This is a genomic window from Brucella daejeonensis (assembly GCF_014199265.1).
GTDB lineage: Bacteria > Pseudomonadota > Alphaproteobacteria > Rhizobiales > Rhizobiaceae > Brucella > Brucella daejeonensis.
Window position 1 is genome coordinate 1 of the sequence record NZ_JACIJG010000016.1, and the last position, 57671, is coordinate 57671.

The window sequence follows — 57671 nt, forward strand, 5'->3', positions numbered from 1 at the left end:
TCAGATGCTGGCCTCCTATCCAGCCAGCATCTTGAATCACAAAACAGGCCTCAACGGAATCCCTTTCGATTCAGTCAAAGGCGGAAACGCTCTAGAGTCGTGATCCCAAAAGCGGGGGCCGCCTACGCGGGGAAGTCAGTTCACTGGACTGATTTCCGGTCCCGCTTCGATTGGAAAAAGATCATGCTCTAACTTTTTGTTTTTATGCATGTCTCCCCAAACCGGCCCCCACTTTCGGAAGACATGCTTTAGTTCCTCTTCTTTTCAAACCCTTCTGCGATCCTGTCGATGATCAGCCCCTTTTGGGATTCAAAGAGATCGCGATGCCCGGCCTTCTCAACCCACTTGATCGCGATGTCCGTTCCGACCTGAGCCGCTCTTGCGACATAGGTCCTGCTATCATCGGGCACCACGATGGTATCGACGGTTCCTTGAATGACGAGGACCGGAGCTTGTGATTTTATGAAGCCGGCGTCGTTACTGCGTAGGGCATCTTTCCAACCCCTGTCATCCGTCGGGCTGCTTTTCATGATGGGAGTCTTTGCGGTTGCAGCTGCGGCGAACAGTCCGACCACGCAGGTTTTCCGAGCCTCGCCCAGAAGCCTTTTTCCTTCATCCGTATAGACGTCCGGGTTGAGTTTGTAGCTGTCGATATAGCTTTGCCCGATCAACAGGCGGAATGGAGAGTCTATCTTGAAAAAATCACTCTCCACCGGTCTCAATCCTCTGGACCCAGGAGCCAATGCGACAATGGTTTTGATCTTGTTGTCTGGCGCATAGGTCGCCCCGATTTCACCCGCGAACAATACCGCTCCACCGCCCTGAGACCAACCCAACAGAGCGGTGTCTTCGCAAATTCCGGCTTCACTGATGGAACGAGCGGCGCGCAGCAGGTTATGCGTGTCACGTCCCTCGCCAACACCATCGGCATAGCGATGAACGGCGTCCGATCCCAGTCCTGCATAATCCGGTGCGACGACCGCATATCCCTTTGCCAGCCAGTCTTTCAGATAAGGAATGCCGATGTCGATGACAAATTCACCGCGCTGCGCCAATTCCACGACCGGATTTGGCGCTAGTGACGGCGCGCAGCCTCGTGCCGCACCTGTAGTGCCATGAACCCACGCCACAGCCGGGTGGAGCACCTTGCCGTCCATCTGCTTTGGCGCAACCACCAGACCGCTTGCAGGAACATGCGTTCCATCCCACCGTTCCGAGACATAGAGCACACGCCATGCTAACGCACCATCCGGCGCCTTAACGGCTTCCTTACGAATTAGGCTTCCGACCGGCAACGAGGAAAAATTCTCCGGCGTGTCATAAAATGCCGTCACAGGAAATGGCGGTGTCTTCGCCAATGAGAGGTCGAAGCCTTCCAGCTTCGGCGTATCGGCGAAGCCGGGAGAAGAAAACATGGCCGCAGCCGCAAGCAACAATAAATATATTTCTTTCATTCTTATATTTTCCTCTTCGATAATATTGATACAATCATATTCTCCATTATAAATACTTATAATGGAGAATATTTTCTGGCAATTTTCGTGATAGAATTATATAGTTAACGAAGGAAATAAAGAATTTTTCTTCTAGATATTAGCAAAAGACAAATGTCCAATAATGTATGGCCTTGCCGTGCGAAACGTCGATTTCAAGAACGAAACCGCCAGAGCAGCCTGTTCTGCTCCTGGACCTCCTCATACAGCCTGGCTGCAATTCGCAGGTGGAGCTGTCCACACCATCAAGGCCGTTCCACGTATGCGACAGAACCTTCGTCTTCAGAAGAAGTAAGTCGGCTGTTATGATGCAAATTCTATCCCGGTCAGTATTCCAAGTTTCGCTATTCGTTTCAGAGGTGAACGAGGTGGTGTCAGGAGGTCGCATAGCCATATGTTTCCCCCGAGATCGGAAATAAAGGCTCGGTGATTGGTAATATCCAGCGTTAAGCCGATGCCCTCCTCCAGACCATCAGCGACGATTTCATGGTGGGAAAGCCCGTTTTTGGACACCTTTGCACGGTTCAACGTATTTCCGCCGTCCACATTTCCCCGATCAGTCCAATAGAGAACGCTTTGCTCATGATCGAGCGCGAGATCAATCGGTTCGGGAAGTCCTTCCATGAGAAGTTCAATATCCTGTCTCTCAGCAGGAGCTTGGCCTTCCGGTGAATCGATCCCCACGCGGAAGATGCGTCCTTTGCCAGCATTATCCGGCCCCTTCTGGGTCCAGTAAATATGCCCGTTGGCTGCGTCCACGGCGATCCCCACGCACCACCGCATTTGGTCACTGGTGTCCTTCGGGAAGGTGCCAGTTTGCACCAGAACTGTCACATCGCTACCGTCGACCCGTGAGCGCATGACGCGCATTCCTTCACGATCACACCAATAGAGCAGGCCATTTTCGCGATCATGCTCAATCTGCTTTGGCGTTCCTGCCAGACCGGATGGAACGAGAATACGATGATTGGAACCATCGAGATCAGCTCGATTGATCGTTCCATCGTTGTTGGCAAATATGAGATTTTCGTCGGACCCCATATTGGTCCAGTAAAGCGCTTTATTTGCAACATCTACCTGAATGCCATCCGGTGTGCCTGCCAGATCAATGATAGTTCTCTGGTTGGCGCCATCCGGTGAAAGCGCAATGATTGCAGGAGGGCGTGCTTGCAGAACGTAGATCGTTCCATCTGCTCTCGACATGGAATTTCCTTCGTAAGTACTCGGAATCGTCAGGGGAACTTCGAACGAAGCAGGGCTGCCTGATTCAAGGTGCAACGATCCCGCCAACTTTCTTGCGGGCCTCTATGAGACTGATCAGGACAGCGTCGCGTTCGGCTTCCAGTTCGTGCATCGGCCTGTCGCCAACGTATCTGGCTATGCCTTCACCGATCTTCGTTCGCAGGTCCGCATTGAGTTCAGGTGTTTCAAGCAGGCTCCAGATATATTGCATCGGACCCGCAAACTGGTCGAAATAGTGCGTGATACCGCCCGTTCCGCCGCCGAGATGATAGAGCAGAATTTGACCCATCACGCCCCAACGAAGACCAGGCCCCCAGGTCAGCGCCTTATCCACGTCTTCAACAGACAGGACATCCTGGTCCACGAGCGAAACAACCTCGCGGAAGAGAGCCGCTGCGATGCGGTTTGCAGCATGTCCGGGGACTTCCTTGTTCAGGCGCACACAAACTTTGCCAAGTTTAGTGAAGAGGCTATCGGCAGCATCGATCGCGTCCGGGCTGGTTTGTGGGCTGCCAACCAATTCCACAAGCGGAATGATGTGAGGCGGATTGAACGGATGGGCAATAAGGCACCGCTCCGGTGAGTGCGTACAATCGGCGGCGATGATCGACATGGGGATACTGGAAGAACTTGACACTACCAGAACGTCAGTTGCGAGAATGTCGTCGATCTGCCTGAAAAGCTTGCGCTTGAAATCTTCGCGTTCCGGTCCCTGTTCCAGAACCAGGTCAGCTGATTGTAAGGCTTGGCCAAGATCGTTCACGAAGGACAGCTTTTCCTTGCGCGCTTCTGTCGACAGCCCCAGCTTCTCAAGATCGGGCCAGAACTCCTCAATGCCTGCACGCACCTTGCCTTCAACGTCGGGACCCGGATCCGACACTATGACGTTGAAGCCCTTTGCGAGAAAAAAAGCTGCCCAGCTGGTGCCGATGAGGCCCGCGCCGACAATGAGGACATTATCGATCTTGGTACGGTAAATCATAATCCATCCATGAATAGGAATATACGTTGTTGAATAAATACTGGAGTCAGGACCTGTTAAAACGGAGTCACAGAGATCACTACAGCTATTTGTTTTTATTGCATTATCTGACGAAAAGCCGCTTCGAGCTTTTGCTGGAAATGTTCTAGCTGGTCCAAGCCAGCGGTCCGGCCCCAATTGGATTGAGCGGGTAGCGGTAGTCTCCCGGGGTGCGGCTCATTTCGACCATTTCCTTCACACCGGTATATTCCCCCATCGGGGTCATGACCGTGAATTGGTCCGGATCGGGAAACCGATGTTTCTCGTTTGAACCCGCTGTCTCCTGAACGTAAGCCCGGTCAAAAATTCCAAGCTCCATTAGCCACAAGGTCGTACGGGCAAGACTGACTGTTACGCGATAGCTACCGCCCTCGCGAGCCCGGCGGCGCAATGCGGCCAGCGCTCCGGCTGCCGCCAGCCATCCGGCGGCGTAATCCGCCACGACGAAAATCGGGGTCAGGGCAGGCTTGTCGTCGTTGCCTTCGAGATGATAGAGGCCAAGAGCACCGCCGACCGTTATGTCAAAGCCGACACGCGAAGACCACAGACCATCGCCGCCCATATAGGCAACCGATGTGTGAATAAGCCCGGGTCGTTGCGTGCAGAGCGCTTCGGCCGTCATGTCGTGCTTTTCGAGATAACCTTTACGTCGGTTTGCAATGAAAATATCAGCGTCCGCCAACAGCCTGTTAAACTGCTTGCGACCTTCTGGCGTGGTGAAATCAAGTCGTGCTGAACGGGTTCCCACATGCGACGTGCAATGGAAGGTTTCCAGCTCGACTTCGGCGGGACGGAAAAGGTTGAGAACGTCGGCGCCGTGCAATGCCAACGCACGACCAGTGGCCGGTCCAGCGATGACATGGAAGTGACCAAGGACGCGAACACCCTCCAGGGGCGTAGCCGGGTTTTCCGCGAATGGCATTGGGGCGGTGTCGCCGATTTTTTCGATCGATATAAGCGGCTGACAGCCCAGATTGTGCTTGAATGCATCATGCGCAAGGACTTCGCGCAAACTGCGAAGCACCGCTATGGGAACGCCTGCCTTCTCGCCGGCGCCGTCAAGTTTGTAACGATCCCATTTACCGATGGCATCGACGATGGAGTTCGGGTCGTCCTGCGCCTTGAGAAATTGGAGTGTACGCTGACGCAAGCCTGGATACCAGGCACCGGGCAAGGCCCATCCGCCATCTGCAGTCGGATGAATAATCGGCAGACTATTGAACGGATTGAACATGTCGCCTTGCGGCGGATACCCGTTGAGCAGCTCCCATTTGCCCTCGCTGAAAGGGGCGAAGCGCCGAATGGCTTTGCGTATGTCGACATGGATATTCTGTTCTTGCCCGGTCCGGTCACGCCAGATACTGGCAACCAGTGCAGACTTGGCGGCAAGCGCCAATGCGGACATGGCACCGAAGGCAACACGGCTTGGTACGATAGGGTCCTCTCCGTAGAAAGTGATTTCTCCGCCAGTGTTTTGAGTGGACTCGCCTATCTGCGTAAGAAGCCCTTCCAGTTCGCTGCCGAGATTGAGCGGATTTGAAGTCAGAGGGGCATCCAGCATATCATTGAGTTTGCGGGCAAGATTTTCTGCGGAAATTGCAGGGCCTGCCTTTGTCGATTTGGTCACGATAATGACTCCTTAAATGTCCTATAAATTAGTATTAAGCTACTTTTTAAGTAAATCGCAAAAGGCGATTCAAAATACGCTATAATATAATGACCAAACTTGCGATTTATTTACAAAAAATGCAATAAGTATTTGTTTATATGATGTACTCTTTATATATCCAGAATGTTCTCCGTCGAAAGAACCTCTTAAGTACACCGCGTCTGTATATGCCGCGTTCGTCTATTTCCGCCCGATGTCCGATGAACCGTCTGGATGCTCTGGCGAAAACACGCAGAGCGATGGCTTGACCAGTCGCTCCGCCGTCCCAAAAGTGGCTTGTCACGCTCTCCCTACCACGACCACAGGTGAAATTTGCAACGCAACCCGCAGTTTTCAGCCAAAGGTTTCATAAAAACGCGGTCGGCGGGACACCTAAACAATTTGACACCTTGGTATCAGTTTAACCGCACATCAATGAGCATCGGGCCGTCCTTGGCTAAAGCCTTGGCCAAAGCCACAGTCAGGTCCCGATTGGTGGTCACCATGGTTGCCCCAACACCAAAGCCCTGCGCGATCGAAACCCAGTCTATTTCCGGTCGAACCAGGCTCATCATGTCGAGCGCCATCGGGCCAGGCTCAGCGCCAACCTTCGCATATTCTCCGAGCAATATGGCGTAGGAGCGATTATCGAGCAGCAAGGTGGTGACTGGCAGGTTTTCGCGTGCCTGCGTCCACAAAGCCTGCACGGTGTAGGCAGCAGAACCATCAGCCTGCAAGGCGATAACGCGCCGCCCCTTGTCTCCGGCAGCCTCCGCACCGATTGCAGCGCCTGTTGCCAGCGGCATGCCGCCACCAATCGCACCACCGATGACTGACAGCCACTCACAGGGAGCCGCCTGCGGCATGACCGCAGCAAACCCGCTGCCGGAAGTGATTGCTTCATTGACGATGATACTGTTTTCCGGAATTTGACGAGCCACAATTCTGGCCAGCGTATCTGGAGTAATCGGACCATCTGGCGGGGTCTCGATCTCACCATTCGGAATGAGGATATCGCTCTCACAGGCATCAAGCGCTGCGGCCAAGGCCGTCAACGCGCCTTTGGCGTCCTGTTGAACCGTCGTTAGTGTCAGCACCTCCGCATCCGCACGATACAGCAAACTCGGCAAACCAGGGTAACGGAAGAAGCTAACCGGCGGTGGGCAATTCACCAGCACGACCAGATCGTAAGGATCGAGCCGTTGCAATGCTTCGGTTACTCCGTAAGGCACAATCGGCAATGCCAGCCGCCCCTTGCCCATCGGTATATTGGAAACGGTTAAACTCCCCATCAGATCAGCGCCGCACCGTTCGGAAATACCCTTGAGAAGCGGATGCAATTCTTCAACCACCGCTGGACTGCCAAGAAGAATGACAGCTTTACGACCGGAATTCAGGGCATCGGCAACCTTATCAACCACTCCCGGATCGACTGGAAGCGGCCCTCTCGCACCATCGAACTCAGCCGTTTTGCCCCCTTCGCTCCATGACACATCGGCCGGCAAAACCAACGAAGCGATTTGGCCGTAACCAAAGGTTGCCTCTTTCAGAGCGGCCATGGCATCTGTACCGATCGACGCTGGTGCCGTTCCAAAGCGGTGCCATTGCGATGTACCACCCACAAGCGCTTCGACATCAGCGGTCAGCGGGCTGTCATGTGCGACATGATCAATTGCATGATCGCCGACAATATTGAGCATACCACTGCCGGCACGACGGGCATTGTGTATATTGGCAATGCCATTGGCATAGCCGGGGCCGCAATGCAGCAGGGTTACCGCCGGGCGTCGCGTGACACGGAAATAGCCGTCCGCCATACCGGTCACCACATTTTCCTGTAACCCCAGTACGCACCGAATGCCGGGGATGCGATCGAGTGCGGCGACGAAATGCATTTCACTCGTGCCCGGATTGGCAAAGCATGTGTCTACCTTCGCAGCGACAAGACTATGGACGAGGGCTTCCGCTCCGGTGAGATGCGATCTGTTCATCAATATTTCCAATCAATCTTGGGTTAACCGATTTTAATGGAATGAATCCCCCCGTGGTCTTACTGCTGTCGAATTGGGAACCCACGTTTGGAGTCCCTCTTATCTCCGTCTCTCAGTTGATGGCTGTTTTCGCCTTCACCGCGCCGCGCAACTGCTCGATCTGGGCGATGATCTTGTTGAGATCGTCATTGAGGAAATCCTGTTCGCGCTGGCGCATCCATCGGTCGAGTTCGGGTTTGGTGGCCTGTGCTGGAGCGGTAGCGGCATTCTTCAGAAGCATCGGAAAGGTTTCCTTGACGAACTTGTCCTTTGCCCCGCCCTTTTTATCATCCGCAGCGCAGGCAAGAGAGATCGCCGCATTGGCGATGGCCTCGGTTGACTGCAGCCGGGCGGCGAGATTGAGGATCAACTGATGGAGATGATTGATGTCGTTGCCGATGGGATTGCTCATAGCGTTCATCCTCGTGAGTTATGGTCTTATCCTGTGTTGCGTTCAGACAAAGGTCCCGGATATGAACCCGGAGGTCAGTATTTGGGAGGTTATTCCTTGCATCCTACCACTTGACCTTGAAGCCAGCAGTGCCCTTGAGGGCATAGCTGTCGGAGAAGTGGTTGAACGCGGTGTTGATCGAGCCTTCACCGTAGACGGCATATTTGTTATCGGCCCAGGCATAGGTGCCGCCGGCACCGATGCCGCCCCAGGTGCGGTCGTTATCCGTGTCGAAATCGACACCTGCCACATTCACCGACGAACCACCCAGCATCTCCTGATAGAGATTGGCAATGCCATAGACAGTGGTATTGACCATCAGGCCATCATTGCCCTTCCAGGCATTGGCATAGTTGGCCGCGATCCCGATCCGCCCGATCAGGCTGTCGCCGTCATGCAGGCTGACACGGCTGTCCCATGTATCACGGAAGCTGTCAGCATCAATCGATGAATAAGACAATTGCGCCTGTGGTGTCAGCGACCAGTTCTGACCGATGGCAAAGCGCTGACCTGCTTCGATGCTCAACGCATAACCCGTTGCCTTGCGGCCATCGGCCAGCCCTGTATTGGCCGTCCAGGAGTTGAGATCGCTATCGAACCACGTCACCTGCGCCTGACCATCAAGATAGAAGCCATTATTGCCATACCAGGTTGTGGCTGCGCCAAGGCTCCACGCATCGGTGCTGATAGCGCCATCGCCGTCGAAGGAGGAGATATCACCCTTGGCATGGCCATATTGCCCGGTGATCCCGGCGATCAGCCTGCCATTCTCGCCTTCATAGAACTGGCCGTCGACACCGGCCTGCATGATGAAGGTGTTGATGTCCTGCGTCATGCGGGTCAGCGACGTATCGGGCTCCAGGCGATTATGTGCCCCTTCGACACGCGCCCAGACACCCTTGTCATCAACGACGGCACCTGTATTCTGGCCATCGCCATTCTGACCGGTCCAGTAACGCTCGCCGACGCGTTCCTGCAAGGTCGGCAGCTTGTTGAGCGCCTGCATGTTTTGCAGATAGCCTTCATAGACCGGAACAGACGGGCTGTAGCGCGGATCGGGACCGGGACCATCAAGCTGACTGGTCAGATACCAGTTGCCGTCATCATTGCCGGAACCGGAGCCCTGTTGCAGCGTATAGGCATAGGCACCGCCAGAAACTGCCTGTTTGCCGTCCTTGGTCACGAAATCGCCCATCAGCGAGAAGGCGCCGTCCGACCGGCCGCCGACATCAACGACTTCGATACCGTTGACCGTCTGTGCACCAAGCCCGCCACGGTTGATGACTTTCAGATTGGTCGTGCCCGACGTATCACCGCCGATTTTCAGCATATCGGTTTTGGAGCCATCGCCATCAAGCACGCTGTTGATGACAAGCGTGCCGCCATTGCCGCCATAATCGCCTGCAACATTCAGCGTGGCACCACCCGTACCGCCGAAACTGACCGTGCCCGAATTAGAGAGTGCAGCCATATTGGTGTCGTAACCGCCAAGATCAATCAGGGCATAGTTTGCAACCGAATAGGTGGACGCACCGGAGAAGGCACCCGCTACACCCTGCACCAGAGCACCGCCATTGACGTTGGTCTCACCCGCATAGCTGCCGGTGCCCGACAGGGTGAGCTTGCCACTGCCGTTCTTGGTCAGGCCGCCCGCACCGTCCATTATACCGGAGAAGGTCGTGTCGTCATCCTGATCGAGCGTCAGTGTGCCGGAGCCGAGAGCCACATGGCCGCTCCCCGCAAGTCCGCCAACAGTTTCATTGAAATTGGCGAGATCAGCAGTGCCGTCCTTTTCAACTGTCAGCAAACCAGAACCGAACGCGTAATCGGCGATACCAGCCTTCGCAATGCCCTTCTCGACCGTCAGGCCGCCAGTGAATGTATTGTCGCCTGAAAACACCGTCGTGCCCGCGCCGCGTTGCACCACATTGCCGTCACCACTGATATTGTTGGCGAGATTGAATTCACCGCCTGCATCGGTCTTGTCGATAGCCAGGGTGCCGTGGCCATAACGGTCGCTCGTCAGCTTGATTTCGCTACCGCTGTCAATGCTGCCGTTTTCACCAAGCGTCAGTGTTCCCCGCATCACCGTTGTATCGCCGGTATAAGTGTTGGCTCCACCGAGAACCAGATTGCCAAGGCCGGATTTGACAAGGCCATCCTGCCCTTGAATGACAGAATTGATCGTCGCGGTCTTGTCAGCGTCATTGACCTCGCCATCGCCCACAATGATCAGCGGATCATCCTTGCCACCCAGCGTCAATGTCCCGCCCTGCAGCACATAACCATCTTCCATGAACTGCATGCCGTTGACGCTTGGCGTAAAACCGGGATCAATCGTCACCGTGCCTTTGTCACCGCCAAAAACAGCAAAGCCGTTGCCTGACCATTTGCTGTTCATCTGGCCATCAGCACCCGTCCAGTTCGTGCTCGTTCCATCCCACGTACCATCGCCACCATGGATGGCGCCGTCGCCCGTCTGGGTGCCTCCGTCCCAGAAGAAGAATGTGCGGCCATACTGGCTGACCAGATTGATCTGATGATCAATATTGTCCTGAATTGTATAATCAGACGCATCACCTTCAGACACATCGCCAATGGTCAGCGTTCCGGTCTTGGAGCCTGTATAATCAAAAAGACGATAGACGCCGACATCCATGGCGCTGCCCTGCTCGATGTTGAGCTGGCTGTTGCCGAGATTGAGATCGCCCTGCACATCGAAAAGCGCATTATTGGACGAGCCGCCGGAAAGCACGACATTGACCTGATTGCCACCCGGCAGGGTCAGGCCCTGATCGAAAACAAGCTGTTGCCCGCTTTGTCCGGAAAGCGAGCTGCCATTGGCAAAGGATGAAGTGCCCGTAACCTCACCGTCACCGCCGAAAGTGCCGCCAGTCGCCACATTGAGCGTGCCGCCGAGCGTAGACCCGTTGCCAAGCAGCAAGGTGCCGCCGGTGACATTCGTTGTACCGGAAAAGCCGGAATCATCTCCAGTAAAGATCGTTGTGCCGGCAATCTGGTTGATCGTGGCAGTACCCTGACCCGAACTGCTGATATCCCCGCGGACTGTCAGTCCGTCAAGTGTATTGAAGTTCAGTGTGCCATTGCTACCGCCGCCGTTCTTGTTGAAGACGATCTTGTCGACGTTCAGATCACCTGCGTTCCTGGCTGGCTGCCCAGCTTCGCCACCGACATTAACAACACCAGTCGTGTTCCGGTCATACGCAATCTGCAATGAATTATCATTGATGCTGCCGCCGTCAAAAATATCCAGCTGACCGCGCGTGAACTGTCCAACCCAAACGCCATGCTGACCATTCCAGGAAGAGTCCTGACCCGATATCGTGGCGTTTCCACTCCCCTGCCAATTTCCCAGATAAAGCTGGTATCCTGTCACCTGCCCGCCATCGGCAATCGTCAGGTCACCGTCACCGCCAAAACCAAGAATGAGTACATTGTCGTGTACATTGAACGCCGAACCTTCACCGGTGACAATGACATGGCCCGTACTTCCCGTTCCGCCCCCAACGATAACATCGTTGCCGGAACCCGACGCGACATCCACGTAGCCGCCATTGCTGACGGTGAGAGTTGCGTCGTCGCCTGCATCCTCCCCAATGTCCATATTATGAGTGAGCAAAAGAGCTGAGCCGTTGCCATCAACCGTAATAGAAGCAGGCTGGATACCATTGCTGTAACCGAGTATCACGCCGCCCCCGGTAACAGTGGCGCCGTCGCGAATATCCAATGTCCCTGCGCCATTATACCCAACGATCAGCACGGATCCGAAGTCCCAATCGGTCGCGCCTGCTGTCGGTGGTGGGGTTACACTTCCCGTATAGGTGATCGAAGGCTGGGCGAAGGAAGGTGCCGAGCAAAGCAACGCGCTGGCTGCTACACCGGATAGCAAGACCATGCGGATGGACTGGCGGCGGGGTGATGACATCGACATGCAATCTTCTCCTGACCCGATGAACCCGGGAAAATGATCATTCAGCGCACAAAAACCAACAGCCCTTGTGAGAGGCAATCAGCCATCAGGACGAGGCGCGAGAGGTTCGGGGAAAGCTCGACAGATTCCCAAAACCTGATCACGCAACTCGTTGTCTCTTTAGACAGCATTTCTTATTACATTCAAGACAAGTAAACATAACGTATTATTGATAGGATCATCATATCACCCATAGTGAATGTCAATAAAATAGAATTTATTGCCAGCATATTGAAACGATCTAATTTAACATATCAAAAACATAATTATATTAGATATCTATAACATAAGTAAATTTACTATAACACGTTGTTTATTTGTTGTGATTTCATCTGCGTAAATTCCATGAACAATATCCGAATCCCATTGTTCAACCGGCATATTGCCTGGTTGCAACCGTCGGGATTTGTAGCGTTGGCGTAACAGTTTCGCTTCCACCGTCTGACTGTTCAGGGAGAGACGTCCGGGCAAGTCGGACTTGATCGTCGAGCGAAGCGGCATCTGTTGCAGGACCGGCTTGATTCCCTTTCGCCGAATCGCCATGATCCATCTACGCGGCAAGCTGCCGAGTGTCGGTTTCCTCTATATTGCTGTTTTCTGTTGTGATCCTGATGGAGATATTTTCCATCGGACGTTCAAGTTCAGGCGGTTGCAAGCCCTCGTGCTCTGCCTTTTCGAGAAACGGTTCAGCACCCTGGGAAACAGATTTTTTGCGGAGTCGCCAGTTCTTGAAACCAGTAATAAGGCGCGCGCCCGGAAATCTCATGGTTGCTCGGCCTCCCAATATCATCAATCGAAAAGCAATTATCGCTCCTGAATAGATAAAGATGCAACCAGCAGGCCTTATGCGGCCCCGATAATTTCGGTGCGGGCAGCCCAATAGGCCTACCGTAATGTTGTTAGCGTTCCGAACGCCAGCCCTGGATGATACTTCGTGCACGCCGTCCCACATCAGAAGCTTATGGCGAATCTCGCATTGACCCCATGTTGCTGTCCGCTGTAGGAGAGGCCAAGGGCGGCGCTGTCGGTGATGCCGAGATCGAGTCCGGCCTCGATGATCGCAGTATCCTCAGCGATCGGCGCACCTTCAAGTGCGATGCGGAATGGGGCGGGCTTCAGCGTGAACAAGACCTGTCCGGCATTGACGCTCTCATTTTCCTGTACATCGATTGATGCGACCAAGCCCGACACATCGGTTGAGACGCCCAATATGTCAGCCTGAACATAGGCATTGTCAGTGGACATATAACGTCCGCCAGTCACATAAAAATAACCGCCTGCCACCAGTGCCAATGGCAATAGCGAAAACAACAAGCGGCGGCGTTTCAACCTGCGGCGCGCGTGGTCGGCTATAACCAGGGAACCGGATTGTTTTGCCGGTTTCCAGACCACAGGCGCGGCCTTTCCGTGTCGGCTTCCTGCTGTCGTTCGGAACGGACCGGTTCAGTGGAAGGATGTTTCACGGTATTCAAAGTATCAGTCATCGATTGTATCTTCTTGGGTGATGAGTGTTCGGCACGCGCGGGCGACATTTTCTTTCATGCAAAGGAACGTCTGGATGAGTTGCTCCTGTTCTTCCCCGGGGATGTGTTCCAACGCCTCCTGGCACGTGAGGTCCCCCAGTTGGCGCATGTCGTCCAGAAGTGGCAGGGCGGCATCACAGATGTGAATATGAAAACAAGCGACTTTTCGCTATGGTTCTCTGGGCATATTCAAATCTGCGTGATTTTCCTTCAGGGAAAATGGGCTGATGTTTCGCGGAATGGATCTGTCGCATCAAATGTGAGTAGACCAGCAGCGAACTGATCTACGGACGCACTTACACTGCGCGTCCAGCAAAGATATGGTCTGAATGGAACCTGCCCCAGCGCTCCGAGCGCTATCCGCCCTTCAACTGCTGAAGAAGGTATATTTCGCTATCCGCCGTGACGGGCGCGAAGCGGCTGACGCTCACCTCGCCATCCACCACGACAGAGAGCCCGGCCTTGACCGCCGGAGCCAGCCTCGGGTGTAGGTTGACCAGAGCATCGAGCATTTCACCGACATTGCCAGCATCAACTTCGACAACTTCATTGCCGTCGGCAAGCTGGCGTAGTCCGGTCCACAGGTTGACCTTAGGCATGGCGGGCAGCCTTGAGCGCCGCCAATACCTTCGGAGGGTTCATCGGCAGGCTGCAAAGCCGCACCCCGGTCGCAGCTGCAATCGCATTGGCAATGGCGGGCAGCGGCGGTGTAATGCCGGTTTCACCGACGCCGCGAACACCGAAAGGGTGCCCCGGGTTAGGAACCTCAACAATAACCGTGTCGATCATCGGAAGATCAGAGGCAATAGGCATACGATAATCCAGCAGCCCGGTATTCTGAAGGCGGCCGTCGGAGCCGTAGACATATTCTTCATTGAGAGCCCAGCCGATGCCTTGCGCTGCGCCGCCCTGATACTGTCCTTCCACATAAGACGGGTGGATCGCGCGGCCCGCGTCCTGAACGACGAGATAGCGAAGGATTTTCGTCTTGCCGGTTTCAGGATCCACTTCGACATCGACCACATGCGTGCCGAAGCTTGCTCCGACGCCTGCCGGGAGCGACTCGTGATGCCCCGAAATCGGGCCGCCGGTCGAACCCATCTTCTTGGCGATTTCCCTGATCGTCATCGGCGGAAATTTGCCCGCGTTCGCCCCGGCAGGGCACGCCGCGCCATCGCGCCATTCCACGGCTTCTGCGTCGATGCCCCATTCGGCTGCGGCGCGTCGGCACATTTCACCGATTGCGGCAAGGCTTGCTTCCACTGCCGCCTTGCCACTTGCAAATGTAGCCCGGCTGCCATGGGTCGGCTCGTTTTCACCAAGCGCGCCCGTCTCCACGACGTTCACGCGAACCTCGTCATAGCCAATGCCCAAGGTCTCGGCCACCATCATGCCGATGGAAGCCCGGCTACCGCCGATATCGGGGGTTCCCACAGATACCTGTGCTGTCCCATCCTCGGAGATCGCCATAGACACGGATGTTTCGCCATTGTGGTTGAACCAGAATCCCGTGGCTACGCCACGTCCCTGATTGGCGCCAAGCGGAACGGAGAGGTTCGGATGAGCCTTTGTCGCTTCCAGTGTTTCGACAAGGCCGATACTGCTGAACTGCGGGCCGTAGCTCGACTTGTCGCCTTCACGCACGGCATTCTTCAATCGCACCTCAAGCGGATCGAGACCGAGATTCCGGCACAGCTCGTCAATCAGGCTTTCGACGGCAAAGGCCCCCATCGGAGATCCCGGCGCGCGATAGGCCGCTGCTTTCGGTCGATTGGCGAGCACATCATAGCCCAGATGCTGAACGGCAGGCATCTTGTAGGCCGCAAAACAGCAATAAAGTGCCGGGCCTACGGGTGCTCCCGGAAATGCCCCGCCCTGCATGCGGAATTCAGCCCGGCCCGCCGTGATCGTGCCGTCGCGCTTCATGCCGATCCTCACATCCATTGAAGATGAGGCCGTTGGTCCGGTAGCGCGCAGGACTTCGGCGCGGGTCATGACGATTTTCACCGGTCGCCCGCCCGCTTTTTTAGACAGGGCAAGCGCAAGCGGTTCCATGAAGATCGTGGTCTTGCCGCCGAACCCGCCGCCAATTTCCGACGGCGTCACGCGCAGTTTCGAGGCCTCGATACCCAAAACTGCCGAGCACATGCGCCGGATGAACCATTGGCCCTGCGTGCAGACCCACATTTCGCCGCGCCCGTCCGCGCCCATCTGTCCGACACAGGCATGCGGTTCGATATAGCCCTGATGGGTTGCCTCGGTCCGATAAGTCCGCTCCAACACGAGATCAGCCGCCGCGAAGCCCGCCTCGATATCGCCGTGACCGAATTCCATATAGCCAACGACGTTCGGCGGCATTCCTTCGGGAACCGTATGGTCGGCCGAACCCGCGCGGATCGCAGGGGCATCCGGCTTGATCGCGTCATCGACATCGATGACATGGGGGAGGGGCTCATAATCCACCCGGATCAACCGGGCGGCATCCTGCGCCAGCAAGGGCGAGGTGGCGGCGACGGCTGCAATCGCATGGCCGTCATAAAGGGCAACATCGCCAGCCAGCGTGTTTTCCTGAAGGTTCCAGTCTTCGCCAGTCAGCCCGGTCGGCAGGTCCGCACGGGTTATGACCGCCTTCACGCCCTCCAGCGCCAAAGCCGCAGAGGCATCGATGCTCTTGATACGGGCATGCGCGTGGGGTGAACGCACGACTGCGCCCCACAGCATGCCGGGCAGGGAGAAATCCGCGCCATAGCGGGCGCGACCAGTCACCTTGTCCAGCCCATCAGGACGATCGGGCCGCGTTCCGACAATGCGATATTGGCTTTTCAGATCCTCGTTCAGCATCACGCCGCCCTCCTCATTTCGGCTGCGGCATCCAGCACAGCCTGCACGATCTTGTCATAGCCAGTGCACCGGCAGAGATTCCCTGCCAGCCAGAAACGCAGTTCCTCTTCGGAAGGGTCCGGGTTGCGTTCGAGAAGCGCCCTGGACGCGACAAGGAAGCCGGGCGTGCAAAAACCGCACTGAAGCGCTGCGTGCTCGATGAATTTACGCTGCAACGGATGGAGATCGTTGCCGTTCGCCATGCCTTCGATCGTCTCGACACGACGCCCCTCGGCCTCCACGCCGAGCACGAGGCAGGACGATACGAGCGTTCCGTCAAGGGTAACGGAGCAGGCACCGCAATCGCCCGTCCCACACCCTTCTTTCGAGCCGGTCAGCCCGAGATGATTTCGCAGACAGTCCAGCAACGTCTCACGCGGGTCCGCCAGAAATTCGGCCGGTTCGCCGTTGATGGAAGTTTTGACGTGGATTCTGGTCATTGCTGTCTACCTTTCGCACGTTCATAAGCAATTGCCGCGACGCGGTGGGCAAGAACACCCGCAACATCGGTACGGAATTCTGCCGTGCCTCGCTTGTCGGAAATCGGCTTGCAAGCCGCCGATGCCGCCGTTGCCAGCCGTTCAAGCGCATCGTGATCGAGCCGCGTACCGACGATTGCGGCGGCTGCTTCTTCCGCAAGGATCACGGTCGGCGCGACCGCACCAAGCGCGACACGACAGGCGACAATCTTGTCCCCGTCGAGGCGAAGGCTGACGGCACAACCAACAACCGCGATATCCATTTCGGTTCGCGGAATGAAACGCAGATAAGCGTCAGCAGCCGAAGCGCCTCGCGGCGGAAGGTGAATGGCGGAAATCAGCTCGCCTTTCGCCAGCGTCGTTCGGCCCGGCCCGGCGGGAATGCTCTCGACCGGAACGTCCCGATTTCCCTGCGGCCCGGTGATCGTTACGGTCGCTCCGGCGGCGACGAGCCCCGGTACGCTATCGGCCGCAGGCGAACCGTTGCAAAGGTTTCCGGTGATCGTGGCGCGACCCTGAACCTGCGTGGAGCCGACGAGTTCCATGCCCTCGACCACGCCTGGCCAGTCGCGCCGCAACGCGTCATGCGCGCCAAGCGTCGCACCCGAGACAGCAACGCCGATGCGCCACCCGCCGTCATCCGTGTGAACGATGTCATTCACGCCGGGAATATGCTTGATGTCGATCAGATCGTCCGGCGTCACCATGCCGGTGCGCATCTGAACAACGATGTCCGTTCCCCCGGCCAGAAACCGCGAGATACCTTGCGCGGCAGCAGAAATTCTTGCCGCGTCTTCAAACGACTGCACTACATGATATCGCACCGGTAGCCTCCCTCGGCGGATATGGACATTCTCGGCCCTCGCAGAGAATAGTCCTTCTCAAATCGCGAGGAGGATAGGAAATCGCGTTGTCACGAGCAAGGGAAAACCCCTCCGTGGAAGCCGTTGTTCCTTTTTATGGACAAGCAATATGATGGGATCTTGAGGGGCAGGGTACAGGATAACTCCCATGACGTATCTGACGTAGCACGTCACACTTAAAATCCTCGCTGAAATTCGGTTCGCCCATCGCGCTCTGCTCGCTTCAAAATTGGGAATGAAAGCGTCTACGATTCAATATCCAGACATGGCAATCCTGATTTATTCGGATTTCTCATGATTTCATTAGATTTATACAGATTGTTATATGAGCGGATGAGTTGCATCCATGAGGCAGGCAAAGACCAACCCATTTTCTTGACTTTTGCGTTCGGAGAAGCGCCTCATGACCACGGATACTGACGTTCAACTCTATATTGGCGGTAGCTGGAGGAAAACGGCGGATCGCCTGCCCATCATCAATCCCGCCAATGAAAAAACAATCGGCACGGTTGCGGTGGCCACCGCGCGTGACCTTGATGACGCCGTTGCCGCAGCAGAACAGGGCTTTCGCATCTGGAGCCGGACAGCGCCGGCGAAACGCGCCGAAGTCATTTTGAGGGCTGCTGCCCTCATGCGGGCGCGTCAGGAAGAGATTGCCCGGTCGATCACGCTGGAAAACGGCAAATCGCTGACGGAAGCGCGCCTTGAGGTGATCCGCGGTTGCGAGTTCTTCGAATGGGACGCGGGCGAATGCATTCGTCTGTATGGCCGCGTCATTCCGAGCGCGCCGGGCATCCGCTATATTGTCCTGCATGAGCCGATCGGGCCGGTTGCTGCCTTTTCGCCGTGGAATTTTCCGATGAGCCAGCCAGCCCGCAAAATCGGCGGTGCCATTGCATCGGGCTGTTCGGTCATCATCAAGGCATCGGAGGAAACCCCCACGGGCGTCGTGCACATTGCGCGCGCCTTTGAGGAAGCCGGTCTGCCAGCCGGTGTGCTCAACCTCGTTTTCGGTGTTCCGTCACAGATTTCGGAACATCTCATTCCACAGCCGCAGATCCGCATGGTTGCCTTCACCGGCTCGACGGCGGTTGGCAAGCACCTGACCGAACTGGCTTCCCGTCACATGAAGCCCGCTTTGATGGAACTGGGCGGTCATGCGCCGGTTATCGTTTGCGACGACGTCGATCCCGTCGAGACAGGCATCCTGTCGGCCACGCGCAAATATCGCAATTCCGGCCAGGTCTGCACCTCGCCGACGCGGTTTTTCGTGCACGAGAAGCTCTACAAGCGATTTACCGAGGCTTTTGTCGAAAAGGCGCAATCCATCGTCGTTGGCGACGGTCTTGATGCGGCAACGCAAATGGGGCCGGTTGCGAATGACCGTCGTATCGAAGCTTTGCAAATTCTGGTCGATGATGCCCGCGCCAGGGGAGCAAAAGTGCTTTGTGGTGGTAGCCGGTTGCAAAATCAGGGCTATTTTTTCGCGCCGACGGCGATTGCCGAACTGCCGGACGATGCGCGGGCGCTCAAGGAAGAACCTTTCGGGCCGCTGGCGCTCATAAATCCGGTTTCTTCGCTGGACGAGGCCATCGAAAAGGCAAATGCCTTGCCGTTCGGGCTGGCAGCCTACGGGTTCACGCATTCGGCCAGAAACGTCGATCAGCTCATGCAGGGCGTGCAGGCGGGCAATCTGTCGATCAATACGCTTGAAGCCTCGGTGGCGGAAACGCCGTTCGGCGGTGTGAAGGAAAGCGGCCTTGGCCGTGAAGGCGGAGCCGAAGGCCTGCATCATTACACGGTTATCAAGAACGTCTCGCACCGTATTGCCTGAAGCTACTTGATATTAAGCTCCCTAATGAGAAAAGCCCGCCCCGATCATGATCGGGGCGGGCTTTTCTGTTTCAATTCTGTTGGCTCGCGTCAGCTTTCGCTCTTCACAAGCGACACAAGCGCTTGCGAAAGTGGGGTTTCGGGGTCGCGCAGTTCCATCAGGACATCGAAATGATTGCGACCGGCAGCTTCAAACGTCTGCGAAGCGAACCCTGCCCTGGTCCACGCCTGATGGAAAGCGTTCGACTGGCGTTTGAAGCCGGGTGCTTCCTTTTCCGCCCATGCCACGACAATCGGGCAGCCGGTGCGCGGTAGATGACGCAGCGGACTGAGTTCCACCACGGCAGCGTCATCGAGCGCCAGCCATTCCTGCGGGAAGGCTGCGGCTATGGGGGCCAGCTCATAAATACCGCTGACAGGCAGTGCCGACTTGACGATATTTTCGGGAACGCCGAAATCGGCATGCCAGCCACCGGCAATGAGCGTGCCGACCAGATGCGCGCCTGCCGAACTGCCGCCGACATGGATGCGTTCGGGATCGATCCCGAGAGACTTTCCATCGCGCCACAGAAAGGCCAGCGCTGCGCGCACTTCCCGCACGATTTCCGTCAGCGTGACCTCCGGCGAGAGTCGATAATCGATGACGGCGGTGGCGATCCCCTGTTCTGCGAGCATTTCGGCCATCATGGTGGAGTCATATTTTGAAAGCGCGCGCCAGTATCCGCCGTGGACGAAAAGAAACACCGGCCGCAAAGTGCCATTCGGGTCGATGCCGAAGAGGTCCATCGTTTGACCGCTTTCAGTATCATAAACGAGATCGGCCCGGCTCAAATGGTCACGTACGGCGTCTGAACTTTCCCTATAGGCCCGCATTTCGTCGGCAAACCGGTCGCCAACGGTTGCCCTGGCGTTATAGTCGCCATCGAGGCGTGAGGCGGGCCATGTGCCCTCGGCGATCAGGTTCGCGGCAAGATCGGTCATGCATGCTCTCCAGACATATTTTATACTTACAGAACGAGGCCGCTTGCCCGGTTTTCGATCAGCCGCACCAGATTGAGCGCCGTCATTCCCGACGACTTCGGGTTGCCTGCCAGAGGGCGGTTTTGCAGCCGCATCTCCAGAATGCCGAACTCGCCTTCTGCGAAGATTTCGTGGCGGTTGAGCGTGGCTGTCGGGTCGGCGACAAGGCTGACGACGGTGCGATCCAGCCCGATGCCGGCCAGCGATGTGATGACCGCGACATTGGCATTCTGCGGAAAGCGATCGGCAGCGGCGCGCGCCGAACCATGAAAGAATGTATGAGGGCCTGTCAATGCGTCCAGATCGCAAAGCGTTTCGGCACCTGTCCCTCGCCAGGCAAGGGCAGGCTTGACGATACGGTGTTCGACACGATCAAGCCCGAGACGCGCGGCGGCGGCGAGGGCGTCGATGCCGCCAAGCGCGCCGGGGGGAACAAGAAGCTGGCGGCCAAGGGCTTGCGCCATGCTCACAAGATCGGTGAAGGCCGCGTCGCCCACAAAAGCGGATGTTGACGATACGGCGAAATCCATGCCGTTGACAAAGGCGCTGCGCGCAAAAGGCAGAACGCTGTCGCGACCTGCCGCTTCGACAACGAGGCTGGTCTCCAGACCGGCCAGCTCATCGGGATGACGGATGAGCCGCGCATCCTTCGGCAGGTCAGGACGGGAGCGTTCCGGGTCGCGAACGGCCACGGCGGCAATGCGAAAAGGGGAACCTCTCTCTGCAAGAAGTGCAGCCACACGCTGGCCGATGGCGCCCCAGCCGACGAGGCAGATGGTTTCAGATACCGACATAGCCCTGCACCTGTTCGTAGTCGCGTTCCAGATCCGTGCCGCTGCCTGACCAGACGGTGCGGCCTTTTTCGATGATGTAGTGACGGTCGGCGAGATGCTTCAGCACCGAAAGATTCTTGTCGATCAGCAGGATCGACTGTCCCGAAGCGCGCAGCTTGCGGATGACGCTCCATATTTCCGCGCGAATGACAGGAGCCAGACCTTCGGTGGCTTCGTCGAGTATGAGCAGCCATGGATTGGTCATCAGGGCGCGGCCAATCGCCAGCATCTGCTGTTCGCCGCCGGAAAGCGTGCCCGCCGCCTGACCGGCGCGCTCGCGCATTCTCGGGAAAAGATCGTAAATGCGCTCCAGTGTCCAGCAGTCGCGGCGCTTCTGGCGGTTGGCGGCCGTGGCGACCAGATTTTCCCGGACTGTCAGTGTCGGAAAGATCTGGCGCCCTTCCGGCACGAGCCCAACGCCGAGCCGCGCGACTTTTTCGGGCTGTTGCCCCGTTACCGTGCGTCCGCCAAGCGTTACTTCCCCGCCGCGCGCGCCGACAAGTCCCATGATGGTACGGATTGTTGTCGTCTTGCCCATGCCGTTGCGGCCCATGAGCGTCACCAGTTCGCCCTCCGCAACCCGGAAGGAGATGTCGAAAAGCACCTGGCTGTGACCGTAACCGGCCTTAAGCCCTGCAACCGTCAACATGGTTCGTCCTCATTTCCCAGATAGGCCTCGCGCACCTCTGCGCTGGCCGAAATCTCCGCCGCGGTTCCCGTCAGGATGACGCGCCCGTAAACGAGCACCGATATCCGGTCGGCGAGCGCAAAGACCGCGTCCATATCGTGCTCGACCAGCAGGATCGTCACTTTACCGCGCAGACCTTGCAGCACCTCGACCATTTCCTGACTTTCCGCATGGCCGAGGCCGGCCATCGGTTCGTCAAGCAGAAGCACTTTCGGTTTGCCCGCCAGCGAGATCAGCAGTTCAAGCTGTTTGCGTTCACCGTGCGAAAGATCATCGACAACAATGTCCCGACGTCGCCCGAGCGGATGCGTGGACAGCATGGCGTCCGTCTCTTCCCAGACAGCGTTACGGGTCAGAACCCGATCCATGATCCGCATATTGCCGCCCAGCCGCGCCTGAACAGCGATGCCGAGATTTTCGCGGACCGTGAATTCGCCGAGCAGGCTCGTAACCTGAAAGGTTCGCCCGAGGCCAAGGCCGATCCGTTCGGCGGGGCCGAGCCGGGTAATGTCGGTATCGCCGAGCAGAATGCGCCCTTCATTGGGCATGAGATTACCGCAGAGCTGATGGATCAGTGTCGATTTGCCCGCGCCGTTCGGGCCGATGAGCGCATGGATATGACCCGCCTGAAGCGAGAAGGTTACATGGTCCGTTGCGGTCAGACCGGCAAAACGTTTGACCAGATTTTCGGTTCGCAGGATCGCGTTCATGCCACCCTCCTTCGAATTTGCGCGACGAGGCCCGTCAGGCCGCCCCGTGTGCCGAGGACGACCACCAGCAACAGGATGCCCAGAATGAGCTGCCAATGTTCCGTCCAGCTTGCCAGATAGGTCTGCAACACGAGGAAGACTGCCGTTCCCCAGACCGGGCCGAAGAAGGAACCCACACCGCCGAGGATGACCATGATCATGAGATCGCCCGACTTGGTCCAGGCGAGTGTCTCCGGGCTTGCAAAGCGCATGAATATCGCCATCAGCGCACCGGCCAGTCCGGCGCCCATGCCCGCCAGAACGAATGCAAACAGCTTGTAGTGGAAAGGTTCGATACCGAGAGCCGCCATGCGCTGTTCGTTCTGCCGGATGCCGCCCAGAATGGCGCCGAAGGATGAGCCGACGACACGACGCAACCAGAAGAAATAGGCAATGGCGACCACCAGGATCACATAATACATGGCGATCTTGTCGCGCAGGCCAATGCCGAACAGCGTATTGGCATTGCGCACGATGATGCCGTCGTCGCCGCCATAACTGTTGAGCGATACGAAGAAGGAAAACAGCATCTGCGCGAAGGCGAGCGTGATCATGATGAACTGCACGCCGCTGGTGCGCAGCGCCAGCGAGCCGATGATCAGCGCCAGCAGCCCGGAGACGAGTATCGCGGCGGGTACGGTGATGAGGAACCGGTCGGTGCCCGGAATGATACCCAGCAACGGCACACCTTCCGCATGATGGAAATAGAGGATGCCGACAACATAATTGCCTATGCCGAAGAAGGCGGCATGACCGAAGGAAACCATGCCCCCGTAACCGAGGATGAGATTGAGGCTCGCGGCGGCGATGGCATAGATCATGATGCGCGCAACGAGGCTCGGCAAGGACGATTGCCCCAGCGCGGGTGCGAGATAGGGCAGAGCCGCCAGACAGAGAACGACGAGAATGAAGACAATGGAACGGCGCATGTTCTAACCCTTCACCGGAAAGAGACCCTTGGGGCGAACGAGCAGCACAAGCGCCATGAGCAGATAAATCCCCATGGACGCGACACCGCCCCCGAAAGCGTCGGCGTCCGGTCCGTCCATCACCTTGCGCAGCAGCGGCGGCAGGAAGGCGCGCAGGCTTGTGTCGAGCACGCCAAGCGTGATGCCGGAAATGAAGGCTCCCTTGACCGAGCCAACGCCGCCAATCACCACGACCACGAATGTCGTCAGCAGGATCTGTTCACCCATGCCGACCTGTACGGTCAGCACCGGCCCCATCATGAAACCGGCAAGGCCGGCCAGAAGCGCCCCGAGCGCGAAGACCGCAGTGTAGAGCTTGCGTATATCGACACCCAGCGCCCGGACCATTTCGCTGTTGGTCGAGCCCGCCCGGACAAGCATGCCGATGCGTGTGCGATTGATCAGCAGGTAAAGCCCGAGCGCCACCACAAGACCGACCAGAATGATCAGGAGCCTGTAGGGCGGGTAGGGCAGGCCAGGGAGAATTTCGATCGGAGCGGCCAATGACGGCGGAAGCTGCACGAAGATCGGCTGGCGACCGAAAAGCAGGACAATCAATTCGTTGAAAATCAGGATCAGTGCAAAAGTGGCGAGAACCTGATCGAGATGGTTGCGGTTGTAAAGCCGCCGCATCACGCCGAGTTCCACCACGATGCCGACGAGTGTTGCGCCTGCGAGCGCCGCGGGCAGGCCAAGCCAGAAATTGCCGGTTGCATTGGCAACCCATGTCCCGGCGAAAGCGCCCACCATGTAAAGCGAGCCATGCGCAAGATTGATCACGCCCATGATGCCGAAGATGAGCGTGAGACCCGCCGCCAGCAGAAACAGCATGACGCCATAGAGCAGGCCGTTGAGAAGTTGTTCCAGAATCAATGTCATTGCAGCAATCCCGTCGTATTCGCGTCAGCCGACGGTGGGGAAAAGACAGATTGAGCCCAGATGGGACCAGTAGGTCTTATCCGGGCGGGGGCGTGCTTAAAGCTTGCAGTCCGCGGCGTGGATATCGCCGTAGTTTTCACGAAGTGTACGAACGGTTTTGGTGGTCGGAGCACCGTCATCGCCTTTGGCGACTTCGAGCAGATACCAGTTCTGAACCGGATGCTGGTTCTGGCCGAAGCTGAAATTGCCGCGCACGGACTGGAAATCGGCCTTGCGCAATTCGGCGCGGAAAGCACCGATATCGTCGATATTGCCGGTCTTTTTGAGTGCCGAAGCAATCAGGCGAGCCACATCGTAGCCTTGCGTGCCGTAATAGGTCAGCGGACGATCCGGGTAGGTTGCCTTCCACTTCGCGACCAGTTCCTTGCTGGCGGCATTGTCGAAATCCGGGCTCCAGTGCGAGGTCACCTTGAGACCGACGGCGGCGTCGCCGAGACTCTTGAAGGTGACGGCATCGCCCGACGGTTCGGACAGGATGACGGGGATCTGGCCCAGAAGGCCTGCCTGCTGGTACTGGCGCAGGAATGCGATCCCCATGCCGCCGGAATGGGCCGGAAACACCACGTCCGGCTTGGCGGCGCGGATTTGCGCCATTTCGGCAGAATAATCGGTCTGGTCGAGCTGCGTATATATTTCGCCGATGACGTCGCCACCGAAGGTGCGCTTGAAACCGTTGAGCGCATCCTTGCCGGCCTGATAGTTCGGGGCCAGAATGAAGGCGCGCTTGTAGCCCAGTTGCTTGGCGGCAAGGCCCGACGCTTCATGCAACGAGTCATTCTGCCAGGAGGCGACGAAATAATTCGCATTGCACTGATCGCCAGCCAAGGTTGACGGCGCTGCATTGGCGCTGATGTAGATGGCGTCGTTATCGACAACATCGGGAACAACGGCGCCAGCGATGTTGGAGAAGATGATGCCGCTGAGAAGCTTGATATTCTCCTCGCCCATCATTTTTTCGGCAATCTGGCGGCCGTTGGCCGGTTTTCCGGCGTCGTCTTCGACCACCAGTTCCACCGGCACGCCGCCGAGCTTGCCGCCTTCCATGTCGATGGCCATTTTCATGCCGTCGCGCACGTCCTGACCCAGATAGCCTCCGGGGCCGGAAAGCGTGGTGATGACCCCGATCTTGACTGGATCCTGAGCAAAGGCGGTGCTCGAACAACCGAGCGCGAGGGCAAGTGCAAGAATGCTTGTCTTGAGTTTCATGAGTTCCCCAACATCATTGTGTCTCGTTAGAGCGCGTTTCGATCCGATTGAATAGGATCTGTACTCTAACCATTTGTTTTTACCGCATTTATGCGATGCCAAATGGTTTCGTTCGGCTGCAAAATGCTCCGACGGGAGGCTCGACTCAAAGAGCCGAGCCTGTCTGTGGCTCAGAGCTTGACCCAGCCTTCCGGCGGCGTTTTGCCGGGATGGAGCGTGCCGCAATGCGGGCAGGTGCGCTGCTTTTCGTCGGCATAGAATTTGGAATAGATCGGCGGCAGGTCATCGACGATGGATTCCAGATCGACTTCCGCGCGATGCACGAGGGTGGAGCACTCGAAGCAGTACCATTCCACTGCGTCGAGAGCGCCTTCCGGGCGAGCCGGTTCGATGACAAGGCCGATGGAGCCTTCCTGCGGACGCTGGGGGGAGTGGCGGACATGCGGGGGCAGAAGGAAAATATCGCCTTCCCGGATCGGCACGTCGTAGAATTCGCCGGTTGCCGTGTCGTGCAGCTTCAGAAGCATATCGCCCTTGAGCTGGTAAAAGAATTCCTCGACCGGATCGTCGTGATAGTCGGTGCGGCGGTTCGGGCCGCCGACGATGGTGACCATCAGGTCGGCATCTTTCCATATCTGCTGGTTGCCGACTGGCGGCTGCAACAGATGCCTGTGCTCCTCGATCCATTTCTGAAGGTTAAAAGCGCTAAGCTTCCCCATTTTCGTCCTCCTCCAATTACCGAATACGGCCGCTTCCGGTCCGTCCGTTTCAGGACAGCTTCAGCCCGCAGGTTTCAAATGCCTCGCGCGTGGCGCGTTTTTCTTCATCCGTCAGTTCGAGCAGCGGCGTGCGTACCCGTCCGCCGACCTGACCCAGAAGCTCCTGCCAGTATTTCTGGTGGGCATGCGGCTTTTCCGCCGGTCTGGTATAATGAAAGGCGTCGCGGACGGATTGCAGGCTGGCGCTGATGGCGCGCGCCTCGGCGGCTTTACCGGCGAAGGCCAGATCCGTGTATTCGCGGATGCGGCGATCAACTTTTGTCTGCATCGTGTAGGGCGGGGAAGAGCACAGATAAAGCTGCCATCGCAGTTCAAGGATATTCTCCAGCCATTCCTGTTCCGATGCGGTCGAGACAAGGATACGGTCGCCTGCAAGCTCGGTCAGCCGCTTGTACATGTCGCGTGGCACCGAATATTTGATTGCGACGACCGTTTCGATATCGGCCAGACGGTTGCACAATTCGGGGCTCATCAGATAGCCGCTGTCGGGATGCGACCAGAGAGCCATGCCGATATCTACCTTCGAGGCGATGGCTTCGTAATAGCGCAGCAGCGTTTCGTCCTGCGCCCGGAAAAAGTGCAGAACGGGCGCGTGCACGACAATATAATCGGCGCCGCAGGCCTGCGCGTGGCGCGCAAGGTCGATCACGACATCCATGTTCTGGTCGGAGCAGGACATAATCGTCTGGGCGCGGCCGCCGACGGCATCGACGGATATGTCGAACATCCGCTTGCGCTCATCGACCGACATGGAGAAGAATTCGCCCTGCTTTCCCGCAACGAAGAAGCCGTCGATTCCCAGATCGGAAATCCAGTGCTCCATATTGCGGCGATAGCCGTCTTCATCGATCGCTCCGTCTTCGCGAAACGGAACATTGGCTGCCGCCCAGACGCCGCGCATCGTTTCACGCGAATAGGCTTTGGCATTCTTGCGCTCGTATTTCATTCGTCCTCCGCGATAACCGTGATCGCAAGTCCCATGACCCGGCATCGGCGGTTATCCACATAAGTGGGGACATGCGCCTACTCGCAGCATATCCCCCCATGTCTGCTGTTATGACCTCATGGCACTCTTGAGCATCGCCGTGAGTTCTCCCTACCCCGCGCATTAAGCCGGAGATTTTTTTATTCAGGAACATAGTGATTTGGCATATATTCATGCGAAATTTCACATGGATCGAATCATGCTAAGCATTCGCCAGATCAAGAGCTTTCAGGCTGTTGTCGAACTCGGTAACTTTTCTCGCGCGGCCGAACGACTGCGCACCAGCCAAGCGGGCATTTCGCATGCCATTCGTGATCTGGAGGCTTTGCTTGGCGCAAGACTGTTCGACCGCACCACGCGCCGGGTGGAACTGACCGAAGCCGGGCGCATTTTTGCGGCGGGCGCATTGCCCGGTCTGGCCGAAATTGAAAGAGCGATGAATGCCGTGCGCGATCTCGGTCAACTGCGCATGGGGCTGGTCCGCATCGCCGCGCCGCCGCTTCTGGGGGCTACGGTGCTGCCCCGCCTTTTGCAGGAAGTGACGCAGGCGTATCCGAACCTCAAACTGAGAATCGAGGATGTCGCGACGGACATGATCGCGCCGCGCGTGCGCAGCGGTCTGTGCGATCTCGGTGTCGGAACATTTCACAGCGAGGAGGAGGGGCTGGACACACAGCGCATCCTGCGTGACCGGCTGATGGTTTTCATCGACCCGGAACATGCGTTTCGCTTGCTGGAAGAGGTGGAGTGGTCCGCCCTGGCCGATGCACCGATCATAACGCTGACGCGGGAAAGCAATATCAGGCTGCTGACGGAAATAGGTTTCGAAACGGCGGGAATTGCGCTGCGTCCGCATCTTGAGGTGCACCAGATCACGACCGCGCTTTCATTGGTCGAAAGCGGTGCGGGACTAGCAGTTTTGCCTGCCTATGCCTTTGCGGCGCTGAATGGCCGCAAGATTGCCGCACGACCGCTGACTGGGCCTGCAATAACCCGCGATGTTTCCATCATCACGGCGCGCGAACGTACACCGTCGGCCGCTACTACCGTCGTTCGTGGCATGATGCGCCGGGTGATACGGGATATGGTTCCTGAAATACCATGACGCCTATTGTGTAACGCGATATTTTCTACTGCAAGAAGTAACTGGATCGCATTCCATTGGACGTTGGTGCATGGATTGCTTCTCGATCGTTCTTCGATCATTTGATGTCTGTGTTCAGGTAGTGACTTCAGGGGGCGGAGAGATTTCGGACGTATACATGTCAGAATGCAGTCCAGAAGGTGGGTTCAAGCTTGAAGTGCGACTTACCTCTCCGCGGATCTCTGTTCTCTGAGGCAAGGCAAACATCTTTCCGGACAGGAGCAGGGACAAGGTCATGACAGTGAGGCCGACAATAACCAAATTAGCGACCACAAAGAGTAGCGGTGCCAAGATCGAGATTGCGCCGTGATCACCGTTTGCGATAAGCAACGCAGGCGCGGCAGCGATTGCTGTTGCTCCGAAACTGAACGCCCATAGTCCGGGAACTGCGCCTGCCTGTGCGATCCAGGGCGAAAGCCGGGCCATAACGAGAAGCTGAAGGATGCCGTAGCCGATAAGGGCGTGGACGAATATATCCGGTTCGCCGCCGCTGATCGCGATGTAGGCGACGGCACCAACCGGCGCCGGTGCAAGTTGGATTCCCAATGTGGGTCGAAGCGGGGCCGGGTTCATAGGGCCAATCAGCAGTCGATGCAACAATACAGATTCGATTGCTAACCATGAAAAGAGGCCTGCACCGAAGGCAAATTGTCCCCAATCAGGGTAGCCCAGGGCAGAAACGACATTCGCAAAAACGAAGCTTCCGGCAACGGTCGGCAAGTAAAGCACGGCCGTCGTGTTGGCATGATCACGCTCGCCTTTCCAAAGTCCACCCGTGCGCCAGACGGCGAAAAGAAGCGTGAAGATGGAACCAATCGCAAACACGATGGAAGCGCCGAGCTGTGAGTGTGGAATGAGGCCGCCGGCAATTAGCGTGGTCGAAACACCGGCGAGTCCGATGAAGCAGCATTGGACGGGATGGGCGGCTTCCTCCATCAATTTTGCCGGCGCGAGGACCGCCTTGAGGATGTACAGTACTACGAGCACCGCCCAAACGACACCGGCAATCACGTAGATCCATTCGGCGATGAATTCTGGCACTTGCCAGGCGCGTGAGGCCCCACGCCAGGCATTTCCGAGGCCAGCAAGCCCAAGCACCATGCCGAAATAACTTGCCGGCGTATTGCTGGCAATTTGAGCCAAACGGCCCGGTGTGTTGTCGACCAAACATTGTGGTTTTGTATTCATGGCGGTTCCTAACGAAAACTCGGCTTGCGGGGTCGAAATGCGGATCGGGCACGAAGCCATCGCTGTTCGGCATCTTCACTTTCGGCAGGCTTTGACGATCGAGCTTGCCGTCGGGCGGCACAATGCCGTTCCGGCTCAGGATGTACGCGGTGAACGCATAAGTGTCGTCATCGCTCATTGAACCCGGTTTCGACACCAAGGGTACCAAGGGCTTCGCAACGTTACGTTACCTAATATCGAAGACATCGGCCCACTCGGGATGTTTCATCGATTGAGCGCGTACGAAGGGACAGAGGGGAATGATCCGTTGCTTCTTTGAACGCGCATCGTCAATCAGATATTGCACAAGTGCGGCCGCCGCGCCTTTACCTCGCATTGAGTCCGGTACAGAGGTATGATCCGCGATAATAATCTTGTCCGATATTTTCGTAATCGTCAGTTCACCCTCGCCCTCAACTCCCACCATGCGTGCCACGTACCGAGCCTTGTGATCTAGATCCTCATAGGTGATCATTACTTTCGTTTGAATCATCAACAATCCCTTGTTTTCTGATGTTGGTTTTAAGTCCGTCGCAAGCCAGGCTTTATCTTCGTGGCCGCAGGGACCATCATTACGACAGTGAAGGCTCCGGCGACGGTTACGATTGCGGCTGCGAACAGCCCGATCTTGTAGCCGGATGTGAAAGATGCGAATCCTGCAGCCAGAGCTATACCAGCGAGCTGCGCAATCCGGCTCGTCGCATTGTTGACGCCAGAGGCGAGCCCCTCGTCTTTCTGTTTAACGCTGGACATAACCGAGGAAGTGAGCGGTGTAACGAGCACGGCGAAGGATAGGCCGAGGAGCGTCATGGGCACGATCACGCCCAGCATCAGTGGCGTTTCTTGGCTGAGCGCCATCCAGACGTAGGCGATCGCTGCTCCCACCGGTCCCACAATCAGCAGAACCCGTACCCCAATCTTGTCCGCCAGATTGCCGAACGCTTTCGAGAAAAGACCGACACCAAGCGTGAAAGGCAAGAAAGCCAACCCCGCATTAGTCGATGACAGGGCACGGCGATCAACAAGGTCGAAAGGTAACAAGAAGAACATGATCGATAGGCCAGCATAGATCATCAATGTCGCACCGTTCAGCCCGACAAAGGCGCGGTTCCTAACCAAGTAGGGCGGCGTCATGGGATGATCGGTTCTACGCTCCCAGAGCACATAGACGGCGAATCCGACTATGGCAACGGACGTGAGCATCGCGAGTGATTGGATTGAGGTACCTGCATCAATCCGGGGTTCACTCGGGCCGATTTGGCTAAGCACCCAAGCGAGCGCCCCAAGTGCGGTGGCGAGAATCGCGGCGCCGGTCACGTCGAACCGACGCTGTTCGCGGTGGTCTACTGGTGCAGATACCAGCAGGATTGCCGCCGCGATCAACGCGAGAGGGGGGTTGATCCAGAACACAGATGGCCACCCGAAGGTTTCTGTCAGCCAGCCCCCAAGGACAGGGCCGCCAGCTGTAGTGAGGGCAGAAGCTGCTGCCCAAATCCCGATAGCTTGGTTCCGCTCGGTGCGTGGATAAGTTGCTCCGATCAGGGCGAGACTGGCAGGCGTGACGATTGCTGCCGCCATTCCTTGTACGACGCGCGCACTGATGAGCCAGACAGGTGTAGGTGCCATAGCACAAGCCACCGATGCCAGACCAAACAGGATGCAGCCAAGCCCGAGCATGCGCGCCTTGCCATATACATCGGCGAGTGCACCTCCGATCAAAGTCAGACAAGCTAGTGCCAGAACATATCCGTTGAGAACCCATTGAACGGACGCCAGATCCGCTCCGAAATGGGCCCGCAATGTCGGTAGTGCGACGGTTAGCGCTGACCCGTCTATGAACGCCATCGACGACGCGAGCACACAGGCGGCGAGCACCCTGCGCCGCTGACTGGGTGAAGTTTCCCGCCCTGGCTCTCGGAGAAATGGCTCTGCTTTGATAATGCCGCGGCTGCACGGCTCTGCAAACGGTTGCGCCACGATTTCCTCCTATGCGTCAAAAAAGTCCCTATCGGCCGAGAGGTCATTGGCGAAAGCTCAACAATTAGCCGTGGGCTTTCTGCTCACTTCCTTTGCTCGCAAATAATTTTGCATTATCGCAGCATAGTTTGGAACCGTCATGTGTAGAGGTTGGACAGTTCCGGCACCTTTGGGTGGTCCAAGTGCGATGAATTTCACTAAGGACCACGTTGGTTGTCGTCATAGTAATACCAGCCCGTGTAAGGCGAGCAAGCGTGGTGCGCGATACCGTCTCGTTCAAATCACCCGACGTGTCACGCTTCGATTACAGCATAAATGTCGAAGCCTGCGGCTCGCGCGCCGAGTGCTGGAAATACAACACAAATGCCGGTCCAAACATCAGGCGGAATGAGCGTTTTACGGCGAGTTTCATAAACGGCCTCGACAAAGTCCGCGTTGTCCCCGGCGTTTATTTCACACTTTCACGAAACAGACCGAATTGAAGATCGAGTACCGCCCACGATCTTCGCCGGATCAAACAGTGCGTGCCGCGCCCATACGAAGGATGCTTGATTTGGTTTTTGACGTAGAAGTCATGGATTGGTTCCCTTTACCAGGCGCGGCCGGCGAGCGCCTGGCCCGATATGCCGGTCGGAAAGCCCAGATAGTTCTCGATCCGATTCGACGCGCCCGCTTGGCCACCGACGGCCAGCTCGTCGAGGACGATGGTCGAGAGTCCTTCCGAAGCGGCATAGACCGCCGCCGCCAGCCCGGCGGGGCCGGCGCCGACCACGGCGACGTCGTAGAGCTTGTCCAGATCGATCTCGGGCGTGATTCCGAGGCAGCGGGCCATGTCGATCTCACTGGGCCGACGCAGCAACGAACCGTCCGGGCACACGACCAGAGGCAGTTCGTCCGGTGTCATACCGAACCGTTCGACGAGCGCACGACCTTCACCGTCGCCGCGGGCGTCGAGCAACTGGTAGGGATAGCCAGCTCGTGCGAGAAAGCCCTGCAACCGGACGACGGCGGAGGAGTCCCGGGCTCCAACGATGATCGTGCCGGCGGTGCCTTCCTCGATCAGTGCGACGCGGCGCAGGATCAGCGCTCGCATAACGGTCTCGCCGATTTCCGCCGAGCCTATCATCAGCGCTCGCAGGTGCGGCGCGTCGAAAGGCTGCGCACTTGCGCCCTGTTCACCGGCACGGGCCCGCGCAATCGCCGAACGGCCGGTGAGTTGGTTGATCTCGCCGGTAAACTGGCCCGGGCCAAATGTGATGATCGACGCCTCGCGGTCGATCCCGTCACGCCGGGTTATGTTCACCGAGCCCGACAACACGAGCCATGCAGGCGCACCCTGCTGGCCATAGTCATAGATCAGTTCGCCCGGCGCGAAATGCCGTTCCGGTCCGCTGGCAAAGCGCCGCGCCGTCTCGACCCGCGCCTCGTCGAGTACCGGATACATTTGATAGCCGCGTTGTTGGCGGATGCTCATAGAGTGGATTCCTTCAGGTTGATCGGAACGCTGGCAAGTCAACAAACAATCCGCGAGAGGAAAGGCGGACGCCTTCCCCGATCCGTACGTATTACTGAGAATTGGTCGCTTTGGCCGCAATCGTCTTGAGTGCGTTCGACATTCCTTCGACGATAGGCTGGGCGGCGCCGCCGATTTCGTGCCGATGGGCGAGATAAGCGGGGTCGTTATAGGAAAGAAACGTCGTACCCGCCTCATCCTGCCAGACCAACGCCTTGAGCGGCAGGTCGATGCCAATCGACTGTACGGATTGCATCAAGGGTGTCCCACCCTTGGCCGCACCGAAGATCAAAAGATCGGTCGGCCGCAATTGCAAACCGACCGCAGCAGCACCTGCTGCGTGGTCGATATGGGCGAAAACGGTCATCCCCTTGCTGCGAACCTCGGCTTCGAAGCGCTTCATGGTTTCTTCCGGTCCGAAGCTGCTGCGCGTCGTAATCAATCCTTCCGCAGACATTGCATGTGCTCCTGATAGGGTAAGCGCGGCTACCGCAGTGATTAGTGTCCTTGCGATTCTCATCTCATTTCTTCCCGAATAGTGTCGCTGGATCGAATTTGGGATCTGGCACGAAGCCATCGCGGTTCGGCATCTTCACCTTCGGCAGGTTTTGTTGATCCAGTTTTTTGCCTGGTGGCACAATGCCGTTCAGGCTCAGGATGTAAGCGGTGAGCGCATAGGTATCGTCATCGCTCATCGAACCCGGTGCCTGATAGGGCATCGCCCGGCGGATATAGTCAAACAGCGTTGTCGCATAAGGCCAGTAACTCCCAACGGTTTTTACCGGTGTGTCCGAAGTCAATGTTCCTTGCCCGCCAACCAGGCGGTCCTTGATGCCGCCGACGCCGTTATCGCCGTGACACGCCGCGCAGTTGTCGGCGAATAGCTCCTTGCCTTGTTTCGCTGTCCCGCTACCCGGTGGCAGTCCCTTCCCGTCGGGCCTGACGTCGATGTCCCACAGCGCGATTTCATCGGGCGTCGCCGGCCGACCGAAATCATATGCGAGCGCGGGTGAGGCAAGAGCCAGCACGATCGCGCCGGCGAAGAATGCTTTGTTAGTCGAGGACATTGCGGACCCTCCCGGTTTCATCGATGCTCCAGGTCTGCTGCGCGTTGTAGTGAAACAGCGCGTTGGTCCCTACCGCCGCGATGAACGACTTGCGGTCGGGCTGGACATTGCCCTCGTCATCAGTCGAGCGGCTGACGATCCTGGTCGGCTTGCCGTCCCACACCCAATCCATCTGGAAGCGGGTCTGTGCCTTGGGCAACACGGGCAGATTAAGTTGTGCGGCCTTCCATGTTTTTGCGCCGTCGGTGGAAATCTCTACCCCGGTAATCGCGCCGTGACCGCTCCAGGCCAGCCCGGTAATGCGATTGTATCCGGGCTTGATCGCCATCGTCCCCGAGGGCGACGTGATCACCGAATTGGTATCCATACGAAGCTGGAACTGGATGGCCTTGCCATTGGCCTGGAGCTGCGTGTAGCGCGCCGTTTCCCAGCGCGTCATCCATGGTCGGTCGCCGAATTTCAGTCGGCGCAACCATTTGATGCTCAGATTGCCTTCGAAGCCTGGCATAATAAGCCGCATCGGAAAGCCATGGGCGGGCCGCAGCGGCTCGCCGTTTTGCCCATAGGCCACGAACGCTTCGTTCAGTATTTCATCGGTGAGCGGAATGCTGCGGGCGACTGCCGCCGCATCGCCACCCTCAGCAAGCATCCAGGTCGAGCCACGGTCCTTTCCGGCCAGGTCAACCAGGACCTTGAGCGGGACACCGGTCCATTCGTTCATGCTGACGAGGCCGTGCGTGTTCTGCACGGTGACGTTCTCGTCGGCCTTCTTCCAGTTTTCCCAGCCGTTGCCGGTGCACTCGAGGAAGGTCGTGCGGGAGATCGACGGCATCGCCTTGAGGTCGTCGAGGTTGAATACCAACGGCTTCCGCACCATGCCATGTACGAGCAACCGATGGGTGGCCGGATCGAGGTCGGGTGCGCCGGAATGGCTCCGCTCGTAGTGGAGGTCGGACGGTGTGATCGCGCCGACCAGCTTGTCGAGCGGCGTCTTCGAGTTGATTGCATCGCCCGGGTCGACGTTGCGCTTGCCTGGGGTAGATTCAGGAATACGGGCGATCTTGACATATTTCGATCGTTCGCTGGTTCCGCCGAGGTCGGCTCCGGGTTCTCGAGGCGGGACGTCGGAAAGAGAGTCGGCAGCCGCCTGTCCCGCGACAATGCTTCCCGCTAGCCCCGTCGAGGCTGCGATGAAGTTTCTCCGCGACAGAACGCGGTTGACACCCATACTTTCAACGGGAGTTTCATTCTGAATAGGCATGTTGGTCTCCGGAATGTCTGCGGTTTACGTCTTGTGGCGATCAAACCCCTTCGTGCACAAGCCGCGTGAAGAACGCTGGATCGACGACGAACTGTCCCCATTTCGCGTCGAATGCTGCCGTTGGCTTGGCCTTGATAATGTCGTCCAACGACATCCCCTTTCCCTTGAGGGCAGCGATATTCCCCCGGACCTGCCTGACGTTCATCGCTGGATGAACGACCCCAGGGTCAATGAGTTCTGGAACGAGGCAGGAAGCGAAGCTGCCCACAAGCGCTATCTGGAGCGCATGTGGGCGGACCCTCATGTCGTTCCTCTGATCGGCCGCTTCGATGAGCGGGCTTTCTCCTATTTCGAGATTTACTGGGCGAAAGAGGATTTGATAGGCCCATTCTCAGGCGCCGGCGATTACGACCGGGGCTGCCACGTCATCGTCGGTGAAGAAGCTTTCCGCGGAAGGGCCTGGTTCACCGCCTGGCTGCCCTCCCTTTTGCACCTGATGTTTCTCGACGACCCACGAACCGAACGGATCGTGCAGGAGCCAAGCGCAGCGCACCACCGCCAATTGCGCAATCTGCAGCGTTCAGGATTTGCCCACATGCGAAGTGCTGACCTCCCCACCAAAAGAGCGGCGATCATGTCGATCTCCAGACAACACTTCTTCTCCAACCGCCTGTGGCATCCCGATGTGACGTGATTTGCCCCTCGATCCATTCTTCCGGCATCAAGGAAAAGGATCGGGCTGGACCGCAAATCCAGCATGTTCCTCCGGGAAATCTATTCTCCTAAGCCATTGTTCTTAAGATAAAAATTAAACGTAAGAAAACTTAATAGCAGATTCCGTTTAGTCATGCTGACGGTCTTAAGCTAGCTTATCAGGGGGGATTATTGCTTTCGCGGGAGCTGCAATTTGCCATTCAGGGACTTATCCAGCAGCTAAGTGGACTTTAACCTGATTTGGTTAAAAAATCCACACTGCGTGATAGCATTTCTCACATCGAATGCGGTCCGACACCGTATTTATACCGGACGACAGCGAGGCACCCGCTGGAACCTCTCCGCATATGGCTAACCGTTCAAATGTCACTTAACTCCACGAACGAAAGACATTCTCCCCGCGCCTCTATCAAAACCGGCATAAGCGCGCGCAGATGGTAATTTACAGTGCAGGAAAAACACATCGGTCGCTTATGCACCCGGAACGCTACAGACCGTCATTTGCAGCCCTACCAACGGTTTTCAAAACAAAGAGAAAGAGCCGACCACGGCCAGTCCACGCCAGAAATGGCTGTAGCATAACAGTCCTGACTGGGTGGTTTGCGTCACAACCCGGGCAGACATGCCCCTGGCATGTGACGGATTTGCGATGCGCCTTCTATCTTGCAGAGGGAAACGAACGCAGTTGAAATCTGCCCTCATACCGGGATCGCGATATTGCTTGCGCCCTGCCCCAACTTCGGAGTTGTGCAGCATCTCCCGGATTTGACAGAAATATCAGCTTCAGAGCGCCAGGAGACAACATACAGGCCGGACGCGGGCAGGACTCGATTCGCACGGTTTCCTGGCGCTTTTGAACCAGATTGACTGGTGGATAAGAGGTGTCATCAAATTGAATTTTGGAAGAACCTGGCGGGTACGCTTGATAGACCGCGGTCTAAACTCAGAAAAATCCCGTAAAACCAATGAGATACGGAAAACCGATTCGGATCGCTAAAATTTTCTTCAATTCTCAGGCAGGCGCTAACCCTTTGTTAATTAGGCGCCCCCTTGCGATAGATTAAGAATCGGACATAATGACGGTATTTAGGCGGTATTGTCATAAGTGCCGTCACTAGGGATCCCAGTAGATGAATATCGCAAATCCAGCAGCAGCCTTGTCGTTTGACGACATGATATTATCGCAAGGACGCGAGATTTCTCGCAAGCTCAACCTGCTGCGCCATGAAAACTTCCCTCCTGATGCGCGCAAGAATGTGCTGCGCCAGTTTTCCATGGCTGAAGCTGCTTATTTTCTCGGTGTCTCTCCCAGTAATCTGAAAAAACTACACCTGGAAGGTAAAGGTGTCGAGCCGACCATTCTGACAGGTGGTCGCCGCGCCTATAGCGTCGAGCAGATACAGGAATTGCGCCAATGGCTGGATCAGAATGGCCGCGCCGAGGTCAAGCGCTACGTCCCGCATCGTCGCGGTAATGAGAAACTTCAGGTCATCGGTGTCGTCAATTTCAAGGGCGGCTCCGGCAAGACGACAACGGCCGCCCATCTGGCGCAGCACATGGCCCTGACCGGCCATCGTGTGCTCGCGATCGATCTCGATCCGCAGGCTTCGCTTTCCGCCCTGCATGGCATCCAGCCGGAACTCGACGAGTTCCCCTCGCTCTACGAAGCCATTCGTTACGATTCCGAAAGGAAGCCTATTCGCGAGGTCATCCGGCGGACCAACTTTCCGAGCCTGGACATTATTCCCGCTATGCTTGAATTGCAGGAATATGAATATGACACGCCGCTCGCCATGCAGAATGGCGGTGAGGGCAAGACATTCTGGAACCGTATCGCCAAGGCGCTTTCGGATGTCGACAGCGACTATGACGTCGTGGTTATCGACTGCCCTCCCCAGCTTGGCTATCTGACACTTACCGCTCTTTCGGCGGCGACGTCGGTGCTGATCACCGTTCATCCGCAGATGCTCGATCTTATGTCGATGTCGCAATTTCTGCTGATGCTGGGCGACATCCTCAAGACAGTGCGTCAAGCCGGCGGTGCCGTTCAGCTGGATTGGTTCCGCTACCTGATTACCCGCTACGAGCCAACCGACGTCCCGCAAGCGCAGATGGTCGGCTTCATGCAAAGTATGCTCGCTTCACATATGCTGAAGCATCAGATGCTGAAATCGACCGCGATCTCGGACGCTGGTCTCACCAAGCAAACCCTTTACGAAGTTGAACGTTCGTCGATGAATCGCGGTACCTATGATCGCGCCATGGAAGCCATGGAAGCGGTTAATTCGGAAATTCGCGGCCTCATTCACGAGGCATGGGGGCGCTAGACTGCCGTCTAAAGCGGCAAATATTGAATGAAATCAGGTCTCTGACCGGTTTGAGGGCATGGGAATGGCAAGAAAGAACATATTCGAAAGCGTTATGCGGAACGAACCGGCGGTCGAACAGACTTCGCAGCCGGTCGATAACGTATCGCGCCGTTTCGGTGCTGCCAAATCCCTGTCCGCATCGATAGACGAACTGGCAAAGCAGGCAGCCCAGAAGCTGGATGGCGAGACGATCGTCGAGCTCGATCCTGAAAATCTGGACGTGTCTTTTGTGGCGGATCGCCTGCCTGAAGCTGATGACGCGGAATATCGTGAACTTCTGGAGGCCATCCGCGAGCGCGGACAGGACAGTCCCATTCTGGTTCGTCCACATCCACAGACCAGCGGCCGCTATATGATCGTTTTCGGGCATCGTCGTGCTCGCGTAGCGAAAGAACTCGGGCTGAAGGTAAAGGCCGTCGTAAAGCCCCTCGCCGATCTGGAACATGTGCTGAGCCAGGGGCAGGAAAACTCTGCCCGCGCCAATCTCAGCTTCATAGAGCGGGTTTTCTTCGCCGCGCGTCTGGAAGCACTGGGTTTTGAACGCGAGGCGATCCAGGCCGCCCTGACCGTCGATTATCAGACACTTTCCAAGATGCTCACCATCCCGAAGGCTGTTCCGGAATATATTCTGCTGGCAATCGGCCCGGCAAAAGGCATCGGCCGCGACCGTTGGCTCGAATTGCGTAAACTGATCGAGATCCCCGGCAACAAGGAGGCTGTCGACGAACTTCTGGCCAGCCAGGCTTTCGGTTCGGCATCGTCCGGCGAGCGTTTCGAGCAGCTTTACGGCTATCTCAAAGGCGGGAAGCAGAAAAAGCCCGTCACAAAGGCGGCATCACGCCCCGGCACGAACTGGACGGCAGCAGACAAGTCGGTCAGCGCCGTTATCAAGCAGAATGGTAAATCGGCCACCCTGGCGCTCGGTGCTGCCAATGGTCCCCGTTTTGCCGATTGGCTTTCCCGTAATCTGGACAAGCTTTATGCGTCGTTCCAGAGCGAGGAAAAATAGGTAAGTGTAAGCGGTTCCGGATTTTTTGCCCGGATCGTCATGAGTTCAGCGTTCGATAGTAAGCGTGTTGCGTCAAGACATTCAGGAAGGAACGAGACAGCAAAAGAAAAAGGCCCCCAAACGTCGCCGTGTGGAAGCCCTTCTCATTGGTTTAGCAGCTAGAGAATCGCAAATCCACGAATCACTGTCAAGTGTAATTAGCGTCATTTCGGCGGGTGGATTTCTTTTGCCTTGTGGAAGGTGAAAGAAAATGGAGATTCAATTGGCCTCGACGCCGTTTGGCAGTCGAAGGATGACGCTTGCCTTGTTGGCAAGCCAACGGAATACCCGCCAGATCAAAGCCGGAAGCACTGTCGATAAATGGCAGTTGCATCGCTGGCTGTGTGAGGCGAAATCCGTATTCGGACTGAACGATCGCTCCTTGGCCGTTCTGTCGGCGCTCCTGTCATTTTATCCGGAAACGGAATTGAATGAGCAAGGTGGTCTGATCGTGTTCCCATCCAACAAGCAACTGGCCTTGCGCGCTCACGGTATGGCCGACGCGACCTTGCGTCGTCATCTGTCCGCCCTGATCGACGCCGGTCTGATCATCCGTCAGGACAGCCCGAATGGAAAGCGCTATGCCCGTCGTGCAAAAGGCGGCGAAGTACAAATCGCATTCGGTTTTTCGCTCGCACCGTTGCTGGCTCGTGCGTGCGAACTTGAAACTGCCGCGGAACAGGTGAGGGCGGAGAAGCTTGCACTGCGGGAAATGCGGGAACGTTTGACATTGCAGCGCCGAGACATCGCCAAGCTTGTCGAATTAGCCTTTCAGGAAGGCCTCGCAGGCGACTGGCGTCTGATCAATAACCGTTTCCGTGCCGTTGTGGACCGCATACCCCGCCGTGCAGAACCTAAAGAATTGGCCGCGCTGGTCGAAGCCTTGCAGACTATTCGCGATGAAATCGACAACGTGTTGAAACTAAAAGAAAATGTTCAAAATATGCGCGGCAATGAATCTCAAAATGAGCGGCAGCAAATTGAATCAAATCCAGATTCCCATTTTGAAAAGCCAGTGCCAAATTCCAGCGACCAGCGCATTTCAGGCATGCTCAACAAATCTGTCGAACCCGGCATCCCTCTTGAAATGGTTCTGCGAGCCTGTCCGGAAGTGGCCGCTTACAGTTCAGATCCAATCCGCCACTGGTCAGATATAATCGCTACGACCGAAAAAGTGAGCTCGTTTCTCGGAATCGATCGAAAACTGCATAATCTCGCCAGAAATGTGCTGGGAGATCAGAATACGGCTATCGCCATCGCCTTCATCCTGCAGAGATATGATCAGATTCAGTCGGCAGGGGGGTATCTGCGCGTTCTTGTCGAAAAAGCTGCCCAGGGCGTCTTCACAATCAGACCAATGATCGCCGCTGCATTGAACGACCAGCGCCACAGGCTTTTAATGAAGGAAACTGCGCATCAAAAAAGAGCTCGGGTCTCAAACATTTAAGGTTGTGTAAGGCACATCAGTTTTCATTTTTGCATCCATCCAGATACCCGATGCTAAACTGGAAAACATGGTTCCCGGACCATCGAGATGGTGCTCACAGCAACTAAACTGAAGTGGGAATTGTCTTTCGTATCGTTAAGAATGTTTAATGCTCTTCTCGCAAGGAAAAGAACGAAATGCATGGAACAAATCGGGTCGATCCATCCTGCAAAGCCCGGTCGCAACTGGTAAGGAATTTTAGGTCGGCGGCGGCAAGACCGGCCAACTCCGTTAGGTGATCCGGCAATGCCTCGAATTCAAACAGCCTTTGCATCTTACCGTTCGACGATCATGTGTGCGACGAGTTCAGCCGTGTTGCGCACATTCATTTTGCGCATGATCGACGCGCGGTGCACTTCAACCGTTCGCGGGGAGATACCGATAAGTTGACCGATCTGCTTGGACGTCATGCCATTGGCCAGATGCCGGGCAACGATACGTTCCTTGGGTGTCAGCAAGGAAGCGCTGTTGCGGCCCTCTTCCAGTTTCTCGAAAGTCCAGACCATGAGCTTGAACGGCTCCTGCGGCGTCATCGTACGCCCGCGCGCTCGCATCCAGATAATTTCGCCGCTGCTGTGCTGCATGAAGCGCTCATCCTCGTAGCGGGGACCGGACTCCAGCCATCGCTCCCACCGCTCGCCGGTCTTTTCATAATCGACATTCGACGGATAGAGGAGGCGGATGGATTGCCCCTCCAGTTCGATGCGGCTACGGCCGAACAACTGCTCAATCTCACGATTGACCCGCAGAATGCGACGGTTCGAAAGAACCATGATCCCGATCGGAGCTTCAATGAAGCCGGTTAAACAAAGATGATCATCCGATAGTTCATCCATTTCCGCCCGCCTCCCGTAGCTGCGCGTAACCCGTCAGCGGCCCAATCTACGTAAAAATTACGTAGATATCTACGTATTTCTACTCATGTTCATATTCGTTCTTTCCGGCAACTATTGAAGCGGAGGAAGCGGTCCCTTGCGGGGTCGCACGGAGTGGAGGCAGTTCTCCCGGTTCAGAAATGTAACGGCCTGAGCGGCGGGTCGCATGGTTCCCATGCGCGAGCAGCTTCCACGTCTGAATTCGAGCGTCTTGATCGGAGAACCTGATGAACGGGTCCAATATATATTGTATCGGCAGCGGTCACACCAAATTCGGCCGGTTGTCTGCCAATCTCGAAGAACTGATCGTCGAGGCCGCACGCGAAGCCATCGCTGAATCCGATATCGATCCCGGCGATATAGACGCCATTTTCCTCGGTCACTTCAACTCGGGTCTGGTTGGGGACGGCTTCGCTTCCTCGCTGGTCCATCAGGCGTTTGCCGAGTTCCGCTTCAAGCCTGCTGCGCGTTCGGAAAATGCCTGTGCTTCGGGAGCCGCGGCCATGTATGCCGGGATCAATGCATTGCGCTCCGGCAAGGCGCGCAACGTGCTGGTGGTCGGTGCGGAAAAGATGACTCATCGTACTACCGCCGATGTGACCACCGCGCTTGCCGGTGCCGGTTATCAGAACGATCCGGCTGAAGCCGCGCTCAGTTTTCCGCAGGTCTTCGCGGTAGCGGCCGAACAATATGGGCAGCGCTATTCGAACCCGCTTGATGCGATGGCCCGCATAGCCGCCAAGAACCATGCCAATGCAATGAAGAACCCGCTGGCGCAGATGCACAAGCCGATGAGCTATGATCATTGCGCCAATGTCAGCGAAACAAACCCGCTGATTGCGCCGCCGCTGCGCCTGACGGATTGCTCGCTGGTGACGGACGGAGCCGCAGCTATCGTTTTGAGCAGTGAAGCGGGTGCTGCATCATCTGCGAAAAGGCGCGTGCGTCTCGCCGGCACCAGCCATGTTTCAGACTTTCTGCCGATGAGCAGGCGCGATTTCATCGCGTTCGAGGGACCGGCGCTGGCGATTGCGACGGCCTATGAAGAAGCGGGGATCAGCGTCGACGATCTCGACTTCGCCGAGGTGCATGACTGCTTTACCATAGCCGAACTGCTGATTTACGAGGCGATGGGGCTTGCCGTGCCGGGAAGGGGAAGCGCGCCTATCGAAGACGGAACGGTCACGGCCGAGGGGAGGCTTCCGGTCAACCTTTCCGGCGGGCTCAAGGCCAAAGGCCACCCGGTCGGCGCAACCGGCGTTTCCATGGCCGTCATGTCCTATCGCCAACTGACCGGCCGGGCCGGCGATATCCAGCTGAACGGTGCCGAGTGGGGACTGGCGTTCAACATGGGCGGTGCCGCCGTCGCCAATTATGCAACCATCCTGCACGCAGACCGCGCCTAGGGTCAGGACCTGTTAATTTGATGAAAATGGCACCTGAAATGACAAGAGCTGCAAGGAAAGACGCGAAAAACGGGGTGGTTCCCCCGGTTGAGCGGCTTGACGCCGCAGATCACCAGTCATTTCGGTGTCCGAAGGATGTGGTCCATCCGCCCGGCTACATGCACGTAAAGTCTCGAAAATGCACCACATTTCCTTCGCCTTTTCTCCTCGTATCCAGACGGATGGCCTCACACCATTTCCACCAAATGAATAGATCCTGACCCTAGAGACCGCACAATGAATATTGCGAACTGGTTGTATCAGTCAGCCCTGAACTGGCCCGGGAAACCCGCCATCCTTCTCGGCGTCGAAGAGGTTCATAATTATGGCTCGCTGTTGCGCGCCATATGCCGCCGCGCCCGGCATCTGGCCGCACACCATAAGGTAGCGCGCGGCGACCGCGTGGCCATTTTCGCTAAAAACGGCCCCGAATATATCGAGATCATGCACGCCTGCTGGTGGCTTGGGGCGGTGGCCGTGCCGGTCAATTTCAAACTGCATCCGCGCGAGGTCGAATGGATTCTGGAGAACTCCCGCGCCGCCCTCGTCTATACCGATAACGGACACACCTTCGAGGGGCGTGCCGGGATTGCAGAAGCCGCTATTGGCGAAGACTGTCCGAACGGGGGTGAAATCACGCTGCCAACTCCAGTCGATGAGGCTGATCTTGCTTGGCTGTTCTACACTTCCGGCACCACAGGGCGCCCCAAGGGGGTCATGCTGAGCCATGGAAATCTGCGCGAGATGGCACTTTGCTACGCCATGGACGTGGTGCCGCCGCGTGGTGACGACACCATGCTTTACGCCGCGCCTATTTCGCATGGCGCGGGGCTCTACATGTTTGCGGTCTTGCGCGCCGCTGGCGCCCATCTCGTTCCCGTGTCGCGCGGCTTCGATCCGCGTGAGATCATCGATCTGGCGCGGACGCGGGGAAACCTCGTCTTCTTTGCGGCTCCCACCATGGTCAAGCGGCTGATCGCCGCCGCCGGAGCGCTTGGATATAAGGGCGAGGGCATTCGTTCGGTCATCTATGGCGGAGGCCCGATGTATGCGAACGATATCGATGAGGCGGTCTCGTTGTTCGGACCACGCTTCGTTCAGATCTACGGGCAGGGCGAAAGTCCGATGACCATCACCGCGCTCTCCCGGGAACTGGTCGCAGACGAAACGCATCCCGCCTGGCGCTCGCGTCGCGCATCGGTCGGTGTCGCGCAGGCAAGCGTCGAGGTGCAGATCAGGGACGAGGACGACAAAGTCTGCCCCATCGGCTTCACAGGAGAAATCGTCGTGCGCGGACCGAGCGTCATGCAGGGTTACTGGGAGGACCCGGAAGCCAGCGCCAGAACGCTCGCTGGCGGGTGGCTGCGCACCGGTGATCTGGGTCATCTGGACGAGGACGGCTTTCTCTATCTCACCGACCGGTCGAAGGACGTCATTATTTCTGGCGGCACCAATATTTATCCGCGCGAAGTGGAGGAGGTACTGCTTCAGCACCCCGCAATTTTCGAGGTGGCAGTCATCGGCGTTCCTGATCCCGAATGGGGCGAAAATGTCACAGCTCATGTGGTTCTGGAGCTTGGGCAGGCGGCGACAGTGGACGAACTGGACAATTGGTGTCGCCAGCATATGGCTGCGTTCAAACGGCCCAAGCATTACGTCTTTGCCGGTGACTTACCCAAAAACAGCTATGGCAAAATTCTAAAAACCGAACTGCGCAAACTGGAGCTGGAAAACTAGATCCGGGCGACCGGGGCGCACAAAAAACTTATCGAGGAGGAGGAACAAGACATGAAAAGACGTGATTTTCTCAAGGCTTCGGGCACTCTTGCCGGTCTCGGGCTGATCGGTTCACTACCAAATCTGGCGGTAGCCAAGGGGTCGATGAAGTTCGACAGCTATGTCACCGAAAGCGCTGGTCCGTCGTGGATCGACCGCTGGTTCCTCGAAGAACTCGAAAAGCGCAGCAACGGAGAAATTTCTGTCCGCCGGTTCTGGGCAGGCAGCCTCAACAAGGTTGGCGAGCATCTGGCCGCCGTACGGGACGGCACGTCGGAGATCACGTTGATCTCGCCCGGCTATTATCAGGCCGAGCTGCCGGTAACGCGCGGCCTCGAATGGTATTTCCGCATGGATCGCGCCGATGCGCTGCAGCTTGTCTGCCGCGATGTCTATGACCAGTTCGAACCGCTTCGGCAGGAATGGGAACAGCGCAATCGCTCGAAGGTGCTTTACTGGACCAACTGGAACTATGCGCCCTTGGTGATGCGGCAGCCGATTACCTCGATCGAGGATATCAAGGGCAAGAAGATCCGAGGTTACGGCATTGCGACCGACGTGATCGAACGCCTGGGCGGTGTCGCCGTCCCGATGGCTGCGGGGGAAGTTTATCAGGCGCTTGAGCGCGGCGTGCTCGACGGGGTCTATGGCTTCGATTTCGTAACCGCCATCGCCTACAAGCTGCATGAGATCGCGCCCAATTTCTACGATATTGGAGATGGTCCGCATGGTCCGGCGGCAACGGTGATGAACATCGATGTCTGGCAGGGGCTACCCGATGAACACAAGCAGATCTGCACCGATCTCGCCAATGAGCTCTACGCCGGAAAGTTCCTGGAAATCTACGAGAAAGTGCTTGAGGACTATACCGCCAAGGCCATTGCGGAAGGTGTGAAACTGAGCACGCTCAGCGATGAGGAAAAGGCGAAGGCCCGAAGCATTGTGCAGCCGGCCGAGGTTGAAGCCTGGACGGAGACGGTCGCCAAGCCAGCCGGAATCGACGGCGCGCAAATGCAGCGTCTCATCGACACGGCGATTGAAAAACATGCCGGGTCGGGCAGGATGAAGCGCCCCGAAGAAATCGCCACGGCGAAGTGATCGTGCAATGGTCGGGTTCAATCGCATTCTGAACCGCATCGCCGGTGTCATGGGCTGGATCGCATTCCTGTTTCTGGCTTTCATGATGCTGGCGATCACCATCGATGTCGTCGCCCGCGCCTGGATGGGCCGCGCCGTTCCGGGCCTGTTCGAGATGTCGGAACTGTCGATGGTCATGGTGGTGTTCATGGGGCTGGGGCTGACGCTGATCGATGACGCCCATATTCGGGTTACCATGCTGACGGACAGGCTGCCGCGTCGCTGGTCGCGACTGGCCACCGGGCTGGCATGGCTGTGCGCGGCGCTGACATTTGCCATGCTGGCGTGGCCGTCCTCGATGGAGGCGGCCTATTCCTTTGCGATCCGGGAGTTTCGCTGGGGAGCTTTCCAGATGCCGATCTGGTGGGCGAAAATTGCCGTTGCCGCCGGTCTTTGGTTCGCCGCACTGCAGGCGCTGGTTCATGCACTGCTCGTCACCACGGGTGCGCAGCAGGAACAGCGGCACACGAACATCATCGCGCACTGACAACGCACTCACAACGCAAGGCGGCGCGGAAGAATTCGCGCCGGTCGTTCCAAAGGTCCACCCGCGAGGTTCTCATGGACATCACTTTCATCACGATGATTGCACTTGCGCTGATTTTTGTCTTTCTGGCGCTTGGCACGCCGGTCTTTGCGGCGCTCGCCCTGTCGGGAGCCTTTGGCATCATCATGGTCGAGGACTTTGCCTTCCTCATGAACCGTCTGAAGACCTTCTCCTTCAGCAACACCGCAAACTACGCGATGACCGTCATCCCCCTGTTTATCCTGATGGGTTCGTTCGCCCATCATGCCCAGGTGGGCAAGAGGCTGTTTGCCGTTGCCAACAAATGGGTCGGGCATCTGCCGGGTGGTCTCGCCATGGCCGGAATCCTGACATCCGCCGGTTTCGCAGCCACCTCCGGCTCGTCGGTGGCGACGGCTGCGACCGTGGGCGCCGTGGCCATCCCCGAGATGAAGAAGGCTGGCTACGATCCGCGGCTGGCCGCAGGTTCGGTCGCGGCGGGTGGTGTGCTTGGCGTGCTGATCCCGCCGTCTGTCCTCCTCATCTTCTATGCCGCGCTGACCGAGGTCTCGGCCGGCAAGATGCTGATCGCCGGTTTCGTGCCAGGCATCCTGACGACCGTCGTGTTCATGATCGGCGTCGGCCTGTGGGGCCGTTCCGTCCAGAACCGTGCGGCGCGCGCGCCAAAGGCCACCTGGGGTGAGCGTATGCGCGTGACACTGACGGCCTGGCAGATCGTTGTACTGTTCGCGGTGGTCATCGGGGGCATCTATCTCGGTCTCGTAACGCCGACGGAAGCGGGTGCGATCGGCGCATTCGCCGCCTTGCTGATGCTTTTGTGCAGTCGCGAGGGGCGCGGCAATATCCGCATCGGGCTGCTGGAGAGCTTCCGCTCGACGACCACGACCACGGTGATGATCCTGTTCACCATGATCGGCGCAGGCATTTTCAGCTATTTTCTGACCCTGATCCAGATTCCGCAGATTCTGGCGCAGGCGATTACCGAAAGCGGCATTCCTCCGCATCTGGTGGTGGCGGTTCTGCTTCTGCTCTATATTCCGATGGGCATGTTCCTCGATGCCTTTTCGATGATGGTCATCACTCTTCCAATCGTGTTTCCGACCGTGACCGGTCTCGGCTTTGATCCGATTTGGTTCGGCATCCTCTGTGTGAAAATGTGCGAAATCGGATTGATTACGCCGCCTGTCGGCCTGAACTGTTTCGTGATCGCGGGGATCGACCGGCAGACACCGCTGTCGGACGTGTTTCGCGGATCGATGCGCTTCGTGATGATGGAACTGTTCACCGTAGCGCTGATCTTCCTGTTCCCGGCGATCGTCACCTGGCTTCCGGATTCGATGATGGGAAAGTGATATGGTGAGCGCAACGGACAGGCGGGAATCGCCGTAGACAGATCAGGTTGCGCTGACGCTCTCATCGGCACCTATTCTGCCGTCGACGAGGTGGATGCGCCGATCCATGCGTGAAGCCATATCGAGATCGTGGGTAACGGCAACGATGGTCTTTCCGCGCTCACGCACAAGGGTTTGCAGGTTGCAGAACACCTGCTCCGAGCTTTTGCTGTCGAGGCTTCCCGTCGGCTCGTCGGCGAGGATGAGCGGAGGATCGTTGGCTAATGCTCGCGCAACGGCCACGCGCTGCCGCTGTCCGCCGGAAAGCTGGTCGGGCAATCTGTCGAGATATTCACCAAGACCCAGTGAGCCGAGCAGGTCGGCGGCGCGATCACGTATCTGCCTGCGACTGATCCTGCCCAGTCTGCGCATGGGGATTTCGACATTCTCGCGCGCGGTGAACTCAGGCAGAAGGAAATGAAACTGGAAGACGAATCCGATCATGGACAGGCGGGTTTCGGCGCGCTCCTCCTCGTTCATCGGTTCCGCATCCCGACCGCCGATAAGCAGGGTTCCCGACGAGGGCCGGTCGAGCAGGCCGAGCAGATAGAGCAGGGACGACTTGCCCGACCCGGACGGGCCGGTGATGGCGACGAATTCCCTCTCGCCGATGGTCAGGGAGATATCCTTTACCAGCGTCACCGGCACGGTTTCGTGCAGGACACGCGTAAGGCCGTTCGTTTCGATCAGGGCGCTCACGTTGCCCCCCTGATGATGTCTACGGGGTTGACGCGTGCTGCCCGGCGGGCCGGAAGATAACCTGCCACTGCCGCCGAGCCCAATGCGAAACCGGAGGCGATGAGATAGTGCAACATGCTCCAGGCGATGGGCAGATGTGTCATCTCCTGGCCTGTGGCGGCGATTTCGAAGCGGATCAGCGAGAGGGCGTATACCAGGGCAAATCCGACGATCCAGCCGGCGGCCGACCCGGCGGTCCCGATTGCGACGCCTTCGAGAAGAAAAAGCCGGCGCATGTCGGCTTCCGCGAAGCCCAGCGATTTCATGATGGCTATGTCGCGAGCCTTCTCATGCGTGATGGTCGAGATGATGTTGAAAATGCCGAAGCCCGCCACCAGCATGATGGCGGCGACGACCGTGTACATGATGACATTGCGCACGACGAGCGCCTGGAGGATCGATTCATTGGCGTCCTGCCAGGCCACGGCCTTGTAACCGAGTTCGGCCTCCACCCGGCGTGCCACGGCTGGTGCGCCATTCGGATCGTCCAGCTTGATGTTGATCTGGTTGATTGCGTTCGGCCGCACGGAAAGGATCTGCGCATTCTTCAAAAGGACATAGGCCTCGCCTTCGTCGCGCGCCGTGGTGCCGGTGTGAAACAGGCCGGCGATCTTGAAGTCGCGCGATAATCCTTCCGACGATACCGCGGTGATCGTGTCGCCGGGACCGGCGCCGAGCCGACCCGCCATCGTGTCCCCGATCACGACATTGTTGCCGCTCGCCGCCAGTGTGGCGAAACTTCCCGCCCGGAAATCGTCCACGATCGGCGAGACACCGGGTTCTGCCTTCGGGTCGATGCCGATTACAGCCGCGCCGACCTCGCGGCCGGAATAGCGAATGACACCTTGTAGCTTGAGGCTGGCCGCAAACCTGCCGGGAATCCAGCCCTCCAGCCACGTCAGGGCAGCGGTCGGATTAATGATGCCGCGGCGGTCGTCGCGCGGCCTCAACCCGGAAATGGCGACGGCATCGAAGGCGTCTTCCGCGGGCTGGCGCCGGGCCGCGCGCCGATCGTCGGTCACCTGGACATGCGGCATGGTATCGACGAGCTGCCGCACGAAATCGTCCTGGCCGCCCTGCATCAGCGCTGCCATGGCAATCGAAAAGCCAACCCCGACCGCCACGCCGATCACTGCCACGAGCGTCTGTCGTCCGCGTCCGGCAATATGGGTAAAGGCGATTTCCAGGATGAGGCGCATGACGGACCTTACGACTCCCGGTCCCGAGAGATTGTTATGCGTGCACCATCGGGAAGACCGGTCGGATAGGGCGAGATGATCCGCGCCGCCTCATCCACACCGGACAGGACCTCGACTGCGGCCGTGCCCCGGATGCCGACCCTGATCTCGCGCTGCCGGGCGTTTCCGTTCTCGGCGACGACCACCTTTGCGCCGTCGACCGCAACGGACGGCACGAGCAGGGCGGAGCGTGACACCCGTATGACGATGTTAACGTCGGCCGACATGCCGATCATGAGCGGAGTTTCGTCCGGGAGTCGCAGCCGGACCCTGTAGGTTTTCGTCACGGGATCGCCCTTAGGCGTTATGCTGTCGACCACCGCATCGAGATTGCGGCCAGGAAAGGCATCGGATTTCAGAAGCGCTTTCTGGCCGACGGCAACGCGGGGTATATCCTCCTCGTTGACGTCAGCGATGACGATCAGCGGCTTCGGTTCGCCGACCCAGAACAGGACGCTGCCGAGTTGGGCTATCTCGCCGACTTCTCCGTCGCGCCGCAGCACGACACCCGCGCTGGGAGCACGCAAAACATAGCTGTCGAGCTTTGCCTCCCGTCCCGCCACCATGGCCTCCAGCTGGTCGACATTGCTGCGCGCGGCATCGACACTCTGCTGTGAGTTGATGTTTTTCGTGAACAGGGCGGATTGGCGTCGAAGTTCGTCACGGGCAAGCGCCAGACGCACCTTGAGTTCGACGAGCACGGCCCGGACTTCGCTGTCGTCAAGGCGGGCCAGCACCGTGCCCTGGGCGACCCTCTCACCCTCGCAATTGCATTGCTCCACGATCCGCTCGTGCACCACCGGGGCGACCTTGGCCCAGGTGCGGGGTTCGACCACGCCGCTGGCATAGACGACCTCGGCGGCGTCACCACCCGAGGGAGTAACCACAGACACAGGAACAGGACGCCAGATATACCAGCCAGCGGCGGCGCCGATCATTCCGATTGCCGCGATGCAGGCGATAACGCGCGTGAGACGCATAGGCATCTCCTTCAAGATCGGTGCAGCCATAACAACAAACCGTCCGTCGGTCTATATAAAAGCCATAAAGGTTCATGCCGAAGCGGGCAGGCCCGCTTCCCTTCTCTTCTCATATCTAATCGGAATGGCCCTCCCACCGTTTCACCAGATTGACAGGCCCTGATGGGGCCGCCTCACTTGATCTGGTTCACGAGCACGTGCGGTACGCATGGTGGGGGAGCTTGGGGTCGAACATCCGTTGCGATGGGCAGTGGCAAGCGGGTAGACGAGTATCTTATGAAAAACTCGACAGTGAAGGGAACTCAGCCTGACCGAAGTTTATGAGCCGGAGACGCCGCCTTTCAGGCGGCGTCTCCGGCGATAGTTTCGCGAAGCCTAGCGGGACACCGCAAGCGCCATTCTTCCCTGCCGACGCAGATGAATGATTTGCACGGCAAGCCCAGCGACCAGCATGACAACGAGACTACCAAGCGCACCGAGCAATATCGGCGAACCGGGTTCGCTTACGATGGGATTACCGTCCGGAACGCGGGTCAGGGTTTCATTCACGGAGGGAACCATCAGCAGGAATACAGTCAAGGTCAGAAAAATCGTTTCGCAATATGCAGAGGCCCGCCCCAGTCCCGGCACATAAGCGATACCATAGCCAGCCAGGAGAAGCGCCAAGGTTGCGACAGCTATAATATTGCCTTCCGGTTGCTTGGCGACGAGGAATACCGTGAGGCCTCCAATCAGCATACTTGTGAAATAGATCGCACCGGCTGCCGAGCGCGGCACGATCCGTCCGTGACGGGCAAGCATATAGATGGCCAACGGTATCGCCGGCAGGCTGCCGAGCGTGTGCAACCAGCCGAGTGGGGAGATTCCAAACATCATCTTCTTCCTTTATTCTGATCAGATCGACGTCGACATGCTTGCATTTTCAGTCCGCCCGCCGCGATCGCGGGCGTTTGGCAAGGAACCTGTATGGTCATTATCCGCTTCATACAGATTATCGCGATATTTATTATCGCAATAATAGTTATCTAAACGAAGCTGCCGCGTCCGTCCAGATTTTTATTTGTCGCGATAACGAATTCTTGATAGAAAGCGCCATGACCGATAACCTTCCCCTTGAAGATCAGCTGTGTTTCTCGCTCTATGCGACGTCCATGGCGATCAACCGCGTCTACAAGCCCCTTCTCGACAAGCTCGGGATCACTTATCCGCAATATCTGGTTCTGAGCGTATTGTGGGAGGAAGACGGACGCAGCATAGGCGCCATTGCGAACCGGCTCGATCTGGAACCCAGCACCATAACTCCCCTGGTCAAACGGCTGGAAGCCGCCGCGCTGGTCATCCGAACGCGGGCGCGCGAAGACGAACGAAGCGTTCGGGTTTCGCTGACTGAGCGCGGCAACGCACTCAGTGAAGAAAGCCGTTGTCTCGGAGAAACGCTGTTCGCCCGGTCCGGAATGGAGGCAAAGGAGTTGATCGCGCTTAACCGCGAGGTCAGACGCCTGCGCGAGGCCCTGTCGAGAAAGCCGGAACCAACGCCGTAAGGCCCTCCTGACATTGGCAAAAAGGTCCTGGATTGCATCAATCCAAGTGGTCACTGCGGCATTCAGATCGTCCGTCGTCTTGGCGAAGATTTGAGCTGCGTCACAGTCAAAGCCGAGCGTCCCATCAATGGACACAACAGCACTGACCATATCCGGTCTTTTTGCAGCGAGGCGGGCGGCTATCTGCCCGCCCATCGAGTGTCCGACAAGGACAAACTTCTGGTTGGGATATCCCGGTCGAGATCAGCGCCTCGCTGTCTGCAACGTAATCCGTCGGCGTGTAGGCGCTGAACGGCATGACCTCGGACTGCCATGCCCGCGCGGATCAGGCGCGCCGCTTTGCTCGTTCATGGAAAATCGATCCGATAAAGTCGAGGCTCGTGCGGGCGGCGAGAAGCGCCGTGATCCCTGAAGGATCGTAGGGCGGAGAAACTTCGACGAAGTCGACGCCGACAACGTCGAAACGCCTGGCGACCTCCCGAAGCAGATCCTTGGCTTCGTAATAGGTAAAGCCACCGTGACTGATAGTGGCCGTGCCGGGCGCAATCGAGGGGTCGAAGCTGTCGATATCGATCGAGACATAGACCCGCTCACCGTCAGGGATATGTGCAAGCGAGGCGACGGCGCCCTGTGCCCGAAATTTGCGAAGCGGGACGATATTCGTCCCATAGGCTTTTGCCGCTTCGTAATCCCTCCTGCTGACGGAAGCCATGTTATGCGGGCCAAGCGTGGTTATGCCCTTCACATGGGCCATCTCTGAAGCCCGGCGCATAGGGCTTCCATGACCCCAGGTGATGCCGTTGCGTTCATCGATGAAGTCGAAATGAGCATCGAGATGAACAATGTGGATCGGCTTCTCGCTGGAATAGGCGGCAATGGTTGCCATGGTGATCGCATGGTCGCCGCCGAGGATGTAGGGCATCGTCTTGGCATCGAGCAGCGCGCGAACCGCTAACTCGGCATTGGCCAGGCTGCGTTTGGTGTCGGCATAGATGACGTCGCTGTCGCCCGCATCAACGATCCGGACTTCGTCAGCCGTCAGATAGGTAACCTCGTCTTCGAAGTCGAACACGCCTTCCGTCCCGAAGCCATGGAACATGGAAACTTCGCGGATGGAGCGAGGCCCAAAGCGGGTGCCGACACGGTAGCTGGAGGCCGTATCTATCGGCACGCCGAGGATGGCAACATCCGCTCCGTCAAGCTTGTCCCAATCCTGGCAGGCCGGTTGGCCCGCGAAGGTGGCAAGACCGACAAAGGGAAGGTTCATTCTTTCGGGCATGTTGCGGCTGGTCGTATCGATTGTCATAAGACATATCCTTTTCAAATTGCCGGCTGAACAGGCTCTGTCGGCCGTGCGAAGGCCGTGCGGTCAGCAGATTTCGTCGGTGATACCTTCGGCGGCGTAGGCGCGCCTTACAGACGGAAGGGCGATGACCTTATCGAGCAATCTTGAGATGTTGGGGCGTGTCCGTGGCGGTTTCGTCATCGGTCGGGCCCAACGGCACAGCATGACCAGATAGAAATCTGCCGCACTCAGTTTGTCGCCCATGATCAGCGGGCCGTTGGCTTTGAGATGATCTTCGATAACATCGAGAAAATTGCTGGCGCGTGTTTCAGCGCCCCGTCTGATGACCTCGATTGCCTCAAGGTCAGCGCCTCCGATGCGTTCCGGATACTGCCAGACCATGAGTTCTTCCTGTAGCGAATTCGTCAGGAAGAACAGCCACTGGTAAAATTTCGCCCGCTCGTCGGTACCGAATTTGGGTGCAAGCCCAGCTTCAGGGTGCCTGTCGAGCAGATAAAGAACGATGGCAGCGGCTTCGTTAATAATTAACCCGTCATCCTCAAGCGTAGGAATGCGGCCATTCGGATTGATTTTCAGATATTCCGAAGACTTTTGTGCATTTACTTCGCGGTCAACAAGAACAAGGTTATGCTCAACGCCTATTTCTTCGAGAACCATATGCGGAGCTGCATTTGCATTTCCGGGGTAATAGTGGAGTTTATACACTTTATATTTCCTTCTGGCGGTTTCGGCAAAAGGATTATAATTTGACACTATATTGGCCACAATCGCGTATCTCCGTCGATCTTGGCCAAAAGCACGGCGAATCTGGCCGCACGCAATGAAATGAGGTTGAGCAAGCGATGCCGACACCCCAACGCAAAACGGTTGCCCTGATCGTTCCTCCAAACGCGCAATCACTGGATGTTTCAGGACCGCTCGACGTCTTCCTCGAAGCAAACAGGCAGGCACCGGATCGGGTAGCCTATGATATCCGGCTCGTTTCTACCGCACCGGACAGGACCGTGAAGGCGGGAGGAATGACGCTTGTTGCCGATGCTTCAATCGCAACAAAAATTGAGCAGATCGATACGCTGCTCGTCGCAGGCACGCCCGAATATCATCAGGCCGATGCAGCAACCGGGCTGCATGACTGGTTGCGGCATCATGCGCCGCAGGCTCGCCGCTACGGCTCGGTCTGCACCGGCGCTTTCTTTCTTGGCGCCGCCGGACTGCTCGACAACCGCACCGTGACGACGCATTGGCAACATGCAGGCGAACTTGCCAACCGTTTTCCAGCTGCCCGTGTTATTCCCGATATGATTTATGTCGAAGATGGGCCCCTCTACACATCGGCCGGTGTAACGGCGGGCATAGACCTCGCGTTGAAACTGATCGAGGACGATCATGGACGAGAACTTGCATTGACGGTAGCACGCCGTCTGGTGGTCTTTTTGAAAAGACCGGGCGGGCAGTCTCAATTCAGTGCCCATCTTGCGGCTCAAATTGCCACGGAAGGGCGCATACAGGCAATACAGCACTGGATTCTCGACCATCTGTCGATGGATCTGACAATTGCCAGCCTCGCAGCGCGTGCTGCGATGAGCGTGCGGAATTTTACACGCGTCTTTCAGGAGGATGCCGGTGTCACCCCCGGCGATTTTGTCGAGATGGCTCGCGTTGACGCGGCCCGAAGACTACTCGAGGATACCGAAATCCCCTTGCAACGCGTCGCGTCGCAAAGCGGTTTCAGCAATCCGGACACGATGCGCAGGGCTTTTCTTCGTCGCATCGGCACGGGGCCGAGCGAATATCGGGAGCGATTTCAACGCTGACGAATAATGTTGCAATGCCCATTTGAGCGCGAAATTGATCAGGCGATCGACATCACGAACCTCATCTTGGTTGCAGATTAATGACCCAACCATCCGATGGATAAGCTCGCATACGGAGACTTTGCGTCCGAACCGAATGCGTGCTGTCAGCCGGAACACGCCACACCACTCGGGATTTTCCGGGATGTTGTGCGGCTGGGAGCTACGAGGTCAATTATCGCATCCGTAGTCACAGCGGCCATCGTTCGGGGTCATAGACCACGGGCAGATCAAGTTCGCGCGAGGCCAAATTGCCGCCAGCCCGGGCACGGGCACGCTGGCTGACTTCCCGAGCTGTATCAGTATTTGCCAGTTCAAGGATTGCCGCAAAGCTTTCTGCATAATCCGTGACTGTCGGCGTCGGTATACGCCGATCCATCATTTCCTTGGTTTTGGCGATCGATGCATGATTGAACGACGTGACGCGGCGCGCGAGACGGTCGACATAGGCATCAAGTTCAGCGTCTGGAATGGCGCGATTAATCCAGCCGTAACGTTCGGCAGTCATGGCATCATAGTCTTCAGCACCAAGGATGATCTCGAGTGCCCGGCCACGGCCGACATGTCTGGGTAACCATTCAAGCCCACCGCCTCCCGGCAGGAGTCCAAAGCCGACTTCAATCTGGCATAGGAGGGCATTTTCGCTGCTGGCAAAACGAAGATCGGAGGCAACAGCCAATTCGGCGCCGATGCCTCGAGCCCGGCCGCGAATTTTTGTGATCGTCAACACAGGTACTGACGATAGCCAAGCCGCGAATGCGGGCCAGTTCTCGACAACACTAACAGCACCCGGGATGTCAGGGATATTCGACAGCTGACTAAAGTCGACATGCGCGATGAAGAAGTCCGGGTTGGCGGACTCTATGATCACGACGCGTATTCCATTGGCGGGATTGTCGACATATTGCTGTAGCAGGCGCAGCCCGGCAAACACCGCAGGCGTGAAGAGGTTAAATGGTGGATTGTCAATGACAGCACGCAGTACGCCGGGCCAGGGTTCAGTCACCCGAACGACCTGTGAGGCCGTAAGCGAGGTCGACGGATCGGCAGATGATATGACATTGGAATCTGGTGTCGAGGTCATCTTTCGCCTCCTATTTCGTGTTGTTGACAAAGGATGCGATATGATCGGCGCTTTCCTGCGGATACTGATGATGTGGGCCATGCCCCGTCTGTGGGAAGGTCAGCACGCGCAAACTCGGCAATCGGCCAACCATGGCGTGCCAGTTCTCCGTCGGAAAAATGATGTCATGGTCGCCACCAATATGGGTAATCGGGATTTGCGTGGATTTCAGAGCCTGAAGCACCGCATCTGCGGGAAACATGGGATTGCGCGGTCCATCTCCAAGCTGAGTCCCTGCCCAATCGAAGGGGACCGCAGGCGAGACGTCTGTGGTTCGCGCCGCAATTCGTTGCTGAGACAGCTTGGCGGCCATAC

The 57671-nt window shown here is 57.4% G+C and carries 49 protein-coding genes and 5 pseudogenes (1 of these 54 running past the window's edge); 13 read left to right on the plus strand and 41 right to left on the minus strand.

Features of this window, described 5'->3' with window-relative positions:
- Positions 1 to 248 precede the first annotated feature (248 nt).
- The 13 genes and pseudogenes from FHS76_RS17340 to FHS76_RS17400 all read right to left on the minus strand — a co-directional run bounded on the left by FHS76_RS17340 (position 249) and on the right by FHS76_RS17400 (position 17582).
- Entirely contained in the window at positions 249 to 1454 is a 1206-nt protein-coding gene (locus FHS76_RS17340; protein ID WP_183655685.1) for an alpha/beta hydrolase family protein, read from the minus strand.
- Between the two features lie 342 nt (positions 1455 to 1796).
- Positions 1797 to 2696 carry a hypothetical protein gene (locus FHS76_RS17345; protein WP_183655687.1) on the minus strand — a complete coding sequence of 300 codons (900 nt, stop codon included), beginning with the start codon at positions 2694 to 2696 and terminating at the stop codon, positions 1797 to 1799.
- A 64-nt stretch (positions 2697 to 2760) separates the two neighbouring features.
- A complete protein-coding gene (locus tag FHS76_RS17350; protein ID WP_183655689.1) occupies positions 2761 to 3717 on the minus strand; it encodes a 3-hydroxyacyl-CoA dehydrogenase NAD-binding domain-containing protein in 957 nt (318 codons plus the stop codon).
- Between the two features lie 145 nt (positions 3718 to 3862).
- Complete coding sequence (locus FHS76_RS22790) at positions 3863 to 5383, minus strand: CoA transferase (RefSeq protein WP_183655691.1); 1521 nt, start codon at positions 5381 to 5383, stop codon at positions 3863 to 3865.
- Between the two features lie 437 nt (positions 5384 to 5820).
- Positions 5821 to 7395 carry an acetolactate synthase large subunit gene (locus tag FHS76_RS17360; protein WP_183655694.1) on the minus strand — a complete coding sequence of 525 codons (1575 nt, stop codon included), beginning with the start codon at positions 7393 to 7395 and terminating at the stop codon, positions 5821 to 5823.
- 112 nt (positions 7396 to 7507) lie between these two features.
- Positions 7508 to 7846 carry a hypothetical protein gene (locus FHS76_RS17365; RefSeq protein ID WP_183655845.1) on the minus strand — a complete coding sequence of 113 codons (339 nt, stop codon included), beginning with the start codon at positions 7844 to 7846 and terminating at the stop codon, positions 7508 to 7510.
- Positions 7847 to 7949: 103 nt separating this feature from the next.
- On the minus strand, positions 7950 to 11837 hold the full coding sequence (locus tag FHS76_RS17370) for an autotransporter outer membrane beta-barrel domain-containing protein (RefSeq protein ID WP_183655696.1): 3888 nt from the start codon (positions 11835 to 11837) through the stop codon (positions 7950 to 7952).
- Between the two features lie 589 nt (positions 11838 to 12426).
- Positions 12427 to 12642, minus strand: a complete 216-nt coding sequence (locus tag FHS76_RS17375) for a hypothetical protein (protein WP_183655699.1) — start codon at positions 12640 to 12642, stop codon at positions 12427 to 12429.
- A 314-nt stretch (positions 12643 to 12956) separates the two neighbouring features.
- Positions 12957 to 13214: pseudogene (locus tag FHS76_RS22605) on the minus strand (biotin/lipoyl-binding protein); the annotation flags it as partial.
- Between the two features lie 541 nt (positions 13215 to 13755).
- On the minus strand, positions 13756 to 13998 hold the full coding sequence (locus FHS76_RS17385) for a MoaD/ThiS family protein (protein ID WP_183655703.1): 243 nt from the start codon (positions 13996 to 13998) through the stop codon (positions 13756 to 13758).
- The gene (locus FHS76_RS17390) at positions 13991 to 16240 is read right to left on the minus strand and encodes a xanthine dehydrogenase family protein molybdopterin-binding subunit (RefSeq protein WP_183655705.1); all 2250 of its coding nucleotides are present in this window, start codon (positions 16238 to 16240) and stop codon (positions 13991 to 13993) included. The genes FHS76_RS17385 and FHS76_RS17390 overlap by 8 nt, the downstream gene beginning before the upstream one ends.
- A complete protein-coding gene (locus FHS76_RS17395) occupies positions 16240 to 16719 on the minus strand; it encodes a (2Fe-2S)-binding protein (RefSeq protein ID WP_183655707.1) in 480 nt (159 codons plus the stop codon). Before FHS76_RS17395 ends, FHS76_RS17390 begins: the two co-directional genes overlap by 1 nt.
- Entirely contained in the window at positions 16716 to 17582 is an 867-nt protein-coding gene (locus tag FHS76_RS17400; RefSeq protein WP_183655709.1) for an FAD binding domain-containing protein, read from the minus strand. Before FHS76_RS17400 ends, FHS76_RS17395 begins: the two co-directional genes overlap by 4 nt.
- A gap of 442 nt (positions 17583 to 18024) precedes the next feature.
- Between FHS76_RS17400 and FHS76_RS17405 the strand changes: the two genes are divergently transcribed.
- Complete coding sequence (locus FHS76_RS17405; RefSeq protein WP_183655712.1) at positions 18025 to 19455, plus strand: NAD-dependent succinate-semialdehyde dehydrogenase; 1431 nt, start codon at positions 18025 to 18027, stop codon at positions 19453 to 19455.
- Positions 19456 to 19544: 89 nt separating this feature from the next.
- Here the strand turns inward: FHS76_RS17405 and FHS76_RS17410 are convergent, their stop codons facing one another.
- From FHS76_RS17410 to FHS76_RS17450, 9 genes are all read right to left on the minus strand, one after another.
- On the minus strand, positions 19545 to 20435 hold the full coding sequence (locus FHS76_RS17410; protein ID WP_183655714.1) for an alpha/beta hydrolase: 891 nt from the start codon (positions 20433 to 20435) through the stop codon (positions 19545 to 19547).
- 26 nt (positions 20436 to 20461) lie between these two features.
- Positions 20462 to 21268: an aspartate dehydrogenase gene (locus tag FHS76_RS17415; RefSeq protein WP_183655715.1), complete on the minus strand. Its 807-nt coding sequence runs from the start codon at positions 21266 to 21268 to the stop codon at positions 20462 to 20464.
- Complete coding sequence (locus FHS76_RS17420; protein ID WP_183655718.1) at positions 21255 to 21956, minus strand: ABC transporter ATP-binding protein; 702 nt, start codon at positions 21954 to 21956, stop codon at positions 21255 to 21257. Before FHS76_RS17420 ends, FHS76_RS17415 begins: the two co-directional genes overlap by 14 nt.
- Positions 21950 to 22705, minus strand: a complete 756-nt coding sequence (locus tag FHS76_RS17425) for an ABC transporter ATP-binding protein (protein WP_183655720.1) — start codon at positions 22703 to 22705, stop codon at positions 21950 to 21952. Before FHS76_RS17425 ends, FHS76_RS17420 begins: the two co-directional genes overlap by 7 nt.
- Complete coding sequence (locus tag FHS76_RS17430) at positions 22702 to 23673, minus strand: branched-chain amino acid ABC transporter permease (RefSeq protein ID WP_183655722.1); 972 nt, start codon at positions 23671 to 23673, stop codon at positions 22702 to 22704. The genes FHS76_RS17425 and FHS76_RS17430 overlap by 4 nt, the downstream gene beginning before the upstream one ends.
- 3 nt (positions 23674 to 23676) lie before the next feature.
- Complete coding sequence (locus FHS76_RS17435) at positions 23677 to 24591, minus strand: branched-chain amino acid ABC transporter permease (RefSeq protein ID WP_183655724.1); 915 nt, start codon at positions 24589 to 24591, stop codon at positions 23677 to 23679.
- Between the two features lie 96 nt (positions 24592 to 24687).
- Positions 24688 to 25857 (minus strand): ABC transporter substrate-binding protein, encoded by a 1170-nt coding sequence (locus tag FHS76_RS17440; RefSeq protein WP_183655726.1) that lies wholly within the window; start codon positions 25855 to 25857, stop codon positions 24688 to 24690.
- A gap of 170 nt (positions 25858 to 26027) precedes the next feature.
- Positions 26028 to 26576: a 3-hydroxyanthranilate 3,4-dioxygenase gene (locus FHS76_RS17445; protein WP_183655728.1), complete on the minus strand. Its 549-nt coding sequence runs from the start codon at positions 26574 to 26576 to the stop codon at positions 26028 to 26030.
- A gap of 49 nt (positions 26577 to 26625) precedes the next feature.
- Positions 26626 to 27582 carry a dihydrodipicolinate synthase family protein gene (locus tag FHS76_RS17450; protein WP_183655731.1) on the minus strand — a complete coding sequence of 319 codons (957 nt, stop codon included), beginning with the start codon at positions 27580 to 27582 and terminating at the stop codon, positions 26626 to 26628.
- Between the two features lie 238 nt (positions 27583 to 27820).
- Here FHS76_RS17450 and FHS76_RS17455 point away from each other — a divergent pair, with 238 nt between their 5' ends.
- Positions 27821 to 28726 (plus strand): LysR family transcriptional regulator, encoded by a 906-nt coding sequence (locus FHS76_RS17455; RefSeq protein ID WP_235992736.1) that lies wholly within the window; start codon positions 27821 to 27823, stop codon positions 28724 to 28726.
- A gap of 114 nt (positions 28727 to 28840) precedes the next feature.
- Here the strand turns inward: FHS76_RS17455 and tehA are convergent, their stop codons facing one another.
- The 9 genes and pseudogenes from tehA to FHS76_RS22615 all read right to left on the minus strand — a co-directional run.
- Entirely contained in the window at positions 28841 to 29953 is a 1113-nt protein-coding gene (gene tehA, locus FHS76_RS17460) for a dicarboxylate transporter/tellurite-resistance protein TehA (protein ID WP_183655734.1), read from the minus strand.
- Between the two features lie 25 nt (positions 29954 to 29978).
- Positions 29979 to 30140: pseudogene (locus FHS76_RS22915) on the minus strand (c-type cytochrome); the annotation flags it as partial.
- A 39-nt stretch (positions 30141 to 30179) separates the two neighbouring features.
- Positions 30180 to 30485 (minus strand): GNAT family N-acetyltransferase, encoded by a 306-nt coding sequence (locus FHS76_RS17470; protein ID WP_183655740.1) that lies wholly within the window; start codon positions 30483 to 30485, stop codon positions 30180 to 30182.
- A gap of 29 nt (positions 30486 to 30514) precedes the next feature.
- Positions 30515 to 31969: an MFS transporter gene (locus FHS76_RS17475; RefSeq protein WP_328700517.1), complete on the minus strand. Its 1455-nt coding sequence runs from the start codon at positions 31967 to 31969 to the stop codon at positions 30515 to 30517.
- A 589-nt stretch (positions 31970 to 32558) separates the two neighbouring features.
- The gene (locus FHS76_RS17480; RefSeq protein WP_183655743.1) at positions 32559 to 33443 is read right to left on the minus strand and encodes a cyclic nucleotide-binding domain-containing protein; all 885 of its coding nucleotides are present in this window, start codon (positions 33441 to 33443) and stop codon (positions 32559 to 32561) included.
- A gap of 91 nt (positions 33444 to 33534) precedes the next feature.
- Complete coding sequence (locus tag FHS76_RS17485; protein WP_235992737.1) at positions 33535 to 33939, minus strand: DUF302 domain-containing protein; 405 nt, start codon at positions 33937 to 33939, stop codon at positions 33535 to 33537.
- Between the two features lie 64 nt (positions 33940 to 34003).
- Positions 34004 to 34549: a c-type cytochrome gene (locus FHS76_RS17490; protein ID WP_183655749.1), complete on the minus strand. Its 546-nt coding sequence runs from the start codon at positions 34547 to 34549 to the stop codon at positions 34004 to 34006.
- Entirely contained in the window at positions 34536 to 35810 is a 1275-nt protein-coding gene (gene soxC, locus FHS76_RS17495) for a sulfite dehydrogenase (RefSeq protein ID WP_235992739.1), read from the minus strand. The genes FHS76_RS17490 and soxC overlap by 14 nt, the downstream gene beginning before the upstream one ends.
- A 40-nt stretch (positions 35811 to 35850) precedes the next feature.
- Positions 35851 to 36000, minus strand: a pseudogene (locus FHS76_RS22615) (MBL fold metallo-hydrolase); the annotation flags it as partial.
- On the opposite strand from FHS76_RS22615, the pseudogene FHS76_RS17500 reads away from it, so the two are divergent.
- The 4 genes and pseudogenes from FHS76_RS17500 to repC all read left to right on the plus strand — a co-directional run.
- Positions 35998 to 36504, plus strand: a pseudogene (locus FHS76_RS17500) (GNAT family N-acetyltransferase); the annotation flags it as partial. The pseudogenes FHS76_RS22615 and FHS76_RS17500 overlap by 3 nt on opposite strands.
- A 1150-nt stretch (positions 36505 to 37654) precedes the next feature.
- The gene (gene repA / locus FHS76_RS17505; protein WP_183655752.1) at positions 37655 to 38851 is read left to right on the plus strand and encodes a plasmid partitioning protein RepA; all 1197 of its coding nucleotides are present in this window, start codon (positions 37655 to 37657) and stop codon (positions 38849 to 38851) included.
- A gap of 64 nt (positions 38852 to 38915) precedes the next feature.
- Positions 38916 to 39902 carry a plasmid partitioning protein RepB gene (gene repB, locus FHS76_RS17510; protein ID WP_235992740.1) on the plus strand — a complete coding sequence of 329 codons (987 nt, stop codon included), beginning with the start codon at positions 38916 to 38918 and terminating at the stop codon, positions 39900 to 39902.
- A gap of 250 nt (positions 39903 to 40152) precedes the next feature.
- Positions 40153 to 41388 carry a plasmid replication protein RepC gene (repC, locus tag FHS76_RS17515; protein WP_183655755.1) on the plus strand — a complete coding sequence of 412 codons (1236 nt, stop codon included), beginning with the start codon at positions 40153 to 40155 and terminating at the stop codon, positions 41386 to 41388.
- A gap of 314 nt (positions 41389 to 41702) precedes the next feature.
- Here the strand turns inward: repC and FHS76_RS17520 are convergent, their stop codons facing one another.
- Positions 41703 to 42263: a LuxR family transcriptional regulator gene (locus FHS76_RS17520; protein ID WP_183655757.1), complete on the minus strand. Its 561-nt coding sequence runs from the start codon at positions 42261 to 42263 to the stop codon at positions 41703 to 41705.
- 266 nt (positions 42264 to 42529) lie between these two features.
- Here FHS76_RS17520 and FHS76_RS17525 point away from each other — a divergent pair, with 266 nt between their 5' ends.
- The 5 genes from FHS76_RS17525 (at position 42530) to FHS76_RS17545 (ending at position 48538) form a co-directional block, all read left to right on the plus strand.
- Positions 42530 to 43708, plus strand: a complete 1179-nt coding sequence (locus tag FHS76_RS17525; protein WP_183655760.1) for a thiolase domain-containing protein — start codon at positions 42530 to 42532, stop codon at positions 43706 to 43708.
- Between the two features lie 276 nt (positions 43709 to 43984).
- Positions 43985 to 45484 carry a class I adenylate-forming enzyme family protein gene (locus tag FHS76_RS17530; protein ID WP_183655763.1) on the plus strand — a complete coding sequence of 500 codons (1500 nt, stop codon included), beginning with the start codon at positions 43985 to 43987 and terminating at the stop codon, positions 45482 to 45484.
- 51 nt (positions 45485 to 45535) lie between these two features.
- Complete coding sequence (dctP, locus tag FHS76_RS17535) at positions 45536 to 46621, plus strand: TRAP transporter substrate-binding protein DctP (protein WP_183655766.1); 1086 nt, start codon at positions 45536 to 45538, stop codon at positions 46619 to 46621.
- A 7-nt stretch (positions 46622 to 46628) separates the two neighbouring features.
- Positions 46629 to 47147 carry a TRAP transporter small permease subunit gene (locus tag FHS76_RS17540; protein WP_183655769.1) on the plus strand — a complete coding sequence of 173 codons (519 nt, stop codon included), beginning with the start codon at positions 46629 to 46631 and terminating at the stop codon, positions 47145 to 47147.
- 74 nt (positions 47148 to 47221) lie between these two features.
- On the plus strand, positions 47222 to 48538 hold the full coding sequence (locus FHS76_RS17545; RefSeq protein ID WP_183655772.1) for a TRAP transporter large permease: 1317 nt from the start codon (positions 47222 to 47224) through the stop codon (positions 48536 to 48538).
- Positions 48539 to 48580: 42 nt separating this feature from the next.
- On the opposite strand, the gene FHS76_RS17550 is transcribed toward FHS76_RS17545, so the two are convergent.
- From FHS76_RS17550 to FHS76_RS17565, 4 genes are all read right to left on the minus strand, one after another.
- Positions 48581 to 49276, minus strand: coding sequence for an ABC transporter ATP-binding protein (locus FHS76_RS17550; protein ID WP_183655775.1), 696 nt, complete (start codon positions 49274 to 49276; stop codon positions 48581 to 48583).
- Positions 49273 to 50514: an ABC transporter permease gene (locus tag FHS76_RS17555; protein WP_183655778.1), complete on the minus strand. Its 1242-nt coding sequence runs from the start codon at positions 50512 to 50514 to the stop codon at positions 49273 to 49275. Before FHS76_RS17555 ends, FHS76_RS17550 begins: the two co-directional genes overlap by 4 nt.
- An 8-nt stretch (positions 50515 to 50522) precedes the next feature.
- Positions 50523 to 51533, minus strand: a complete 1011-nt coding sequence (locus FHS76_RS17560; protein ID WP_183655781.1) for an efflux RND transporter periplasmic adaptor subunit — start codon at positions 51531 to 51533, stop codon at positions 50523 to 50525.
- A gap of 375 nt (positions 51534 to 51908) precedes the next feature.
- Complete coding sequence (locus tag FHS76_RS17565; RefSeq protein WP_183655784.1) at positions 51909 to 52406, minus strand: hypothetical protein; 498 nt, start codon at positions 52404 to 52406, stop codon at positions 51909 to 51911.
- A gap of 221 nt (positions 52407 to 52627) precedes the next feature.
- Here FHS76_RS17565 and FHS76_RS17570 point away from each other — a divergent pair, with 221 nt between their 5' ends.
- The gene (locus FHS76_RS17570) at positions 52628 to 53074 is read left to right on the plus strand and encodes a MarR family winged helix-turn-helix transcriptional regulator (protein ID WP_183655787.1); all 447 of its coding nucleotides are present in this window, start codon (positions 52628 to 52630) and stop codon (positions 53072 to 53074) included.
- Between the two features lie 21 nt (positions 53075 to 53095).
- On the opposite strand, the pseudogene FHS76_RS22920 reads toward FHS76_RS17570, so the two are convergent.
- The 3 genes and pseudogenes from FHS76_RS22920 to FHS76_RS17585 form a co-directional block, all read right to left on the minus strand.
- A pseudogene (locus tag FHS76_RS22920) lies at positions 53096 to 53293 on the minus strand (alpha/beta fold hydrolase); the annotation flags it as partial.
- A 106-nt stretch (positions 53294 to 53399) separates the two neighbouring features.
- Complete coding sequence (locus FHS76_RS17580; protein WP_183655790.1) at positions 53400 to 54380, minus strand: agmatinase; 981 nt, start codon at positions 54378 to 54380, stop codon at positions 53400 to 53402.
- A gap of 63 nt (positions 54381 to 54443) precedes the next feature.
- Entirely contained in the window at positions 54444 to 55145 is a 702-nt protein-coding gene (locus tag FHS76_RS17585; protein WP_328700518.1) for a glutathione S-transferase family protein, read from the minus strand.
- Between the two features lie 77 nt (positions 55146 to 55222).
- Between FHS76_RS17585 and FHS76_RS17590 the strand changes: the two genes are divergently transcribed.
- A complete protein-coding gene (locus tag FHS76_RS17590; RefSeq protein ID WP_183655793.1) occupies positions 55223 to 56194 on the plus strand; it encodes a GlxA family transcriptional regulator in 972 nt (323 codons plus the stop codon).
- 229 nt (positions 56195 to 56423) lie between these two features.
- On the opposite strand, the gene FHS76_RS17595 is transcribed toward FHS76_RS17590, so the two are convergent.
- Positions 56424 to 57317: an enoyl-CoA hydratase/isomerase family protein gene (locus tag FHS76_RS17595; protein ID WP_183655796.1), complete on the minus strand. Its 894-nt coding sequence runs from the start codon at positions 57315 to 57317 to the stop codon at positions 56424 to 56426.
- A 10-nt stretch (positions 57318 to 57327) separates the two neighbouring features.
- Positions 57328 to 57671, minus strand: partial view of an alpha/beta fold hydrolase gene (locus FHS76_RS17600; protein WP_183655799.1) — the final stretch only. It continues 502 nt past the right edge of the window; only the last 344 of its 846 coding nucleotides appear in the window; the start codon falls outside the window, past its right edge; the stop codon is at positions 57328 to 57330.

Coding starts and splice junctions, on each gene's coding strand:
- FHS76_RS17340 (WP_183655685.1), bottom strand. CDS start 1,454: ATGAAAGAAATATATTTATTGTTGCTTGCGGCTGCGGCCATGTTTTCT.
- FHS76_RS17345 (WP_183655687.1), bottom strand. CDS start 2,696: ATGTCGAGAGCAGATGGAACGATCTACGTTCTGCAAGCACGCCCTCCT.
- FHS76_RS17350 (WP_183655689.1), bottom strand. CDS start 3,717: ATGATTTACCGTACCAAGATCGATAATGTCCTCATTGTCGGCGCGGGC.
- FHS76_RS17360 (WP_183655694.1), bottom strand. CDS start 7,395: ATGAACAGATCGCATCTCACCGGAGCGGAAGCCCTCGTCCATAGTCTT.
- FHS76_RS17365 (WP_183655845.1), bottom strand. CDS start 7,846: ATGAGCAATCCCATCGGCAACGACATCAATCATCTCCATCAGTTGATC.
- FHS76_RS17370 (WP_183655696.1), bottom strand. CDS start 11,837: ATGTCGATGTCATCACCCCGCCGCCAGTCCATCCGCATGGTCTTGCTA.
- FHS76_RS17375 (WP_183655699.1), bottom strand. CDS start 12,642: ATGAGATTTCCGGGCGCGCGCCTTATTACTGGTTTCAAGAACTGGCGA.
- FHS76_RS17385 (WP_183655703.1), bottom strand. CDS start 13,998: ATGCCTAAGGTCAACCTGTGGACCGGACTACGCCAGCTTGCCGACGGC.
- FHS76_RS17390 (WP_183655705.1), bottom strand. CDS start 16,240: ATGCTGAACGAGGATCTGAAAAGCCAATATCGCATTGTCGGAACGCGG.
- FHS76_RS17395 (WP_183655707.1), bottom strand. CDS start 16,719: ATGACCAGAATCCACGTCAAAACTTCCATCAACGGCGAACCGGCCGAA.
- FHS76_RS17405 (WP_183655712.1), top strand. CDS start 18,025: ATGACCACGGATACTGACGTTCAACTCTATATTGGCGGTAGCTGGAGG.
- FHS76_RS17410 (WP_183655714.1), bottom strand. CDS start 20,435: ATGACCGATCTTGCCGCGAACCTGATCGCCGAGGGCACATGGCCCGCC.
- FHS76_RS17415 (WP_183655715.1), bottom strand. CDS start 21,268: ATGTCGGTATCTGAAACCATCTGCCTCGTCGGCTGGGGCGCCATCGGC.
- FHS76_RS17420 (WP_183655718.1), bottom strand. CDS start 21,956: ATGTTGACGGTTGCAGGGCTTAAGGCCGGTTACGGTCACAGCCAGGTG.
- FHS76_RS17425 (WP_183655720.1), bottom strand. CDS start 22,705: ATGAACGCGATCCTGCGAACCGAAAATCTGGTCAAACGTTTTGCCGGT.
- FHS76_RS17430 (WP_183655722.1), bottom strand. CDS start 23,673: ATGCGCCGTTCCATTGTCTTCATTCTCGTCGTTCTCTGTCTGGCGGCT.
- FHS76_RS17435 (WP_183655724.1), bottom strand. CDS start 24,591: ATGACATTGATTCTGGAACAACTTCTCAACGGCCTGCTCTATGGCGTC.
- FHS76_RS17440 (WP_183655726.1), bottom strand. CDS start 25,857: ATGAAACTCAAGACAAGCATTCTTGCACTTGCCCTCGCGCTCGGTTGT.
- FHS76_RS17445 (WP_183655728.1), bottom strand. CDS start 26,576: ATGGGGAAGCTTAGCGCTTTTAACCTTCAGAAATGGATCGAGGAGCAC.
- FHS76_RS17450 (WP_183655731.1), bottom strand. CDS start 27,582: ATGAAATACGAGCGCAAGAATGCCAAAGCCTATTCGCGTGAAACGATG.
- FHS76_RS17455 (WP_235992736.1), top strand. CDS start 27,821: ATGCTAAGCATTCGCCAGATCAAGAGCTTTCAGGCTGTTGTCGAACTC.
- tehA (WP_183655734.1), bottom strand. CDS start 29,953: ATGAATACAAAACCACAATGTTTGGTCGACAACACACCGGGCCGTTTG.
- FHS76_RS17470 (WP_183655740.1), bottom strand. CDS start 30,485: ATGATTCAAACGAAAGTAATGATCACCTATGAGGATCTAGATCACAAG.
- FHS76_RS17480 (WP_183655743.1), bottom strand. CDS start 33,443: ATGAGCATCCGCCAACAACGCGGCTATCAAATGTATCCGGTACTCGAC.
- FHS76_RS17485 (WP_235992737.1), bottom strand. CDS start 33,939: ATGTCTGCGGAAGGATTGATTACGACGCGCAGCAGCTTCGGACCGGAA.
- FHS76_RS17490 (WP_183655749.1), bottom strand. CDS start 34,549: ATGTCCTCGACTAACAAAGCATTCTTCGCCGGCGCGATCGTGCTGGCT.
- soxC (WP_235992739.1), bottom strand. CDS start 35,810: ATGCCTATTCAGAATGAAACTCCCGTTGAAAGTATGGGTGTCAACCGC.
- repA (WP_183655752.1), top strand. CDS start 37,655: ATGAATATCGCAAATCCAGCAGCAGCCTTGTCGTTTGACGACATGATA.
- repB (WP_235992740.1), top strand. CDS start 38,916: ATGGCAAGAAAGAACATATTCGAAAGCGTTATGCGGAACGAACCGGCG.
- repC (WP_183655755.1), top strand. CDS start 40,153: ATGGAGATTCAATTGGCCTCGACGCCGTTTGGCAGTCGAAGGATGACG.
- FHS76_RS17520 (WP_183655757.1), bottom strand. CDS start 42,263: ATGGATGAACTATCGGATGATCATCTTTGTTTAACCGGCTTCATTGAA.
- FHS76_RS17525 (WP_183655760.1), top strand. CDS start 42,530: ATGAACGGGTCCAATATATATTGTATCGGCAGCGGTCACACCAAATTC.
- FHS76_RS17530 (WP_183655763.1), top strand. CDS start 43,985: ATGAATATTGCGAACTGGTTGTATCAGTCAGCCCTGAACTGGCCCGGG.
- dctP (WP_183655766.1), top strand. CDS start 45,536: ATGAAAAGACGTGATTTTCTCAAGGCTTCGGGCACTCTTGCCGGTCTC.
- FHS76_RS17540 (WP_183655769.1), top strand. CDS start 46,629: ATGGTCGGGTTCAATCGCATTCTGAACCGCATCGCCGGTGTCATGGGC.
- FHS76_RS17545 (WP_183655772.1), top strand. CDS start 47,222: ATGGACATCACTTTCATCACGATGATTGCACTTGCGCTGATTTTTGTC.
- FHS76_RS17555 (WP_183655778.1), bottom strand. CDS start 50,514: ATGCGCCTCATCCTGGAAATCGCCTTTACCCATATTGCCGGACGCGGA.
- FHS76_RS17560 (WP_183655781.1), bottom strand. CDS start 51,533: ATGCGTCTCACGCGCGTTATCGCCTGCATCGCGGCAATCGGAATGATC.
- FHS76_RS17565 (WP_183655784.1), bottom strand. CDS start 52,406: ATGTTTGGAATCTCCCCACTCGGCTGGTTGCACACGCTCGGCAGCCTG.
- FHS76_RS17570 (WP_183655787.1), top strand. CDS start 52,628: ATGACCGATAACCTTCCCCTTGAAGATCAGCTGTGTTTCTCGCTCTAT.
- FHS76_RS17580 (WP_183655790.1), bottom strand. CDS start 54,380: ATGACAATCGATACGACCAGCCGCAACATGCCCGAAAGAATGAACCTT.
- FHS76_RS17590 (WP_183655793.1), top strand. CDS start 55,223: ATGCCGACACCCCAACGCAAAACGGTTGCCCTGATCGTTCCTCCAAAC.
- FHS76_RS17595 (WP_183655796.1), bottom strand. CDS start 57,317: ATGACCTCGACACCAGATTCCAATGTCATATCATCTGCCGATCCGTCG.